The 53,851-nt window shown below is 66.0% G+C and carries 64 protein-coding genes (1 of these 64 cut by a window edge); 32 read left to right on the forward strand and 32 right to left on the reverse strand.

Features of this window, described 5'->3' with window-relative positions; genetic code table 11:
• Positions 1–566, forward strand: a 566-nt coding sequence (locus VMV28_01830) for an IS630 family transposase (protein ID HUZ79348.1), incomplete at its 5' end; no start/stop codon positions are given.
• Between the two features lie 10 nt (positions 567–576).
• Here the strand turns inward: VMV28_01830 and VMV28_01835 are convergent.
• Positions 577–1,062 carry a cupin domain-containing protein gene (locus tag VMV28_01835; GenBank protein HUZ79349.1) on the reverse strand — a complete coding sequence of 162 codons (486 nt, stop codon included), beginning with the start codon at positions 1,060–1,062 and terminating at the stop codon, positions 577–579.
• A gap of 92 nt (positions 1,063–1,154) precedes the next feature.
• Positions 1,155–1,886, reverse strand: a complete 732-nt coding sequence (locus VMV28_01840) for a DUF169 domain-containing protein (GenBank protein ID HUZ79350.1) — start codon at positions 1,884–1,886, stop codon at positions 1,155–1,157.
• A gap of 170 nt (positions 1,887–2,056) precedes the next feature.
• Between VMV28_01840 and solA the strand changes: the two genes are divergently transcribed.
• The 3 genes from solA (at position 2,057) to VMV28_01855 (ending at position 4,159) form a co-directional block, all read left to right on the forward strand.
• Entirely contained in the window at positions 2,057–3,199 is a 1,143-nt protein-coding gene (gene solA / locus VMV28_01845) for an N-methyl-L-tryptophan oxidase (protein ID HUZ79351.1), read from the forward strand.
• Positions 3,200–3,327: 128 nt separating this feature from the next.
• Positions 3,328–3,681 carry a carboxymuconolactone decarboxylase family protein gene (locus VMV28_01850; protein ID HUZ79352.1) on the forward strand — a complete coding sequence of 118 codons (354 nt, stop codon included), beginning with the start codon at positions 3,328–3,330 and terminating at the stop codon, positions 3,679–3,681.
• A 100-nt stretch (positions 3,682–3,781) separates the two neighbouring features.
• Positions 3,782–4,159 (forward strand): VOC family protein, encoded by a 378-nt coding sequence (locus VMV28_01855; protein HUZ79353.1) that lies wholly within the window; start codon positions 3,782–3,784, stop codon positions 4,157–4,159.
• A 94-nt stretch (positions 4,160–4,253) separates the two neighbouring features.
• Here the strand turns inward: VMV28_01855 and VMV28_01860 are convergent, their stop codons facing one another.
• Positions 4,254–5,483, reverse strand: a complete 1,230-nt coding sequence (locus VMV28_01860) for a U32 family peptidase (protein HUZ79354.1) — start codon at positions 5,481–5,483, stop codon at positions 4,254–4,256.
• A gap of 23 nt (positions 5,484–5,506) precedes the next feature.
• Here VMV28_01860 and VMV28_01865 point away from each other — a divergent pair, with 23 nt between their 5' ends.
• Positions 5,507–5,974 carry a chorismate mutase gene (locus VMV28_01865; GenBank protein HUZ79355.1) on the forward strand — a complete coding sequence of 156 codons (468 nt, stop codon included), beginning with the start codon at positions 5,507–5,509 and terminating at the stop codon, positions 5,972–5,974.
• Here VMV28_01865 and VMV28_01870 read toward each other — a convergent pair.
• The 4 genes from VMV28_01870 to VMV28_01885 all read right to left on the reverse strand — a co-directional run bounded on the left by VMV28_01870 (position 5,924) and on the right by VMV28_01885 (position 8,737).
• Entirely contained in the window at positions 5,924–6,490 is a 567-nt protein-coding gene (locus VMV28_01870) for a helix-turn-helix domain-containing protein (GenBank protein HUZ79356.1), read from the reverse strand. The two genes, VMV28_01865 and VMV28_01870, sit on opposite strands and share 51 nt — an antisense overlap.
• A 407-nt stretch (positions 6,491–6,897) precedes the next feature.
• Positions 6,898–7,047, reverse strand: coding sequence for a hypothetical protein (locus VMV28_01875; protein HUZ79357.1), 150 nt, complete (start codon positions 7,045–7,047; stop codon positions 6,898–6,900).
• On the reverse strand, positions 7,044–7,919 hold the full coding sequence (locus tag VMV28_01880) for a transposase (GenBank protein HUZ79358.1): 876 nt from the start codon (positions 7,917–7,919) through the stop codon (positions 7,044–7,046). Before VMV28_01880 ends, VMV28_01875 begins: the two co-directional genes overlap by 4 nt.
• A gap of 542 nt (positions 7,920–8,461) precedes the next feature.
• The gene (locus VMV28_01885; GenBank protein HUZ79359.1) at positions 8,462–8,737 is read right to left on the reverse strand and encodes a hypothetical protein; all 276 of its coding nucleotides are present in this window, start codon (positions 8,735–8,737) and stop codon (positions 8,462–8,464) included.
• 138 nt (positions 8,738–8,875) lie between these two features.
• On the opposite strand from VMV28_01885, the gene VMV28_01890 reads away from it, so the two are divergent.
• Together VMV28_01890 and VMV28_01895 are read left to right on the forward strand one after the other, a co-directional pair.
• Positions 8,876–9,655 (forward strand): GNAT family N-acetyltransferase, encoded by a 780-nt coding sequence (locus VMV28_01890; protein ID HUZ79360.1) that lies wholly within the window; start codon positions 8,876–8,878, stop codon positions 9,653–9,655.
• 50 nt (positions 9,656–9,705) lie between these two features.
• A complete protein-coding gene (locus VMV28_01895) occupies positions 9,706–11,700 on the forward strand; it encodes a GMC family oxidoreductase (protein ID HUZ79361.1) in 1,995 nt (664 codons plus the stop codon).
• An 87-nt stretch (positions 11,701–11,787) separates the two neighbouring features.
• On the opposite strand, the gene VMV28_01900 is transcribed toward VMV28_01895, so the two are convergent.
• Complete coding sequence (locus VMV28_01900; protein HUZ79362.1) at positions 11,788–12,381, reverse strand: hypothetical protein; 594 nt, start codon at positions 12,379–12,381, stop codon at positions 11,788–11,790.
• 264 nt (positions 12,382–12,645) lie between these two features.
• On the opposite strand from VMV28_01900, the gene VMV28_01905 reads away from it, so the two are divergent.
• Both VMV28_01905 and VMV28_01910 read left to right on the forward strand, forming a co-directional pair.
• Complete coding sequence (locus tag VMV28_01905; protein ID HUZ79363.1) at positions 12,646–13,731, forward strand: hypothetical protein; 1,086 nt, start codon at positions 12,646–12,648, stop codon at positions 13,729–13,731.
• A gap of 166 nt (positions 13,732–13,897) precedes the next feature.
• On the forward strand, positions 13,898–14,884 hold the full coding sequence (locus VMV28_01910; protein ID HUZ79364.1) for a zinc-dependent alcohol dehydrogenase family protein: 987 nt from the start codon (positions 13,898–13,900) through the stop codon (positions 14,882–14,884).
• Positions 14,885–14,998: 114 nt separating this feature from the next.
• Here the strand turns inward: VMV28_01910 and VMV28_01915 are convergent, their stop codons facing one another.
• From VMV28_01915 to VMV28_01930, 4 genes are all read right to left on the reverse strand, one after another.
• Positions 14,999–15,766 (reverse strand): ABC transporter permease, encoded by a 768-nt coding sequence (locus VMV28_01915; protein HUZ79365.1) that lies wholly within the window; start codon positions 15,764–15,766, stop codon positions 14,999–15,001.
• Positions 15,753–16,712: an ABC transporter ATP-binding protein gene (locus VMV28_01920; protein ID HUZ79366.1), complete on the reverse strand. Its 960-nt coding sequence runs from the start codon at positions 16,710–16,712 to the stop codon at positions 15,753–15,755. Before VMV28_01920 ends, VMV28_01915 begins: the two co-directional genes overlap by 14 nt.
• 189 nt (positions 16,713–16,901) lie before the next feature.
• A complete protein-coding gene (locus VMV28_01925; GenBank protein ID HUZ79367.1) occupies positions 16,902–17,294 on the reverse strand; it encodes a Rieske 2Fe-2S domain-containing protein in 393 nt (130 codons plus the stop codon).
• Between the two features lie 147 nt (positions 17,295–17,441).
• On the reverse strand, positions 17,442–17,999 hold the full coding sequence (locus tag VMV28_01930) for a hypothetical protein (GenBank protein HUZ79368.1): 558 nt from the start codon (positions 17,997–17,999) through the stop codon (positions 17,442–17,444).
• Positions 18,000–18,326: 327 nt separating this feature from the next.
• Between VMV28_01930 and VMV28_01935 the strand changes: the two genes are divergently transcribed.
• From VMV28_01935 to VMV28_01950, 4 genes are all read left to right on the forward strand, one after another.
• Positions 18,327–19,547, forward strand: a complete 1,221-nt coding sequence (locus VMV28_01935) for a glycosyltransferase family 4 protein (protein ID HUZ79369.1) — start codon at positions 18,327–18,329, stop codon at positions 19,545–19,547.
• Positions 19,548–20,297: a mechanosensitive ion channel domain-containing protein gene (locus tag VMV28_01940; GenBank protein ID HUZ79370.1), complete on the forward strand. Its 750-nt coding sequence runs from the start codon at positions 19,548–19,550 to the stop codon at positions 20,295–20,297. It abuts the gene before it with no gap.
• 131 nt (positions 20,298–20,428) lie between these two features.
• On the forward strand, positions 20,429–20,704 hold the full coding sequence (locus VMV28_01945) for a hypothetical protein (GenBank protein ID HUZ79371.1): 276 nt from the start codon (positions 20,429–20,431) through the stop codon (positions 20,702–20,704).
• A 95-nt stretch (positions 20,705–20,799) separates the two neighbouring features.
• Positions 20,800–21,321: a GNAT family N-acetyltransferase gene (locus VMV28_01950; GenBank protein ID HUZ79372.1), complete on the forward strand. Its 522-nt coding sequence runs from the start codon at positions 20,800–20,802 to the stop codon at positions 21,319–21,321.
• A gap of 27 nt (positions 21,322–21,348) precedes the next feature.
• Here the strand turns inward: VMV28_01950 and VMV28_01955 are convergent, their stop codons facing one another.
• Both VMV28_01955 and VMV28_01960 read right to left on the reverse strand, forming a co-directional pair.
• Positions 21,349–21,930, reverse strand: coding sequence for a pyridoxamine 5'-phosphate oxidase family protein (locus VMV28_01955; protein ID HUZ79373.1), 582 nt, complete (start codon positions 21,928–21,930; stop codon positions 21,349–21,351).
• An 88-nt stretch (positions 21,931–22,018) separates the two neighbouring features.
• Positions 22,019–22,303, reverse strand: coding sequence for an antibiotic biosynthesis monooxygenase (locus VMV28_01960; GenBank protein HUZ79374.1), 285 nt, complete (start codon positions 22,301–22,303; stop codon positions 22,019–22,021).
• Between the two features lie 112 nt (positions 22,304–22,415).
• On the opposite strand from VMV28_01960, the gene VMV28_01965 reads away from it, so the two are divergent.
• Positions 22,416–23,825: an IS701 family transposase gene (locus VMV28_01965; protein HUZ79375.1), complete on the forward strand. Its 1,410-nt coding sequence runs from the start codon at positions 22,416–22,418 to the stop codon at positions 23,823–23,825.
• Positions 23,826–24,165: 340 nt separating this feature from the next.
• Positions 24,166–24,561 (forward strand): VOC family protein, encoded by a 396-nt coding sequence (locus tag VMV28_01970; GenBank protein HUZ79376.1) that lies wholly within the window; start codon positions 24,166–24,168, stop codon positions 24,559–24,561.
• Positions 24,562–24,563: 2 nt separating this feature from the next.
• On the opposite strand, the gene VMV28_01975 is transcribed toward VMV28_01970, so the two are convergent.
• Both VMV28_01975 and VMV28_01980 read right to left on the reverse strand, forming a co-directional pair.
• Positions 24,564–25,577 carry an NAD(P)H-binding protein gene (locus tag VMV28_01975; protein HUZ79377.1) on the reverse strand — a complete coding sequence of 338 codons (1,014 nt, stop codon included), beginning with the start codon at positions 25,575–25,577 and terminating at the stop codon, positions 24,564–24,566.
• 110 nt (positions 25,578–25,687) lie between these two features.
• Positions 25,688–25,924 carry a hypothetical protein gene (locus tag VMV28_01980; GenBank protein ID HUZ79378.1) on the reverse strand — a complete coding sequence of 79 codons (237 nt, stop codon included), beginning with the start codon at positions 25,922–25,924 and terminating at the stop codon, positions 25,688–25,690.
• Between the two features lie 260 nt (positions 25,925–26,184).
• On the opposite strand from VMV28_01980, the gene VMV28_01985 reads away from it, so the two are divergent.
• From VMV28_01985 to VMV28_01995, 3 genes are read left to right on the forward strand one after another with little or no spacing between them, the layout of a single operon-like run.
• Positions 26,185–27,114, forward strand: a complete 930-nt coding sequence (locus VMV28_01985; GenBank protein ID HUZ79379.1) for an ABC transporter ATP-binding protein — start codon at positions 26,185–26,187, stop codon at positions 27,112–27,114.
• Between the two features lie 24 nt (positions 27,115–27,138).
• Positions 27,139–27,279 (forward strand): hypothetical protein, encoded by a 141-nt coding sequence (locus VMV28_01990; protein ID HUZ79380.1) that lies wholly within the window; start codon positions 27,139–27,141, stop codon positions 27,277–27,279.
• Positions 27,276–28,049, forward strand: a complete 774-nt coding sequence (locus VMV28_01995; protein ID HUZ79381.1) for an ABC transporter permease — start codon at positions 27,276–27,278, stop codon at positions 28,047–28,049. Before VMV28_01990 ends, VMV28_01995 begins: the two co-directional genes overlap by 4 nt.
• Positions 28,050–28,187: 138 nt before the next feature.
• Here VMV28_01995 and VMV28_02000 read toward each other — a convergent pair whose 3' ends face one another.
• Positions 28,188–28,640 (reverse strand): SRPBCC domain-containing protein, encoded by a 453-nt coding sequence (locus VMV28_02000; GenBank protein ID HUZ79382.1) that lies wholly within the window; start codon positions 28,638–28,640, stop codon positions 28,188–28,190.
• 628 nt (positions 28,641–29,268) lie between these two features.
• On the opposite strand from VMV28_02000, the gene ftsZ reads away from it, so the two are divergent.
• From ftsZ to purH, 3 genes are read left to right on the forward strand one after another with little or no spacing between them, the layout of a single operon-like run.
• A complete protein-coding gene (gene ftsZ / locus VMV28_02005; protein HUZ79383.1) occupies positions 29,269–30,408 on the forward strand; it encodes a cell division protein FtsZ in 1,140 nt (379 codons plus the stop codon).
• Between the two features lie 37 nt (positions 30,409–30,445).
• On the forward strand, positions 30,446–30,745 hold the full coding sequence (locus VMV28_02010; protein HUZ79384.1) for a hypothetical protein: 300 nt from the start codon (positions 30,446–30,448) through the stop codon (positions 30,743–30,745).
• 53 nt (positions 30,746–30,798) lie between these two features.
• A complete protein-coding gene (purH, locus tag VMV28_02015; GenBank protein ID HUZ79385.1) occupies positions 30,799–32,361 on the forward strand; it encodes a bifunctional phosphoribosylaminoimidazolecarboxamide formyltransferase/IMP cyclohydrolase in 1,563 nt (520 codons plus the stop codon).
• Positions 32,362–32,367: 6 nt separating this feature from the next.
• Here purH and VMV28_02020 read toward each other — a convergent pair whose 3' ends face one another.
• Positions 32,368–32,715, reverse strand: coding sequence for a thioredoxin domain-containing protein (locus VMV28_02020; GenBank protein ID HUZ79386.1), 348 nt, complete (start codon positions 32,713–32,715; stop codon positions 32,368–32,370).
• A gap of 63 nt (positions 32,716–32,778) precedes the next feature.
• On the opposite strand from VMV28_02020, the gene VMV28_02025 reads away from it, so the two are divergent.
• Positions 32,779–33,921, forward strand: coding sequence for an A/G-specific adenine glycosylase (locus VMV28_02025; GenBank protein HUZ79387.1), 1,143 nt, complete (start codon positions 32,779–32,781; stop codon positions 33,919–33,921).
• A 289-nt stretch (positions 33,922–34,210) separates the two neighbouring features.
• On the opposite strand, the gene hutH is transcribed toward VMV28_02025, so the two are convergent.
• Both hutH and sodN read right to left on the reverse strand, forming a co-directional pair.
• Complete coding sequence (gene hutH / locus VMV28_02030) at positions 34,211–35,737, reverse strand: histidine ammonia-lyase (GenBank protein ID HUZ79388.1); 1,527 nt, start codon at positions 35,735–35,737, stop codon at positions 34,211–34,213.
• Positions 35,738–35,783: 46 nt separating this feature from the next.
• Positions 35,784–36,299: a superoxide dismutase, Ni gene (gene sodN, locus VMV28_02035; GenBank protein ID HUZ79389.1), complete on the reverse strand. Its 516-nt coding sequence runs from the start codon at positions 36,297–36,299 to the stop codon at positions 35,784–35,786.
• Between the two features lie 48 nt (positions 36,300–36,347).
• Between sodN and VMV28_02040 the strand changes: the two genes are divergently transcribed.
• From VMV28_02040 to VMV28_02060, 5 genes are read left to right on the forward strand one after another with little or no spacing between them, the layout of a single operon-like run.
• Entirely contained in the window at positions 36,348–36,767 is a 420-nt protein-coding gene (locus VMV28_02040; GenBank protein ID HUZ79390.1) for a S26 family signal peptidase, read from the forward strand.
• Between the two features lie 20 nt (positions 36,768–36,787).
• Entirely contained in the window at positions 36,788–37,858 is a 1,071-nt protein-coding gene (locus VMV28_02045; GenBank protein ID HUZ79391.1) for a substrate-binding domain-containing protein, read from the forward strand.
• A 17-nt stretch (positions 37,859–37,875) separates the two neighbouring features.
• Entirely contained in the window at positions 37,876–38,733 is an 858-nt protein-coding gene (locus VMV28_02050; protein ID HUZ79392.1) for an ABC transporter permease, read from the forward strand.
• The gene (locus tag VMV28_02055) at positions 38,730–39,752 is read left to right on the forward strand and encodes an ABC transporter ATP-binding protein (protein HUZ79393.1); all 1,023 of its coding nucleotides are present in this window, start codon (positions 38,730–38,732) and stop codon (positions 39,750–39,752) included. The genes VMV28_02050 and VMV28_02055 overlap by 4 nt, the downstream gene beginning before the upstream one ends.
• Positions 39,753–39,754: 2 nt before the next feature.
• Positions 39,755–40,393, forward strand: a complete 639-nt coding sequence (locus VMV28_02060) for a TOBE domain-containing protein (protein HUZ79394.1) — start codon at positions 39,755–39,757, stop codon at positions 40,391–40,393.
• Here the strand turns inward: VMV28_02060 and radA are convergent.
• The 4 genes from radA to VMV28_02080 all read right to left on the reverse strand — a co-directional run bounded on the left by radA (position 40,368) and on the right by VMV28_02080 (position 44,427).
• Positions 40,368–41,351: a DNA repair and recombination protein RadA gene (gene radA / locus VMV28_02065; protein HUZ79395.1), complete on the reverse strand. Its 984-nt coding sequence runs from the start codon at positions 41,349–41,351 to the stop codon at positions 40,368–40,370. The two genes, VMV28_02060 and radA, sit on opposite strands and share 26 nt — an antisense overlap.
• Before the next feature lie 81 nt (positions 41,352–41,432).
• On the reverse strand, positions 41,433–42,383 hold the full coding sequence (locus VMV28_02070) for a phosphoribosylaminoimidazolesuccinocarboxamide synthase (GenBank protein HUZ79396.1): 951 nt from the start codon (positions 42,381–42,383) through the stop codon (positions 41,433–41,435).
• Positions 42,384–42,442: 59 nt separating this feature from the next.
• Complete coding sequence (locus VMV28_02075; GenBank protein ID HUZ79397.1) at positions 42,443–42,991, reverse strand: N-acetyltransferase; 549 nt, start codon at positions 42,989–42,991, stop codon at positions 42,443–42,445.
• Positions 42,988–44,427: an NADP-dependent malic enzyme gene (locus VMV28_02080; protein HUZ79398.1), complete on the reverse strand. Its 1,440-nt coding sequence runs from the start codon at positions 44,425–44,427 to the stop codon at positions 42,988–42,990. Before VMV28_02080 ends, VMV28_02075 begins: the two co-directional genes overlap by 4 nt.
• 148 nt (positions 44,428–44,575) lie before the next feature.
• Between VMV28_02080 and VMV28_02085 the strand changes: the two genes are divergently transcribed.
• From VMV28_02085 to VMV28_02095, 3 genes are all read left to right on the forward strand, one after another.
• Positions 44,576–45,661, forward strand: coding sequence for an MBL fold metallo-hydrolase (locus VMV28_02085; GenBank protein HUZ79399.1), 1,086 nt, complete (start codon positions 44,576–44,578; stop codon positions 45,659–45,661).
• A 95-nt stretch (positions 45,662–45,756) separates the two neighbouring features.
• Positions 45,757–46,734: a hypothetical protein gene (locus tag VMV28_02090; protein ID HUZ79400.1), complete on the forward strand. Its 978-nt coding sequence runs from the start codon at positions 45,757–45,759 to the stop codon at positions 46,732–46,734.
• Complete coding sequence (locus tag VMV28_02095) at positions 46,731–47,876, forward strand: hypothetical protein (GenBank protein HUZ79401.1); 1,146 nt, start codon at positions 46,731–46,733, stop codon at positions 47,874–47,876. Before VMV28_02090 ends, VMV28_02095 begins: the two co-directional genes overlap by 4 nt.
• Before the next feature lie 42 nt (positions 47,877–47,918).
• Here VMV28_02095 and VMV28_02100 read toward each other — a convergent pair whose 3' ends face one another.
• From VMV28_02100 to ndk, 4 genes are read right to left on the reverse strand one after another with little or no spacing between them, the layout of a single operon-like run.
• On the reverse strand, positions 47,919–48,716 hold the full coding sequence (locus VMV28_02100) for a class I SAM-dependent methyltransferase (GenBank protein HUZ79402.1): 798 nt from the start codon (positions 48,714–48,716) through the stop codon (positions 47,919–47,921).
• Positions 48,717–48,762: 46 nt separating this feature from the next.
• Positions 48,763–49,647 (reverse strand): type II methionyl aminopeptidase, encoded by an 885-nt coding sequence (gene map / locus VMV28_02105; protein ID HUZ79403.1) that lies wholly within the window; start codon positions 49,645–49,647, stop codon positions 48,763–48,765.
• Between the two features lie 5 nt (positions 49,648–49,652).
• The gene (locus VMV28_02110) at positions 49,653–50,216 is read right to left on the reverse strand and encodes an L-threonylcarbamoyladenylate synthase (GenBank protein HUZ79404.1); all 564 of its coding nucleotides are present in this window, start codon (positions 50,214–50,216) and stop codon (positions 49,653–49,655) included.
• Positions 50,217–50,219: 3 nt separating this feature from the next.
• On the reverse strand, positions 50,220–50,678 hold the full coding sequence (ndk, locus tag VMV28_02115; protein HUZ79405.1) for a nucleoside-diphosphate kinase: 459 nt from the start codon (positions 50,676–50,678) through the stop codon (positions 50,220–50,222).
• 82 nt (positions 50,679–50,760) lie between these two features.
• On the opposite strand from ndk, the gene VMV28_02120 reads away from it, so the two are divergent.
• Positions 50,761–51,597 carry a class I SAM-dependent methyltransferase gene (locus VMV28_02120; protein HUZ79406.1) on the forward strand — a complete coding sequence of 279 codons (837 nt, stop codon included), beginning with the start codon at positions 50,761–50,763 and terminating at the stop codon, positions 51,595–51,597.
• On the opposite strand, the gene VMV28_02125 is transcribed toward VMV28_02120, so the two are convergent.
• Both VMV28_02125 and VMV28_02130 read right to left on the reverse strand, forming a co-directional pair.
• Positions 51,564–52,088 carry a PD-(D/E)XK nuclease family protein gene (locus tag VMV28_02125; protein ID HUZ79407.1) on the reverse strand — a complete coding sequence of 175 codons (525 nt, stop codon included), beginning with the start codon at positions 52,086–52,088 and terminating at the stop codon, positions 51,564–51,566. The genes VMV28_02120 and VMV28_02125 overlap by 34 nt on opposite strands.
• Positions 52,073–52,339 carry a hypothetical protein gene (locus tag VMV28_02130; GenBank protein HUZ79408.1) on the reverse strand — a complete coding sequence of 89 codons (267 nt, stop codon included), beginning with the start codon at positions 52,337–52,339 and terminating at the stop codon, positions 52,073–52,075. Before VMV28_02130 ends, VMV28_02125 begins: the two co-directional genes overlap by 16 nt.
• A gap of 140 nt (positions 52,340–52,479) precedes the next feature.
• Between VMV28_02130 and VMV28_02135 the strand changes: the two genes are divergently transcribed.
• On the forward strand, positions 52,480–53,304 hold the full coding sequence (locus VMV28_02135) for an aspartyl protease family protein (GenBank protein HUZ79409.1): 825 nt from the start codon (positions 52,480–52,482) through the stop codon (positions 53,302–53,304).
• A 56-nt stretch (positions 53,305–53,360) separates the two neighbouring features.
• Here the strand turns inward: VMV28_02135 and VMV28_02140 are convergent, their stop codons facing one another.
• Both VMV28_02140 and VMV28_02145 read right to left on the reverse strand, forming a co-directional pair.
• A complete protein-coding gene (locus VMV28_02140) occupies positions 53,361–53,783 on the reverse strand; it encodes a 50S ribosomal protein L24e (GenBank protein HUZ79410.1) in 423 nt (140 codons plus the stop codon).
• A gap of 19 nt (positions 53,784–53,802) precedes the next feature.
• A protein-coding gene (locus tag VMV28_02145; GenBank protein HUZ79411.1) for a 30S ribosomal protein S28e crosses the window boundary here: on the reverse strand, positions 53,803–53,851 show its final stretch. The gene runs 164 nt beyond the window's last position; 49 of the gene's 213 nt are visible here — the last part of the coding sequence; the start codon falls outside the window, past its right edge; its stop codon occupies positions 53,803–53,805.

Raw genomic sequence — 53,851 nt, forward strand, 5'->3', positions numbered from 1 at the left:
TGTTCAGTGTCGATGAGAAGCCCCAGGTCCAAGCGCTGGAGCGCAAGCAAACAGTTCTACCGACGGGGCCCAAGTTCGTAGAGGGGCGCTCCCATCAGTACAAGCGGAACGGAACAATCGATCTGTTCGCCGCCCTCGAGATCCTCACGGGGGAAGTGGTAACGGAGTTCCACCACCGTCACCGGCATCAAGAGTTTCTGGCATTCCTGAGCACCCTGGACCGAAGAGCCGCCCCCGAGTTCGAGGTGCACGTAATCCTCGATAACCTCAGCGCGCACATGACCGCCGAGGTGGATCGGTGGCTGCGAGGTCACCCCCGATTCCACCTTCACTTCACGCCGACGCACTCGTCCTGGCTGAACGCTGTCGAGGGATGGTTTTCCAAGCTCACGAACAAGGGCCTGAAGCGGGGGAGCTTCCGAAGTGTTCCCGAGCTTCAGAAGGCGATCCGGGGGTACGTGGAGAGCCACAACTCGGCGTCGATCCCGTTCGTGTGGACCAAGTCCACCGATGAGATCCTACGCAAGATCTCCAAAATACGGCATCTGGCTGTTACAGCCCACTAGGAGGCCCACTTCACATGCCGGGAGGGCGCTCGATCAGGACCAGTTCGTGCTTAGCGAACAACGCACCAAGGCGAGCAGGATCGGGAACGACGCCGGGTTTGGAGAACATCCGGTCGAACTCAATGAAGAACTTCTCCTGCAGGTCCGCCGGGTGGAAGACTATGAACGCCCGCCCCTGCGAATCGCCGACATTCTTGAGACCGTGAGCCCCTCGCGACGCGACGTGGTGCACGTCGCCTGGACCCGCCCGGGCAGCCTCCTTTCCCTTGATGCCCTTGGAATAGAACTCAAACGTACCCTCCCGAATCATGATGGATTCCTGAGCGGGATGAGTGTGGAGGAACTGCGGACCGCCTCCGGGCGGGAAGATGTGCTCCATGATCGAGTACGATCCACCGGTCTCGTCGCCGGCGACTCGTACATACATGGTCACTCCCAGAACGGTCAGCGGACCGCGGCCAACGGGCGCGTGCGGGGACTTAGTACCGGTCGACACGAAACTGCGTACCCCCGGTTGGGAGTATAGACTTTCCGAAGCCCACGCGCCGGACCTCGGTCGGCCGCCCCGGCGCCGAGCCGTAGGCACCCCTAGTTCTTCGGGGCGTGGAACGATCCCGGGGCCTTCGCCTTGCGAGCAGCGTCCTCTTCGGCCACCCAACGGTTCGCCTGGACAATCCGACCGAGCTTCTCGACAAAGCCCTCGAGTTGATCGCCGCGAATGCCCACGACCATCTTGTCGAACCCGAGGTCGGTGTAGATCCGCGACCCGGTGCAGCCGAGGGAGATGGCGACCGGCGCTCCCGCGTTGAGTACCGGCATGATCGAGCACATCGGGCGACTGAGCATGGGCACCTGCTTCGCATCCGACCCCGACTCCGCCGCTTCGGCGACCAACATGGCTGCGGTGGGTGGAGCGAAGAGCAGCACACCCGTCGGAGGAAACGGAAGTGAGCCAAGGGGCCCGTAGGCAACGAAGTGAGGAGCCTCGGCGTTGTGCGGAACGCGGGCTTCCTCTCCCGGGTTCAGGTATCCTTCCTTTTGCATGGACCCGATCGTGCCCATGAGTCGGCTGCCCAGGTCTCCCTTGGGTGGTATCCCCAAGACGAACGCTCCGATCTCGCAATCCTCGTGTAGGGCTATCGGTGCCACGAACGCACGCTGGGTACCGTACGCAAAGAATGTGCAGACCGAAGGCACGCCGCCGGGGTGGATCGGCACTCCCTCCGGGGGCGCGTCCAGGTAGGAGATCTGCACTGGAGGTGTGTCCAGTTCTAGGTAGCGAGCAAGCTCATCGGCCATCGTCTGGAGTTCCTTCGTCATCGGGTGGACCATTCGCGACAGACGGTCGGGGGTCTTGAGCCTGCCCTCGCTCGCGGGCCCCGCGTGCTCGCTCGCGAATCCGGTTCTCGTCCTGAAGCCGTGCCGCTGCCTTCGAAGACCGCCTGGGCGCGGTAGGTAGGAGACATAACGGGGCATGCGTCGTCGAGCTCGTGGGGTACCGACCGAGGGAGTACGACCACATCGTGGTAGGCGCCGGAGCGCTGGGAACTTCCACGGCCTACCATCTCTCCGGCCATGCCGGACGAACGCTCGTTCTAGAGCGATTCTACGAGAATCACGCATTTGGATCGTCACACGGTAGGACCCGGATCCTCCGTACGGCCTATGCCGAAGGGACCGCCTACGTGCCGCTCGTTCTCCGAGCCCGCCGTCTCTGGATGCGTCTCGGCCGAGATACGGAGCAGGAGATCTTCCGCCCGACCGGTGTTCTCCTCGCGGCCCCTTCGAACTCGGCCGCTCTAGCGCGGGCCCGGGCTAGCGCCCGCCGCTACGGTCTTTCCAGCGAGTCGTTCGACCCGGAAGGCGCCCGGGAGCGGTTTCCGGCCTTCCAATTTGTCCGGGGGGACGCGGCGCTCTGGGATCCCGCCGGAGGAGTCCTCTTTCCCGAGCGGGCGATCCGCGCGTATCGTCGGCTCGCCCATGACCGGGGAGTCGCATTCCGGTGGAACTCCCCGGTCACCCGGTGGAGGCGGGCCTCGGGCGGGCGGATCCTCGTGAGCACCAAGACTCGGGAGTACCTCGCCCACTCCCTGGTCTTGACGGCGGGCGCTTGGCTTCCAACGTTGGTTCCCTCCCTCCACCTACCGTTAGAGGTGGAACAGCAGACCGTGTACTGGTTCCGAGCCTGGGATCAACGGGGTGCATCGTTTCGCGCCATGCCCGCGTTCGTCTGGTACAGCCCCGAGGGCGGCTACTACTACGGGACACCGAACGTGGGGGACGGAGTGAAGATCGGGGGCAACGTGGGACAGCGAGTTCGGGATCTCGATCGTCGTCCGCCTCCCTCCTTGCGGGAGCTGCGTTCGGTCCAGAGATTCCTAAGGAGTCGGCTTCCGGGTCTCGCTCCGGAACCCAGACGGGGGGCCCGTTGCCTGTATACGAACACCCCCGACAAGAACTTCATCGTGGACTTCCACCCCGGCGGCTCGAACGTCGTCATCGTGAGTGCCTGCTCCGGCCACGGGTTCAAGTTCGCGAGTGCGATGGGCGAGCTCATCGCGAACGGCGTGAGGCGGGGCTCACTTCCGCGTTTGCTCGCTCCGTTCGGGTTGCCGACCGTCCGCCGGGATTGAGAAGGCCGGCTGGGTGGACCTGAAGCGCAGATCGAAGCCCCGTCGAGTTTGGCCCCGACCGCGGGTCAACTATGCTTGACGGAGCGATTAACGCGCCGCGATGGAATCCGCCCTACGAGGTAGAGCTCATGGGGCACATGCGGGAGAAGCTGAACGAATTCCAGTCGCTGGTCGCAACGTTGCAAAAGGAGTACCCCCAGGAGATCGAGGGGTTCCTGACCTTCATGAAGAAGGCGGAAGGGGGTCCGGCGCTCCCCGCGAAGCAGAAGGAGATCATCAGCGTCGCCCTCGGCGTCGCCGCGCAATGTGAGTGGTGTATCGCCTTCCACGTCTCCGCTGCGGTCTCGCTCGGAGCGACCCGGGGGGAGCTCATGGAGGCCGGGTTCGTCGCAGTGGTCATGCATGGGGGACCTGCCCTCACGTATCTGACGCCCTTGGTCGACGCCGTCAACGAATTCGCTCCGGTACGTCCCAAGGGGTGAGGGGAAGAAAGGGTCGATCGCCTCGTCGTTTTCGGCGAGGAAAACGGAGTCCTTTTCCACGTCCCCGCCTGCTGGGCCGGATACGCGAGGACCACGAACGATGAGGATCGAGGGGATCTCTTGGGCGGGAGACAAGACACACTCCTTCGAGGGGCAGCGGCGATTCGTGGAGCAAATACTCGGTCTCTCGGTTGCCCACGAAGCCTCGGACTTTGTCGTGTTCAAGCTCCCGAACGGCGACACGTTCGAGATTTTCGGCCCTCGCGCCCCAACCCCACCGGAACAGTTCAGCCGAAACGAGATCGTAATCGGGTTTCGCGTGGACGATATCGACCAGGCGCGCGAAGAGCTCAGTTCGGCCGGTATCGAACTGCTAGGACCAATCCAGCAAGACCGCCCTGGTGGCCATGCCTGGCAACACTTCCGCGCGCCGGATGGGAAGGTCTACGAACTCTGTTACGACCCTCCACAGGGGTAGGGTCGAACATCGCTCTTCGCATTAGAGATCCGCCCCCGTTGGGGCCCACCCTCCCTCTACCGAGAGACGGGGCGGGCTTCTCACATGCGATCCGCTAGGATGGGCGGGCCGATGCTTCCGGTGCGCTAGATCCGCGGAGGTTCGCCCCACGCAGCTCGGGTAGAGGCCCGCTCTCCGGAGATCTCCCGAAGGCCGGGAGGAGTTGGACGGGAGATGGAACTTCGCTCGGTGGGTGATATTGCGAGGGAGGTCGTCCGCCGATCCGAACGACCTTCTCTGCCACCGTTGCACAGTAACCGCACTCCTCGCACGACCGCTGTTCGCACCCGGTTGCTGCGATCCGTCGGAGGAAGCCGGGGGGGAAGGCGTCGTTGTCGATGGTCACATCTTCGAACGCGGCGAACGCTTCGCGCAGTGGCTCGACTACGTCCGGAGCCACTCCGCGTTGGGAGAGTGTCGCGAGGGCCCGGGACGGTCCCTTGATCTGGACGGAGCTCAGGAGATCGAGGAGGTTCCCGTGGTACGTTCGATTGGTGTAGGCTCGAGCCGTGGTCGCGAGCCACTCGGTCGACCGATTCCGCCCGGAGATCTTGAAGCGATGGACACCGGCTTCCTCGTAGAACGCGAGATCCTCGGGGCGCACCCAGATCGAAGAGATGAGTTTCGTGGGGTCGCGGACCACCTCGAGGCCGCATTGGAGGATCGGGAACTCGAACCAGATGCGATCCTCCCCCGGCTGCGAGCACAGCGAGCTCGTGTTCAGATGGTGGGCCCGGAACGGGCACTCTCGAATGCAGGTCTGGTTCGTAAGGATCTCGATGCGGGCACCCGTCCGGGCGAGTCCGCGGATGAGGGGGAAGTTTCGATCCTCCTCCTCAAGGATTACGGTGTCCGCGCCGAGCCGTAGGAAGTACTCGGCCTGGCTCACCGACCGAATGCGGGCGAAGGAGGAGACGGAAATGGGAACCTCGGGGTGGGCGCGATGGACCGCCTCGACGAGCGCAGGGATGGCGATCACGAATCCGTCGACCCCCAAGTCGAGGAACTCGGCGACCTCCTTCAGGAAGGCATCGAGGTAGCCCGATCGGTACTCCTTCAGCCCGAGATCGTTGCTGTTCAGGGTCGCGTAGAACTCGCGCCCTCCGCGATGGATGATCTGGAGGTGGCGGCGGAACCCTTCTCGATCGACCTCGGGAAGGATGTACGGGGGGCGCCCCGCTCCCGTCAGAGAGACGGGAAAGCCGCCGAAGAACGTCCGGACGGGCAACTCCGAGACCTGTTCCGGAAGGGCGTCGTCGAAATTGGTTGCCAGTACGAGCTCCATCGGCCCTCGGAAGCCCGCCTATCATGTCAGCGTACCCCCGCACCGGTGCGGCAGAAGTGGCATCCACAGTCGCCGTTTGCTACTCTATCGTGACTCCGAACGACCGCGACCTCGATTCCTTAGATCGCATTCGTCAGCAGATCGAACGCATGGACCGTTCGATCGTCATGATGCTCGCCGCTCGTCTCGCCACCGCCCAGCGGGCACTTCGACTGCGGGCCGGACACGATCGGAGTATCACGGACCGCAAGCAGGAGCGCCGGGTCCTCGCCCGGAGCCGGATGTGGGCCCAGGATCTGGGTGTGCCGCCGGCGCTTGTCGAGGACCTGTTCCGCTCGCTCGTCGAGGAGGGAAAGGCGCGCTTCCAGTCGGCCACCGTCGTTCCGGAACCTCCTGTGGTCACGGTTCTCTTGGTCGATCCGGCGCTGGCGCCGCACGACTTAGAGAGGCCGCCGGAAGTGCAGCTCGTCGCCGTACCGGAGTCCCGCTAGCTTAGCGGTGGCCCGGCGGAGAAGCTCCAGCGTCGTGGAGCGGCTGGTCCCCAGCATGCGGGCCACGTCTCCGAGCGAACCCCGTCGTGGGTAGGCAAAGTATCCTAGGTCGTAGGCGATCCGTAGCGCGCGATCCTGCCGCAGCGTGAGGGTGGTCTTGGATCGGTACGGCCGCAACCGCACGATCGCCGGCGACGGGGCGCTTCCCCGAGGAAGGTCCCGGAGGAAGGCTTTGGTCCGCGCTCCTCGAGGGAGAACCACCCGCCACGGAGCACCCTCCTCCCGGGCCTGGAGAGGGCAGCTCACGCAGAGGCCTCCGGCCCGATACGTCGCCGTACACGCCGCCGGTGCCGGCTCGCTCACCCGTACCAGAACGCGCCTCGGTCCGAGCCGAGCGAGTGCGAGGTGCCGGAGGGGCAGCCGACGGCGGAGCGCGTGAAGGAGATGGTCCATCCGCTCCGGCTCGACGTCAATATCGAGCCAGCGAAGCAGGCGTCGTGGAGTCTGGTCGGTCAAGCGACAGGCGATCAGGTGCGACTCGGCTCCCTCTCGTCGAAGGATCTCGGAAACGGAATGGTCCGTGTGCCGTCGATCGATCCGAATTTCGAGAAGGGAACCCCCGGGGGGGTCTACGTGCGTTCGTGTCGGGCGCCGTGCGCCTCGACCTGGATGGGATTGGATGCGGGCCTCGGGCATGGTCTCGCCGTCACGCTAGGCCGCGGATACGGTATGAACGTACCGTCGAGGCCGGTCATGGGGAATCACCTCCCTTGGCGCACGGCCGAAGAGGGCTCATTGAGCTGTGATCTGGGCGCGTCTCACCCGAGCGGAACCCACGCACGGATCGATACTAAGGCAGAGGCGTACCTCCTCCCGCTCCGGGCTTGAACGGGGGCCTTCCGACTCCACAGAAGTGACCCGAGCTAGGCCTTGTCATCGTGCTCGAGCCGTTTCCCCAGGCCCAGCACACCGTCCGACGTGTAGCAGATGCGGCGATGGAATTCGATCACCGCCGTGTTGTAGGCTCGAATCCAGTACTTGGCAATTGATTCACTGACGTAGGAGCCACTCACGGGGGGCCCTCCTGCAGGGCTCTCAAGCGGTGAGGCAGCCGTCTTCGTCGGACCACCTCGCGTGTCTCGCCCAGCCGGTAGCCGATGGCCCGAGCCAGGTGGTTGAGCAGATCCTCGAACCGTAACAACTCCTCGACGACCACGAACCCCTTGGGTCCTTGACGGCCCTCGCTCGTCCAGAGTAGCTTGAGGATCACCCATTCGTTGTGGAGCAACGCCGCTACGCCCATGTGCAGGAGGCGGAGCGCGGGGCGGCGGCTACTGGTCCGCGCCAGCGCCTGACCGATCATCCGGTACGAGGTCTCAATCCCGAACCTTCGTCGGTAGATCGTATCGGTACCGGCGAGGGGAACATCGCCCAACACTGCGAAGATGAGATACTGACAGCCGTGCTTGCCCCACTTCCGACCTCGCTGGTAACGGACGACCACGTGGATCGTGAGGGGGAGCGGCGCCGCCTCCCCCTTGGGATCACGCAGAGCGTGCTCGGTGACGTAGGCCTTGTTGCCCCTCTCCCACTTCTTCCGCTGCCGGGAGCCGAGGCGCAAGGGAACGATGGCCGTGAGGCCTTTGGCCTTCAGCCAGGAGAGGACCTGAAAGGTGTAGAAGCCGCGGTCGAGCAGGACCCGACGGACCTCTCCTCCGGCCTGCTCGAAGTCGTAGAGGGCGGCCTGGACGACTCCGAGCATGCCGCCGTTGTGGTCCACGTAGCGAACGGAGGCGATGAAACGGAAGTCCGGGAGAAGCACGGAGAGGGTGGCGTAGCGATAGGCACGATGGGTTCCGCGCTCCTCCTTCGTCTTCACGTACTGGGGCCGACGGCGGTCGATGGGTCCCCCGTAGTACGGGCGATCGTGCAAGTCGATCGCCACATCGACGGGGTGGCGCGGGAGATACGGCTGGATCTGACGACGGAGGGTGAGCGTCAGGGCACGCTGGACCTTCCGCCGTTCCAGGTGCTCGAGATGATGGCGAGCGGTCCGATCCGATACGCCTCGGCGGCACTGAACTCGGGCACGGGTGACCGAGATGCCTCGGGCAGCGGCTCGGAGGAGGAGGTCGACCGTCTGGCGAAGGGAGGGGAGGGGGGAAGCTCTGGGAGAGGGAGGCCACGAGCAAGGGGAGAGCCCAGCCGAGGGCCCGCCGACGGATCCCCCGGTCGGTGAGGGCGCGCGGTCTCCTTCGGCTCCGGAGGGGCGGTGAGTATTTCTCTCGGTGGCGAGCTCCCTTCGCTGCGGTCGCAAGACCGCCGCCGCGGCGTGTTGGCCTCACACCGATTCGTCCGCGGTGTTCCTCTCATCAACGCCCGTCTCCATCGGAAAGGGATGGAGCCCGGAGCCCCCGACGAATCAGCGGATCACGTCAGTCGGCCGGTTGCCAAGTACTGGAATCTGCAGGTGGACCCATCGGAACATCAGGGAGTGGGCAGGCGCTTTGCGAACGCGCCGGGGTCTAGGGCCTGCCAGGACCGCACCGGTCCGGTCGATGATTCGGCGCGTAGCAGGATCATGGCCTGCTTCGCGCTCAGTGCTTCCTCGAGCGCGACCCGGAGCTCACCCAGATCGGCCGTGTCGTTGGCGTATACGCTCATTTCCAACTCTTTTCCGACCACCACCGAGAGCACGTAGAAGCTCGTCCCTCCCGCGATACTGATCGTTGCCGCATCACCGTCCTCGATGTCGACCGGCAAATGAATCCCCTCCGCGGGCCGCAGGACCCACCGCCCCTATCACGTTCGCGTGTAGATAGGGAATCGTTCCCGATAGGGCGGGCCTCGATCTCTCTGCGCTCTTCGGTCATTATATCGACGGACGGGCTCGACCGAACGATGATCGACCGAGGAAGTGTCCTCGCCCTCTACGACGCCGAGATGCGCCGGGACCCGATCCCCGAGCCGGGGACGCAGGTGGAACGAGTCGGCACGATCGTGCGGGTCGTGGGCACGGACAACTATGTGCTGTTCTCAGACCTTACGGAGGCCGGTGCACGCGCGGTGGTGACCTCCCAGGCCAACTTCTTCCGGGACGCGGGAGTGAAGGTGGAATGGAAGGTCTTCGGGCACGACCTGCCGAAGAACCTCACGGACATCCTCGGTGAGGAGGGGTTCGTTCCGGACGAACCGGAGACGCTCGTCGCTTTCGATCTCCGCAACGAATCGCTCGGCACCCCATCGATATCGGGCCTAGAGATACGCCAGGTCGTCGATGCGACCCAGCTACGCGATGCCCTCCGGGCGAGCGAGGCGGCCTTTGGACCGGATACTCACGGATTCCTGGACCGATACCGAGATCGTCTCACTGATCCAACGATGGCCCTGTTCGTGGCGTACGTCGACGGATCCCCGGCCGCGACGGGGCGGCTCGAAATGCCGCCCGGCAAGTCCTTCGCCGGACTTTGGGGAGGCGGCACCTCGCCCCGATTTCGTCACCGCGGGATCTACCGAAGCCTCGTCGCGGCCCGAGCGGCCCTCGCCCGGCGGCGCGCTTACTCCTTCCTCACGGTAGACGCCGGGACGATGAGTCTCCCGATCCTAGAGGGGCTTGGATTCGTTCCATTGACCACGACTCGAGGGTGGGTCCTTCGTCCGCCGCAGCCTCCTCTCCCCTGAGCGGCCGGAGAGAGTCGAAATAGCCGGTGGGCCTCGGAGTCCCAGTACGCATGGGGGCTCCGGATACTCTCCGCGCTCTGGTCGATACGTTCCTGCCGGCACGCTCCGCGGACCCACGAGGCCCTCCGTATCCCGCGGCGTCGGCGGTCGGACTGGACCAAGAGATCGCCGAGATCGTTACCGGCCTCTCCCGGGGAGAACAGAGAGATTTTGCGAGATTGCTGTCGACACTGGATTCTCCCCTTGCGAACCTGTTGCTCACGGGCCGCCCCGTGCGGCTAGCTCGCCTCGATAGCTCCGCTCGCGAACGCTACCTCCGGGGTTGGGCGACCAGTCGGCTTGCGGCGAAGCGAAAGGGATTCTATGCGATCAAGCGACTCGCCGCCGGACAGTACTATTCCGGGCCCCTCGCTGGCGGGCCCAATCCACTCTGGAGTCGGATCCACTACGACCTACCGAATGCCCCGTCCGTCCTTTCGGATCCCCTCGACGGCCTCTCACCGGTGCGCCCGGACCACGATGTCGAGTCGGAGGTCGATGTCTGCATCATCGGCAGCGGAGCCGGAGGCGGTGTGATCGCGGACCGGCTCGTTCGGGCGGGCTACACCACCGCCGTTCTCGAAGCCGGTGGCTGGTTCGCCCACCGATCGTACCCTCGTGTCGAACGGGATGCACGGAACCAGCTCTTTGCGGGCCGAGGGCTGCTCACGACTCAGAACGGTGCGATCGGCATCCTCGCGGGAGAGACCGTGGGCGGAGGGACCGCGATCAACTGGATGACGTGCCTCCCACCTCGTTCCGAAGCCCGCACGGAGTGGGCCCGAGACGGAGCGATGGAAGGAATCGACGGTCCCGATTTCGATCACCAGCTCCAGATGGTGGCCGATCGAATTCACGTGTCCACGATGGAGAGCGACGTCAACGCCAACAACGATTCCCTTCGTCGAGGGTGCGTCGCGCTGGGCCTCCGCCAGGGGACCGACTGGGACGTGATCCCGCGCAACGCCGTAGGCTGCGAATCGCGCTGTGGCTTCTGCGCCTTTGGTTGTCCGTACGCCGCCCGGCAATCCGGGCCGGTCACGTTCCTTCTGGACGCGCTCCGCGGGGGCACTCGACTGTATTCGTCCACACGGGCGGACTACGTGGAGGTGGAGCAAGGCCGAGCGACCGGGGTCCGAGCGACCTTCCGCGACGGGAAGGTCACTCGCCAAGTACACCTCCACGCCCGCGCCGTGGTCGTAGCGGCCGGAGCGCTGCAGACCCCCGCGTTGCTCCTGCGCTCGGGCATCCGCCACGCCGGCGTGGGAGCGGGGCTCCGGCTCGATCCCACCACGGCCGTGGCCGGAGAGTTCCCCACGCCGGTGCGGACCTGGGTCGGTCCTCCCCAGACGATCGGAGTCTATCGGTTCCAGACGAGCGACGTGGGCGCCCACGGACCCTGGATCGAGGTCGCGCCTGCGCATCCGGGTCTTTCGGCGATCGCCCTCCCGTGGGCGGGAGCCGAAGACTTCCGCCGCCTCATGGAGCGGAGCGAGTACGTTGCCACCCCCATCGTGCTGGTTCGCGACGTGGGCGAAGGTCGTGTCACCATCGACTCGGAAGGGCGACCCCGGTTTGACTACGTTCTCACTCGACGGGATCGACAGAACCTTGTGAGGGGCGTGGTCGAGACCGCCCGGATCCTTCGTGCCGGCGGTGCGACTCGGCTGCTCTCCCTCCAGACCCCCTATGCCGAGGTCGGCGATGGGAGCGGACCTCTCTCGGAAGGAGAGCTGGATCGTTTCATCGCTCAGGTCGAACGGGTCGGCATTCGGGACAATGCGACCGCGCTGTTCTCGGCCCACCCTATCGGAAGCGCACGCGCCGGACGCGATCCCCGCACGTCCGCCGCGAGACCATCGGGGGAGGTCCACGGTGTCGAAGGGCTCTGGATCGGCGATGGGAGCCTCCTGCCATCGGCCCCGGGAGCCAACCCGATGATGTCGATCCTTGCCGTCGCCCAGCGGACCGCCGACCAACTATTGGTTAAGCTCGGTGCGAGTTGAGCCGGTCGGCCACGATCCATGCCCCATCGAACCGGGGGCGCCGTAGGAGTTCCCCTCCGTTGGAATCACCCGGCGACCCGAGATCCTTCACTTTGGGGGAGCGGCTATCCAGCGCGCAAGTCGCGGACCTCGCGCACGCCCCGTCGCCCAGATCCAGCGATCGATGGCGAAGTATCTTCCAGCCCCTCCGATGAAGAGCACCAGATAGATCAGTAGGTAGAGCGGATGTGGGCCCACGTTGGTTCCGCCGGGCGTTTGGAACGTGCTGAAGAACTGGGTCCCCAGGAACACGATGGACGCGGCCGCGCCGACGATGCAAGCGAGCCGTGTCGTGATCCCGAGAAGGAACGCAACCGCGAGGTAGGCCGTAAGAACAGCCGTGATCCATGCAAAAACGAACCAATGAGCCGCCACAAAATCGGCCACGGCCGGACCGCCCAGGCTCGTGGGGGCAAAGGAGAGCGCGACGCTCTGGAAGGTGGGGAAAAATTGATTGGACGGGGCGAGGATGAATATCATGTTCAGGGCCCATACGAGTCCCATCCCGACTCGAAGAAGATCGATGGACACTCCCCGGCGATCGGACTGCCAGGACTCGCGCACGCGGACGAGCCACCCTTGTTCTTGGGACGCATGCGTGGCGATCGGGGGACGGCTCTTGGCCGGGTGGCTCGTCGTCACACCTCCCTGGATTGCGCTGTGAGGGAAAAGCCCTCGGGCGGCCCCTTCTCTTTGGGAGGCGTCCGACTCTCGCAGATCGATCCCAAGAGCGAAGACCCACGCTCGTGACCCGTTCGGCCGGGAGCGGCTCCCGAGTGCGTGAGCGCGCTCCCGTGGCCCGGCCCATCCGGCGCTCGGATGCGCCGGGAGGCGGCGCCGGCCGGGGTCAATTGAAATAGACCGATGCGTTATGGGAGGAACGCCCTCCTCAACCGTTCAACTTCCATGCTCGGAGCCCCCACCGCCAACTCGAACACTGTCCGCGCGTCGCTCGCGATCGAGGTGCTGCGGGTCGGGGTCGGCATCGTCTGGCTGATGAACTTCGTCTTCATTGTCGCGCCCGCGAACAATTACTTTGGCAACTTCGCAGCGATCGTCCTTTCGCTCGGTCCGACATCGATCGGCGGGTCGGGGTTGGAGCAGTTCGTCGCCGCGAACGCGGCGATCTTTGCCTGGCTGGTCGCGATCGTCACGGGGTACCTGGCGTTTGCCTTCATCTTGGGTCTGACAACGCGATGGGCCTGCATCATCGGAGGGATCTTCTCCGCCGTAATCATCGGTGCCCAGCTCGGGAGTATGTTCGCGTTCCCGGGCGGGACGGATGTGGGGGAACACCCCCTCTACCTGGTGATCTACGTAGCCCTGGTTCTCGGAGGAGCGGGCGCGGCCTACTCCTTGGACCACCGGATCGCCGAGGCCGTGGCCCGGCGCCGCGCGTACCGGGCCGCCTTGAACGAGCCGGCGCCGAGAGGGGTGTGGGCGGCCGGCTCGACTTCCCGGTTCTTCCTCACCTACTTCATTGCAGGGATTCTCATCTCCTTCGGAATGGGGATGGGGCTCATGGTAGCCATCCCAGCGAATCCCCCTCCGTCCCCCGCACCGATCCACTACTCGTACGCGAATCTCACGATCTCGATCAACGCGACCACCGGCTGGCCCCAATACACGCCGTCGAACTTCACGGTGAGCAACGGAGAGGTCATCTTCACCATCATCGACCTCGACTCTCCGATGAATTGGTCGCCATGTCCGTGCGTCGTGACCGGTACTAATGCCGGCGTCGAGATCATCAATGGGACTCCGGTCCACGTCATCCCGTCGACGAACGTCGCCCATTCGTTCAGCATCCCCAACCTGGGCCTCTCGGTGTACCTCCCGGGCCTCAGCGTCATCCGGTTCACCGTCGATCTGATCAACCCAGGATCCTTCGGATGGTTCTGCGTCGTACCTTGCGGGGCGGGGGCTAACCCGTACTCTAGCCCGCCGATGGGAGTTCCCGGCTACATGACGGGAACCATGACGATCACCTAACGTCGTTTGGTGTCGGCGGTGAGAACTTGCTCAACCCGCTCGGTCGATCCCGCCGACTCCAGGAGCGCTCCGGCTTCCCGGTTCTTGAACGTAAAGTTCTAGGCTCCCTGTTAATGCCCTAGAGTGTCATCGAGTCCCCTGTCCGTCGAGCCTAGGTACGTTGTCCGTGCGCGCAATGGTCCTCGATGCCGTCGGTTCACCTCTTCGTTTAGATGGGCGAAAGGATGAGCCCCGGCCTGGGCCCCGCCAACTTCTGATCCGGGTCCGCGCATGTGGGGTGTGCCGCACGGACCTCCACATCGTCAACGGCGAGCTCAGGCATCCCAAGCTCCCTCTCATTCCGGGACACGAGATCGTAGGAACCGTCGCCGCCATTGGAGCCGAGCCCTCGCGGTACCGTATCGGAGATCGCGTGGGCGTGCCGTGGCTCGCATGGACCTGCGACGAATGCGCCTTCTGCCGTTCCGGGCGCGAGAACCTTTGCGACCGGGCGAAGTTCACGGGCTACGACCTGGACGGAGGATACGCAGAGTTTGTTACGGCAGACGCACGCTCGGCCCTCCCCATCCCGCCCGGATTGGGGGACGTGGAGGCCGCTCCTCTCCTCTGCGCGGGTTTGATCGGGTACCGCGCCCTACGACTCGCCGGGAACGGCGAGCGTGTGGGTTTCTACGGCTTTGGGGCTTCGGCCCACATCGCGATCCAAGTGGCTCGACATCGACACCAAAAGGTGTACGCCTTCACTCGCCCCGGCGATGACCGGGGTCAGGAGTTCGCGAGAGGTCTTGGGGCGGTCTGGGCCGGGGGCTCCGATCGGCGCCCTCCCGAACCCCTCGACGCGGCGCTCATCTTCGCTCCGGTGGGTGCCCTCGTACCGGTGGCCCTCGCTGCGATCGCAAAAGGAGGCACGGTCGTATGCGCCGGAATCCACATGAGCGACATCCCCAGCTTCCCGTACGAGACCCTCTGGGGAGAGCGGGTCCTTCGATCGGTCGCCAACCTTACCCGGAAGGATGGCGAGGAGTTCTTCGCCGTCGCGGCGGAGGCCGGCGTTCGCACAGTGACCAAGGCCTACCCACTCGAATCCGCGAACGCTGCGTTGGACGATCTGAGGGAGGGCCGTCTCGAAGGTGCCGCAGTGCTCGTCCCCTGATGGGGGCATTGCGGACCCTCCAAACCGCACTTCACCGCGTTCCAGCGCCGTCGAGCGAATCGCTGCATTCCAGACGCCCGTCCGACGTTGGGTCCGGACGGGATCGGGGGCCGTTCACTCGGTCGAGACATCCGAGCGCATGTACGCCCGGACGGCGAGGAAGAGAACGGCTACCGTCTCCGCGCACAGCACCAGGACCTCGTACCCTACGGTCGTCGTGTAGGTTCCGAAGTAGCCCGCACGTACCGCATCGGCGATGTACGTGAGTGGATTGATCGCGAACAGGACCCGGATCGCGGCCGGCAACGCGGAGCTGTACGGATAGAACACGGTGCTCGCGAAGTTCACCAGGAACAGCACCAGGATCTGGATGCTGTTGTACGTGGTGTTGGACTTGATCTTCGCGGCGATGATAAGCATGAGCGAACCGAAGAAGATCGAACCCACGGCGATGACCACCAGCATAACCCCCAGGCCGAGGAGCGAGACCGGCAGCGCCCCCAGGAGGAGGTCCGCGATGCCGAGCATCACGAGCGCTCCAGCGAGCCCAAAGGCCACGGACGTGAGCATGATGCCCAGGAGGTATTGGAGACGCGTGAACGGGCCGACGAGGAGTTGGGCCAGCATGCCCCACCGGCGATCGGCCCAGAGCATGCCGCCCCCTACCGTCCCGGCCATCACGGCCTGGAACCCCATCAGTCCCGGCGTCAAGAAGGAAAGATAGCTGGACCCTCCGCTCGCCGAAGATTCGAGGGACGCGAACCCGAATCCGAAGAAGACGAGGTACATCGCGGGGAGCCCGATGAGGATCGTGAGGCTTCCCGGATCGGTGTTGACCTTGATGTTCCGGTAGATGAGGCGGGTGAGGTTAGGCGCTTCCAAGTGGTTCACCTCCGTGATTGACCGAGCGGAGGAAGACGTCCTCGAGCGTGTTCTTACGCACGCTGATCCACTCGAGTTGAACTCCCATCTTCTGGGAGAACTCGAGAATCTTGGCGAGGGAGTCCTTGGGATCGTCGGTCAGGATCACCATCGAGTCCCCTTCCGGCGTGACGCTCGTACCGGGCCCCAGCCCTTGGGTGAGCGCGGGGATGAAGCGAGCCGCACTGCCCATGTCGACGGTCAGATCGATCGTCTTCTTGCCTCCGTAGAGGCGCTTGAGGTTCTCGACCTCGTCCAGGACCAGCAGCTTTCCCTCGTCGATGACCGCGATCCGATCGCAGACGTAGTCCGCCTCTTCCAGATTGTGCGTGGTGAATACGACCGTGAGCCCGCCCTTCACTTCCTCTCGGATGGAATCGAGAAGCGTGCGGCGCATGATCACGTCCATTCCCACGGTCGGCTCGTCCAGGAATAGAATGTCCATGTCGTGGATGAACTCGCGAGCGACCTGAACCCGGCGCTTCTGACCTCCCGAGATGTCGAACGAGCGCTGACGGCGAATGTCTTCGAGGCCGAACTTCTGGATCAGCGCCTCCCGACGCCGGCGGCGCTCCTCGCGGGGGATTCCCCAGAGCACGCCGTACACGTCGAAGTTTCCTTCCACGGTCGTGAAGTCGAACGACTCGCCCTGCTGAACGACCCCGATCCGGGCCCGTATCTTCTTGCCATCCTTCGCCGGGTCCATCCCGAAGATCCGCAGCGTTCCGGAGCTCGGTCGGATCAACGTGGTCATCGCCTTGATGAGCGTCGACTTTCCAGCGCCGTTCTTTCCCAGAAGTCCGAAGACCTCCCCCTTGCGGACGGTGAAGCTGACGCCGTCGAGCGCGAAGCGCTTGCCATCGTAGGAGTGGCGCAGGTCCTCCGCCTGCACGATAGGATCGGCCATGAGCGGCGATGGCGATGGAGAGGGGCCCTTAAAGGGCACGTCACTCAAGAAACTCTCTGGGAGTGCGTGAACTCCCTAGGGACGGCTGCCGCGAGTAGGCCCGGTTGCGGGCCGGTCGCGGGCGGGCTTCGATCGTCGATGCGCCTGTCCGGCCAGATTCCGGTAGGAGGGGGTTGCGCGCGAAGATGCTCAGACGAACACGCGAACGTTGCCGTTGGCGGATTCTACCGGGAGCGGGATCAGCGGGCGGCACTCGGTTCGTGCGAATACCGGGGCCATCCTCGCCATTGCTTCCAAAAACTCCGGAGGAAGTTTGTCCATCCCGGGCATGGAGAGGATGGGCTGCCCCCGCACCTCGCCGGTCCGGGCGTCGAAGACCGCGCTGTGCTGCGGACACTTCAGCACGCCGCTCTTGAACGTGCCCAGGTCGAGCGGCGCGTTCATGTGGCCGCATCGGTTGATGAAGGCGCGTAGCTCGCCGGAATGGTTGACCACGAGCACGTCCTCGTCTCCGGCTCGTCCGTGGGCCATTTCACCGTGCTTGAGATCCTTCGCTTCGGGGAGGTCATGCCATGCTTGCATCGGGGGTTCCTTGACGCATCAGCTTCCGCGACCACTTAAGCTTTGAATAATAAAGTGTTTAGCCCGTACCGACCTGCCCGTCGGAAAGCCGAATCCGTTCACGGAAGTGGGATCGAGCCCACGTACGTGTGGTCCGGGGGCCGCGTCCTACTTTCCCCGACGGCCTCGATGGGGTCGAGAGCGGCCGGCGTTCCCCTGGCTGCGAGATCCCTTCTTCAGTAGTCCCATCCGACGGGCCAATCGGCGATGGTCGTTCGCATCGACCCACTCGACCTCCAGATACGCGAGAAGCTCTGCCTCCGTCATGCCCAGTCGCTTCCCTTCCTGGATGGTAAATGCGTACGCCTCGATCTCGGTCGGCGTGTCGACGTACTTCTTCTTCCGGTCGAACAGGGCTCGCCCGGCCCGGAACTGCTTGACGTGACAGAGCTCGTGAACGACGTCGAGGTAGAGAGTGCGTAGATCGCTGGTCCTGAGGTGATGGCTGCTGACGATGAGGTGACCGTCCACGTCGCTCGTCCCCATGTACCCGAAGGGAGGCGAGAAGAACTCGACTTTGAGGGCGCGAAGGATCTTTCCCGCGTTCTTCCCGAACAGTTCCCGGATCGGCGGTGTGTTCTCGAACCCTTGGAAGAACTGCTCGAACCGATACAGTCGAATCGGGGCGCTGCGCTGGATCCGAACCCCGCGGTACGATGCGAACACGCCTTCCTCACTCCCCGAACACGTGGACACGCAGGCCGCCGCCGAGCCTTAGCAACTTCCCCGGGCGGTCGTGCCCTTCTCGGGAAACGATTCGGGGGCCTCCTCCCGGGGGCCGGAGACCATATGCCCTGCAGGGCCTGCGAATGGGTAGCCTAGGTGACTGCCCCAATGCAGCCCCTCAACATGTGTATCAATACCCAGACACCGCTCGTGCAGTTCACCGCTGCGCAAGCCCCTCGCCCGGGGCGTCGTACGAGCGCTCCGCTGGATCTCGCGACCCTGACCGAGGGCGTAGATTATCGATACTCGCCGGGAGGCGTCACGCGTATGGTGCTCCCTCTCGTTCGGCACATGCTTCACGATCGGATCCTGGATGAGGCGCACTGGGTCGCCCTCAACCCCAACGCGCCCGCGACGGTTCGCATGTCCGGGATGACGCTTCACTCGGTAACGCTCGGTCCGAAGCGCATGGCGAGTTACGGTATGGTGAAGGAAGCGATCTGGGGAAGGGTCCACGGGATCGACGATACCGACCACCACAACGACCTATTCTGGACGGAGGCGTTCTCGGAGTATGCCTACTACAACCGCATCACGAGCGAACTCATCCGGAAACTGGACAAGAAGCACGACTTTGACGTGTTCTACATCCACGACTTCCAGCAGATCCCGATCGGCCACATGTTGACCACGCTCAAGCCGAAGATCTTCCGCTGGCACATCCCGTTCGATCGCTTGACGATCCCCCCACGCTGGCACGCCCTGCTCGCGACCTACTTGAACAGCTACGATGCCATCGTGGTCAGCTCGCCGCGGTACGCCGACTCGCTGAAGGCGTTCGGCTACACGGGTCGGATCGAGCACATCTATCCATACGTAGATCCCCAAGACTACTCGGATCCCCCCGCGTCCGATGTCGCGTCCGTCTCCGAACGGTTCGGGGTGAGGGAAGGCGACACCGTCGCCCTGGTGGTGGCGAGGATGGACCCGGTGAAGGCCCACGATCGAGCGATCGAGGCGCTCGCCGAGCTCGCCTCGAGCTTCCCTCGACTGAAGCTCGTTCTGGTTGGGAACGGGAGTTTCTCGAGTTCGCGCAGCGGGGTCGGCCTATCGAAGTCCGTTCGCTGGCGCGCCCACCTCGAAGAGATGGTGAAGCGCTCCAAGCTCGAGGGGCGGGTCGTCTTCACCGGCCACCTCTCGCAACACGACCTCGACTGTTTCTACGAGCGCTGCAGCTTCACGATCCTTCCTTCCGTGCGCGAGGGCTTCGGGCTCGTCGTCGTAGAGAGTTGGCTGCACCATCGGCCCGCCATCATCACTTCCCGTGCGGGGATCGCGGATCTCGTCCGGGAGGGGAAGAATGGGCTCCTGTTCGATCCGGATGAGCCGGGCGCCCTGGCCCGGCAGATGGGAAGATTGCTCGCCGGTCACCCCACCGAGCTCTCGAAGGCGTTGATCCGCGGGGGGTCCCTCGCAGCAGAGAAGTGCTCCGTTGAAACCGCGGTCCAGGCCGAGCGCGCCCTCTTGACCGAAGTCGTGGAGGCCTAGATGATCGATCTGTACGCCACGCTTTGGTCCTTCGCGCTCGCCGGCCTGACCCTGCTACTGACCTGGGCGTCCGCGATGCTCGCGAGCTGGCTCATCGGCCGATTCATGCAACAGAGCTCGCCTCAAGTGACGAGCGGCGCCCGTCGTCTGGGCGCGGTCATCGTGTGGCTGATCGGCTCGATCTTGGCCATCCAGGAGCTCGGCGTCAGCCCGCTCATCCTGATCGTGGTGATCGCTCTCGTGGGGATCGCCGCACTGATCGCGGTGCGGGAGCCGCTGGGGAACTATGGGGCGAAGTACTTCACGGATGTCTACACGCCGTTCAAGGTGGGGGACACGATCCGGGTGCAGGGGTACGCCGGGAAGGTCATCGCGATCAACGCGATCACGACCGTGCTCCTCACCGACAATGAGCAACTGATCTCTGTCCCGAACTCGGTGTTCATCACGGATATCGTGGTCAACACCACCCCGCAGGCCTGGAAGGAGGTCACGATCCCCATCTCGATCGGCCCGAGCGTCGATCTGCCGGCGTTCGAGAGCGAGCTCCTGAAGAACCTCTCGAAGCTGAAGCTGCGTCTCGATCGGCAGTTCCCGCCGCTGCTATCGACCAAGTCTCGCACCGCGCAATCCACCGATCTGACGTTGACGGTGATGCTGCGGCGCCCCGAGGAACGGGACGCCGTGACCGTCGAGGTCAACAAGCGCGTTGCCGAAGTGCTGCAGCACACGCGAACGAACCGCCGGTGAGCCCCGCTCGACCGTTCGGCACGCACGGGGACCTACGATCTCGGAGCCGAACGGGGTCCGCTCGGGGCGGAACTCACCCATCGGGCGACGGGCCCTTAGAGGAACTCCTCGACCCCGCGTTCGAACGGTTCGTGTGCGGCATAGCCGACGAGGGACTCCCCGGGCCCGGAGGGAACATCCTGCTCTACTCGTTCGAGCTGGTCGAGTCGCTCGCCAAATCCGGACGGATGGACCGGGCGTTGAAGCATTGGCGCACGCTGCTCGATCTCGCGGACCCCCTGCTCCTGTTCTCGGAGGAGTTCGACCCTGCCTCGAATCGACCCCTCGGTAACTATCCTCAGGCGTTCACGCACATCGGCGTCCTCCGAGCGGCATTCGCCCTCGGACTCGTCGGGTCCGACGACTAGGACCATCGGGTCACCGTCGCGTGACGGGCAGGCCGCCCCATCATCCAAGCGTGGGGTGCTTCTAAGTCGGTCCGTGGTCTCCCGAGGGTTCCGTCATGACAAGCCGTGATACGATCCGCATCCGCCGGATCCGTCCCGAGGACTGGGACGCGCTTCGCATCCTTCGACTCGCGGCGCTGGAGACCGATCCGCTCGCCTTTGGGAGCAACCTGCGCCGAGAACAGGAGTCCGACCCCCAGAAATGGAAGAATTGGGCGACCCGTGGAAGCACCGGAACCCGGGAAGCCATCTACGTCGCGGAGAACGAGCCCGGCCAGCTGGTCGGCATGATCGGCAGCTTCACCGAGGACGGGCAGCCGCACGTCTGGGGGATGTGGGTCCACCCCAAGAGCCGAGGGAAGGGGATCGGCGGCCGACTCTTGGACCAGCTCCTGGGTTGGCTCGCTTCGGCCGCCCCCGTCCGAACCGTCCTCCTCGAGGTCAACCCAAGCCAGGAGGCGGCGAGCTCTCTCTATGCGGGGCGAGGGTTTGTGCGGACGGGGCGAACACGGCCTCTCGGGCACAGCCCTCCCGCGATCGTTGAGGAGATGGACCGGAAACCGACCGTTGCCGGATAATCCCGAGAACCGTGGCGGGCCCTGGGATTACGGGGGAGAGCCGGCCGCTAGGCTCTGCTTCTGGCGCGCACGATGGGTCGCCAATCCGTCGATACTGGTCTCGTTCTTCTCGGTCCGATACTCTTCGAGTCCTTCGGCCCCTTTCACGGCGGCCCATTTCGTGAGCATCGTGCGGTGAGCCTTGAACTCCATGAGCGGAACGGCGTACCCGCAGGAGGTCTGGACCCGTTCCACCCGGACCGTCACGATCTGGCGAGCGCCTTCCAGGTCCGGGAAGAGCGGCCGCAGCTCCTTCCACCGCGGCGATCCCGGGAGGTGCACCGACCCCTGACCATAGATCCGAAGGACGTTCGGCGGCCCTTCGAAGGCGCAGAGCATGATCGTGATGCGGCCGTTCTCGAGGATGTGGGCGCTCGTCTCGTTCCCGCTCCCCGTGAGGTCGAGGTACCCGAGCTCCTGAGACGAGAGGACCTTCAGGGTCTCGAGCCCCTTGGGAGAGACGTTGATGTGGGTGCTGGGACTCAGCGGCGCCGTCGCGACGAAGAAGACGTGCTGGCGGCCCAGGAACGATTGAAGCTCGGAGGGAAGTTGCGAGTGCACTTCTCCCATCGCGGATGGGCCACCCTCTCGGGACACAAACCAGTTGCGTTTCGCGGGAGTCCCCCGTGGCAATCTTTCGATCGACGCGATTCGGAACTCACCCAATGAGTTTCGTGTAGGTCGACTCGAACGGTTCGTCGACCAATCTCTCGACCCGCTCGAGGAACTCTCGCGTGTGGGGGAGCGTGCGATGGAGCACGTGTGCGCTCTCCTCGACCCAGAGCGAGGTGATGACGAATAGCCGGGGATCGTGTACCGCACGAAACGCCTGCACGCTCAGACACTGCGCCTCGCCGCGGACCGGATCGAGGATGCCGAGGACCGCATCGAGGAGGGGCGTCTCGTTCCCGGCTCGAGCATGAAATCGGGTGGAGACCTGCACTACTTTGGTGGAATCCCACCGGGAGTAACACCCACCTGTCCGGAACTCTCGGTCGGGGCTTGTTTCCGCTGGACATCGGGTCTTAAGGCCGGCCTCCGATCGTCCGGGCGGCATGGGCATCGCTCGCCCGCCGCTGAAGAAGAGCCCCAGTCTCTCCCGATTGCAAGCCCACATCCAGCAGATTGGCATCGGAGGCCCGTTCCGAGATACGCCTCGCGAACGGCACCGACGAGCGCTCGCCCTCCAGTACACGCTCGGTCTGCTGCTCCCCGGGGAGCGCAAGAGCATGCAGCCGACCGTCGACCGAGTTCCGGAAGCCCAATACGAGGCGATCCAGAACTTCATCACCGACTCCCCCTGGGATTGGCACGAGACCCAAGACCGCCTCCTCGAGAAGATGACACGAGAGCTGGGCTCCCCGAAGGGCATCCTGATCGTCGATGACGTTCCGCTGGTGAAGAAAGGAGCGAAGAGTCCGGGAGTGTCCCGCCAGTATTGTGGTGTGACGGGTGGGGTGGACAATTGCCAGGCGTTGGTGGACACGTTCTATCTGGCGCCCAGTGAGGGAAGGAATCGGGAGGCGGTAGGGTTCTGCTTCGCCTTGGACCTCTACCTCCCCAAGGCTTGGGCGGAGCACCCGGAGCGCTGTCGGGAGGCCGGGATCCCGACCCCCGTGGCCTTCCGAGAGAAGTGGCGAATCGGCCTCGAGCAAATCGACCGGGCTCGACGGCATGCGCTCCCCCATCGCGCGGTGCTCTCCGATTGTGGCTACGGGGACACGCAGGAGTTTCGGGCGGAGTTACGTCGGCGTGACGAACCGTATGTGATGGAAGTCACGGCGAGCGAAGTTCGCGCGGTCCCCGTCTCGACACCGATCCTGGCTCCCGGGGAGCGACCTCCCGGCGAAACCGGAGGCCGACGGACCACCAAGGCCCATCTCCTTCCGGGGACGGCCACGGCCAGTCCTCAGTCGCTGGCCGAGGGAGTGACGGACTGGGTGACGATTCGATGGGGCGAGGGAACGAAGGGACCGCTGGAGGGGCGGTTCGCTCGACGGAAGGTACGAATCTGTCGGGGCGCGTTTCCGACGGAGGAGGTGGGATGGCTGTTGATGGAGGATCACCCAGAGGGCCTGCGGGCCTGGGTCTGCTGGGGCCTCGAGAAGGCCGACGTGAAGGAATTGGCCGCGATCGCGCACGGTCGGTGGGGCATCGAGCGGTTCCACGAGGAAGCGAAGATGGAACTGGGTCTCGATCACTTCGAGGGGAGACGGTGGCGCGGGCTGAACCATCACCTGACGTTGATGCTGATCACCCACACGTTTCTGGTGCGCGAACAGCTTCGCGCCCAGCCGGAGAGAGTGGAAGGGTCGGAGGAGTTGCCGACCCTCGCGGAGATGCGTCGGCGGGTGGTCTTCGAGGTGGCGTGGGCGCTGGTGTCGCGAGCGGTGTTGTCGAGACGAAAGGCAGAGCGAGTTCGATGGGGGTTGGCGATCGCGCACTACTGGGCCGGAGCGGGATAGCGAGTGGCGCGACCCGAAAGGGTCGGGCATTGAGGCACTGCGTGGGGCGACCCACGCTCGGTCCCGGCACTAACGGCCGGTCCTCTCAGTGATGATGCCCGAAGGACGATTCCACCGTGAATTTGGAAGAAGGAGAAAGTGGAGGATCCCGCCACAGTACTACCGACCACATTCAATTCGCCAAAGTAGTGCCTGGTACTCATCCATAAGGGACCCTCCCGCCACGCATCTTCCCTCCGGCGGATATACTCCCTGCTGGGGCCTGGTCCGAAGCATACCCCCGTTAGGGAAACCTCCGGACTCCGCCACTTTTATCTCGGCGATCGGCTCGAGTGGCTGGATGGTTCGGATCAAGGTCGAATTCGTCTACAGCGGATTGCGCACCCGCAACCTTGCCCGATCGCTCCGATTCTACCAGAAGCTTGGCTTCCGGGTCTACCGACGCGGGCAGATGGGACACGGAGGCCGATGGATCCACCTCTCGTTCCCGGGCGCGGCTCAGCGACTGGAACTCAATTTCTACCCGCGAACGAACCGGTTCTTCGAGCCCATCCGCAAGGGCACCGAGTTCGATCACCTCGGCTTCCGCGTGTCCGACGTAGAGGCCTGGGAAAAGGAGCTACGCCGACGAAAGCTCCCGATCGTGGCTCGGATCCGGGAGAAACACGAAAACCTCGTGTACACTCGGGACCCGGACGGCAACTGGATCGAGTTCTTCGGTCCGGTCCCGGACTAGCTTCAGCGTCCGGAACGGGTACGTGCCGGCGGGAACGATACCAACCGATCGCCGCCGCCAGGGAGCCGGGCCAAGTGCTGTCGGATCGAGAGCGGGCGAAGTGGCCGACCCGCGAGCGCGAGGTCGAGCGCCTCATCGAACGAATGCAACCTCACGTCGACATGTTTGCGGATCTCGTTCTCCCGGCACGTCACCTCGGTGCTCATGCCATCGACCAGGAGTCGGGCCATCGGTGCGGGAACGGTCGTGATGAACCCGACCCAATGGGACGAGAGCCGGGGAGTAAGGAGCGGCGTAGAGATGATCCAGGATGGCGCTCCGAGCCGGTCTCCGATGCGATGGAGCATCTCGTAGTACGGCAGGACATCTGGCCCCCCCGCGTCGAACCCGCGCCCCGAGGTCTGTGGTTCGAACAGGCAACCGACGAGATATTCGACCAGATCGTCCAGCGCGATCGGCTGGCACCGGGTCCGTATCCATTGAGGACAGATCATCGCAGGGAGTCGCTCGACGAGCTGCACCATCATCTCGAACGATGCACCCCCGGCACCGAGAATGATCGCCGCCCGCAAGGTCGTTAGGGAGGGCGAGCCGCTCGCGAGGATCTCCTCCACCTCTTGCCGACTCTCGAGATGCGGCGAGGACTCGATCGATCCTCGTCCTAGTCCACCGACATAGATGATCCGCTCCACGCCGGCACGAGTGGCGGCGCGGACGGTGTTGCGGGCGATCTGCCGATCGAGGTGTGCGAAGTCCACCGATCGGTTGCGACTCGCCATCGAGTGGACGAGATAGTACACGGTCCCGACGCCTTCGAATGCGCCGGTCAATTCGGAGGGATCCAGCAGATCCCCGGTTACGCGTACGAGCCCCGGGGGCGAGGGCCGAGGCGTGCCGTGCGGGCGGACGAGCGCTCGCACGGGATGGCCCCGTTTGAGCAGAACCTCTGTGACCCGGCGTCCCACGAAGCCGGTCGCGCCCAACACGAGGATGGGGTTCGCTCGGGGTTCGGGCACGACCGGACCATTCCCTCGAAGGAGATGGCCTGTCGGGAGCGGGAACGCAGGACGGTTCGAGCGCGCCTGGTCGGCCGAACGCACGGTGAGAACGGGTTGCGAGCGCGACTCTACAGCTTCTTCAGTGCGTCCGAGACGTCGTCGACGAGCGAGTGGATGTCCCTCTTGAGACGGTCGAGGGCTCTCCTCGTGGTACCGGACGGGTCTTTCGCCAGGGCATCGGCGTGCGCGGCTACCTGTTTAGAGAGCTTCGCAGTAGCCTCGGCGAGATCCTTCACCGCCCTCTTGGTCTCTCGGAGGACCTCGTCGACGGGGTCCGAGGAGTTTGATTTCGAACTCCCGGGCATCGACGCGCTCGTGATGTATCCGCAGGAAGGGCAGACGTTCGTTCCTTCGGGAATCTTGGCTCCGCAGTGAGCGCAGTACATAGGATGCTCCAGAAGGTGGTACTGCGTCGCCCCTACTTACGGACAGCGCGAGTCCCGCGAAGCGAGACGCCCCGAGGCGGTACTGGAACGGTGGCCGAGACTTCCAACCTCGAAGACACCGCGACAGCGTTCGAGCCGGTTCTACGGTGCGTGGAGGCTTTCCGTGCTCCGGCCTCGAAATGGTCAAGTTGAGCGCTGGATTCGCCGCAGCCTACCGAGCGACCATGCCTTCCGATCAGATTGCCTTGGAGGCCTTCGATCTTGGATACGCGTACGCTCCGGGGCGGTTCGCCATCCGACATCTCAACATCGACTTGCACCGGGGAGAGGTCTTGGGGCTGCTCGGTCGCAATGGCGCGGGCAAGACCACCACCGTCCGGCTCCTCACGACGCTACTGCCCCCGACCGAAGGAACCGCCGTCGTTCTAGGTCAGGATGTTCGGTACGGTGGGCGAGCCCTCCGCTCACGTCTCGGGGTCGTGCTCCAGGCTGAGTCGCTCGACTTCGTAACGGTCGAACGGAATCTCACGCTCTACGCGTTTCTCTGGGGCGTACCTCGGGAGGTGGCGAAGAGCCGGGCCGAGGAAATGATCGAGCTCTTCGAGCTCGGAGAGGCTCGGCGTCGCAAACCGTGGGCCCTCTCGGGCGGAGAGCGTCGCCGCTTCCAGGTGGCGCGAGAGCTCATGCACGACATGGAGATCCTGTTCCTGGACGAACCGACCGTCGGCTTGGACGCGATCGCACGGCGCCGGATCCTGCGCTACCTGAAGGAGCGGGCCCGGCACGGTCTATCGATCGTGTTCACGACGCACATCCTCCACGAAGCCGACATGCTGTGCGACCGGATCGCGGTGTTCCACCTCGGTCAGCTCCTCGCCCTGGACACTGCCGAGGAGCTCAAGCGCAAGCACGCCGGAGCGCGAGAAGTATCGGTCACGTTCACTGCCCCGCCCGCGCCCGAAGTGCGCACGGAGCTCGCGCGCGAGCTCGAAGCCCGTGGTGCCGTTCTTCTGGAACGGGTAGAGGACCTTACCGCCCCCGAGACGAAGGTCGCGTTCTTGGCACCGCATGCCGAAGAGATGCTGCCATGGCTCAGCCACTGGGCCTAGTCCCACTCACTCGAGCTCGAGCGGATGTCCGTGGAGGAGGCGACGCTCGAGGCCGCCTTCCTAGGGATGATCGGAGACCTCGACGAGCGGACAACGGACGACGCGAAGGACCGCGACCGATCCTCTGGCGCGCTCCCCCCGGGGCGCATTGGGGGACTCACGTGAAACTTCCGCCGGTACTCCGGTTGGTGGTTCGGAACTTTGCGTCGAACCTGGACCCGCTGACCATCATCATTCGCTTCGGCCAACCGGTCATCACGATCGTCGTCCTCGGCACGATGTTCAGTTCGATCATTTCCACCAACGTGACCGGCGGGGGATCATACACGGCGTTCCTGGTCCCCGGGATGATCGCCTTCCAGATGATCACCGGAGGGGTGGTCTCGGGGAACCTGTTCTGGCTCGACCGCCGGTGGGCGATGGTGGAGCAGATCTTCTTGGGGCCCTTCCGTCGCTCCGAGTACCTCGGCGGGCTCGTGCTCACCACGCTCCTCTTCGCGCTCGTGGGAGTCGGCATCATGATGCTGGTCGGGCTTCCGTTCATCGGCATCCCATCGCTCTCCCCGCTGGGCGTAGCCACGGTCCTCCTCACCGTCGCTCTCGGGAGCATCTTCTTCGCGGGGCTCCTGATCGCGCTCGGGACCCGACTGCGCTCGGCGAACGCCTACTTCACCATCCAGTCGTTCCTCCAGCTGTTCGTCATCTTCCTCTCCACCGTCTATTATCCCATCACCTCGAACACCCCGAAGGCCCTCGCGGTGGTCTTCTACGCCAACCCGCTCACCTACGCCGCGAACACGATCCGAGACGCGTTCGGCGGCACGCTCGGAGTGACCGACCTCGAGTCGCTCGGGGTCCTCGGCGCACTGGCCATCGTCGCGTTCGGGGCCGCCATCTGGGGGTTCCGGACCATGGACCTCGGGCCGATCCAATAAGGGCTCGGCGGTCACTTCCGCCGGAAACGGTCCGGCAGGTTCTCGGAGATGTTCAGTTGCCACCGAAGATCTACCATACACTCGCCCACGATTCGCCGGGCTCTAACTCCGGGTCCCGACCGAGCCCAGGCCGGGCTTCTACCAGTCGTACTGCGATCGCAGGTCCTGACCGTGATCCAGGACGGACTTGAGGTTCATCAGGAAGTACATCCATCCTTGGATCGACCCGCCGTAGAGGTCGACCCATCGCTCCTGTTTCGGAAAGCCCGAGTGCGTGAGCTTCACCACGGTTCCGGCGTTCTTGGGCTCAATCTCCAGCTTCAGCCTGGTCACTAGCATATCCTCCTGCCCGGGCCACTGCCAGGTCAGGGTGATCTGTTTCTCGGGGACGAACTCGAGCACTTTGCCTGTGTGGGTCGGGCCGCTATCCCAGGTGAACGAGTAGCGGCCGCCTCGGCGGAGGGATAGGGTTGCGCCGTCCAGCAACCAGCGCTTGAGAAGCTCGGGATCGGAGATCGCCTTGAAGGCGCTCTTGGGGGAGACTCGAGTGAAGATCTGCAGTTGAATCGTTCGCATCTTGGTGAGCGCCATCACAATCGGGAACTTTCCCGGGTGCTAAACGGCCTAGCATGGTCCAGGAACTCCTCGTTGCCCCGCGTCCATGGGTCGATCCAAACGCCGGGTTACACCCTCGGATCATCGGTTTCCTCCGTCCTGCCTCTTGAACCATGGTCGCTTTCCGGATGGTCATACTACCCTCCGCGATCCTTGCGACGGCGGCTCGAGGGTCCTTTGGTCGTTCCCTCGGTTGTAGGATTATCTATGATCCACCATTGTCGCCTCCCTCCCACCTGGGGCCGGCCGTGAATACGATACACGCCCGACCGTCACTCCTCACCCGGCGTTTGGATCGCCGCCGTCCAAAGCTTTCAGTCGAGATAGCTATTGGTGGTGCGCCGGGATGATCGAGGGGACGCGCGAACCAGGAAACGGACCTTCAGTTCGCGCGAGTCATGAAATCTCGGCGGCGGGTCCGACCGAACACTGGTGCCTCACGCGCCGGTTGCCGTGTTGATCTCCTCGCCGCGCGAGTCACTCCTCCTCGTGAAGTCACGACAATGTTACAGTTCCGTTTGAAACAAATGTTTAAGTATCGAGGTGCAAAGTCCTCCTCAGAGCGTATGACGCTCGTCTGACAAACGGTAACGAGGAACCAACGATGAAGTCCATTATTCAGGAAGCGATCGCGAAGCACCAGGAGAACCAGACCCTGGTGGACGACCGACCCAAGCCCGCGAACCCATCGTACGTGAGCGTCGACGATGCGGAGCTCGCGAAGCTCGCGGACACGCTGCGGGTCAACATCCGCATCGTGGGATGCGGCGGCGGCGGGTCCAACACCATCAACCGTTGCACCGAGGAGGGGATTCAGGGCGCCGAGATGTGCGCCATCAATACGGATGCGAAACACCTGTTGACCATCCACTCCCCGCGCAAGATCCTCATCGGCCGCCGGGCCACGAAGGGCCTCGGCGCCGGCGCTCGCCCCGAGATCGGGGAGGAAGCGGCCCGGGAGAACGAGGAGGAGATTCGCCAGTTCCTGCAGGGAGCTCACATCGTCTTCATCACCGCCGGCATGGGCGGTGGTACCGGGACGGGATCCGCGCACCTCGTCGCGCGCCTCGCCAAGGAAGCCGGCGCCCTGACGATGGGTGTGGTCACGCTTCCGTTCCCCGGTGAAGGGACCGCGCGCATGGAGCAGGCCCGCGATGGGCTCGAGCGCCTGCGCCGCGTGTGCGACACCACGATCGTCATCCAGAACGAGAAGCTGCTCGAACTGGTTCCCCGGATGCCGCTCGACGCGGCCTTCAAGCTCGCGGACGCCGTGCTGATGACCGGGATCAAGGGAATCGCCGAGATCGTCACCCGCCCCGGCCTCGTCAACCTCGACTACGCCGACATCCTGACCGTCATGAAGGACGGTGGGGTCGCCCTCATCGGGCTCGGCGAGAGCGAGAGCGCGACCGACCGGGTCACCGAAGCGGTGACGGAGGCACTCACCTCTCCACTGCTCGGCAACGTCGATCTCAAGGACGCCACGGGGGCCCTCGTCCGCGTGATCGGCGGACCCACCATGACCGTCTCCGAGGCCGAGAAGGCCGCGGCACTGGTCGGCGGCAAGATCTCCAAGCGCGCCCGGATCATCTGGGGCTGCACGGTCGAGAACTCTCCCGAGATGGAGAACACCATCAAGGTGCTCCTGATCATCACGGGCGTACGCGCGGCGAGCCTCCTCGGCCAGAAGGGCGGAGGCTATGCCAGCGGACAATCCGAGGAAGTCATCGACCTCGTCCGGTAAGGCGAACCCGTCACGCCCCCGCTACCTCGGTATCGAGGTGGCGGGGACGTCCAATCTCCGGAGCTCGCCGCCTTGGTGGCAGTCGCTCCTCTCGAGCTTCCAGCCCCCGAGCCCCGCTCCCCCTCCGTTCCGCGTCATCCGCTTCGATCGGGACCGCGCCATCGTCGAGGTCGGTCATCGCACCGTACCATCCGCGCGGGTGGCGTGGAACGCGACCGTGTCTGGACCCGATGGTCGAAGGTACTCCGTTCGCACCGTGCGGAGCTGGGGAACGCTCGTCGGTGCGAAGGCCTGGCTGCGGGGGAACGCCCGCCAGCCTCCGCGAACGGTACGCTGACCGCGCCCGCGAAAGTTATCTCCCATCCCCCCTCGCGATGCAGGGTAAGGCTGGTGGCGCCGGAATCCAATCGACAGGTGCGGATCACGCGGGCGTTGCTATCGGTCGACGATAAGGCCGGCCTGGTCGACTTCGCGCGAGCCCTTTCTCTCCATCAAATCGAGCTGTGGGCAACGGGAGGCACCCAGCGCTCGATCTCGTCGGCCGGGATCCCGGTCCGTGCGGCGGAGGAGCTCACGGGCATCGGCTCCTGGTTCGGCGGGCGCGTTAAGACGCTCCATCCCGCCATTCTCGGTGGGGTGCTCGCTCCCCGGACCGAGGAGGGGGCCCGGGAGCTGGCCGATCGCAACCTCCTCCCCTTCGATCTCGTGGTCGTGAACTTCTACCCGTTCGAGCGCCACCTTACCGAGCATCCGGACGCGAAGGATCGCGAGGAGTTCGTGGATATCGGCGGCGTCACGCTCGCTCGAGCCGCCGCCAAGAACCATCAGGACGTGGCGATCGTGGTCGATCCCGCCGACTATCCGGGGATCACTTCCGAACTGGGAACGCGCTCCGGGGCCCTTTCGGACGCGACCCGGCTCCGTCTCGCGTTGAAGGCGTTCGAGCGAACGGCCGCCTACGACGCGGCGATCGCCCGTGGGCTCGGGCCCGCTACCGATCGCTCCTCGGACCCCTTCCCGGCGGAGGTCACCTTCCGTCGCGAACCGCTCAAGCTTCGGTACGGCGAGAACCCGCACCAGCGCGCGTCCGTGTACTCCGCCGTGGGCTTCGGACTCCCGTCCACACCGTTCGCACTAGTGAAAGGGGACTCCCTCTCCTTCACGAACCTTCTGGACCTCGACACCGCGCTCGCCACGGTCGCCGAGTTCCCCGGCCCCAGCGCCGCCGTCGTCAAGCATGCCACCCCGTGCGGGGTCGCTTCGGGAGCCACGGTGAAGGAGGCCCTCGAACGGGCCGTGGCAAGCGACCCGGTCGCCCGATACGGCTGTGCTATCGCCATCAACCGGCCGTTCGGAGCCGGCGATGCGGACGCGCTCGCGGGGATCTTTGTGGATCTTCTCTCCGCTCCATCATTCGATGAAGCGAGCCGAGAGCGCCTCGCCCTTCGACCCAAGATCAAGCTCGTACGGATCGAGCCGCCCTCGCCTCAAGCGGAGCGCTGGGAGGCTCATAGTGGGCTCGGCCGCCTTTTGCTCCAAGAGGTCGATCGGCGTGAGCTCGTTCCACCGGACCTTCGCCTCGTGACCGGCACCGCCGTGACCCCGGAGGAGCTCTGCTCCCTCGATTTTGCCTGGCGGGTCGTCCGGCATGCGAAATCCAACGCGATCGTCCTCGCCCACGGGTCCCGGACCGTGGGAATCGGTTCCGGCCAGCCGACCCGAGCCCGTTCGGTCGAGCTTGCGTGCGCGGTGGCCGGTCCTCGGGCCAAGGGCGCGATCCTCGCTTCGGATGCCTTCTTCCCGTTCGCCGACGGCGTCGAGATCGCCGGCAAGGCCGGCGTCCGCGCGATCATCCAGCCCGGAGGTAGCCTGCGCGACCCGGAAGTGATCGCGATGGCCGACAAGTTCGGGATGTCGATGTACTTCACCGGGTGGCGGGTCTTCCGCCACTAGCGCGCCCTACGCGAATTCGAAGTGCTTCTTCAGGATCGTCCGGAACTCGCCGGGTTCGACGGGTCCGATCTCCCGTCCCTTCTCCTTCCCTTGGTTGAGGAAGAGGTAGGCCGGGATCGAGTGGATCCCGTAGGACTGGGTCACCGCGCTCGACTCGTCCACAATCACCTTCGCGAACTTGACCCGACCGACCCAGTGCTCGCTCAGCTCTCGCATGAGCGGTTCGGTGGCGCGGCAGGGAGCGCACCAATCCGCGTAGAAATCGACGACGACCGGGAGATCCGAGCGGATCACCTCTTGGTCGAAGTTCTCATCGTTGACGATGACGACGGTTCCAGGCACCAGCTTCGGCACGCTGATGCTTCGAACTCCGGGCGGGCTTTAAGCCTGTTCTTCGTGCGGCGAGCCGGGGATCCTGTGAGCGGACGCCGCCGAGCTGCGAAGGCGCCCGATGCGACCACCGCCCGGGCCCTGCTCGCCTGGTTCCGAAGCACCCGCCGCGAACTTCCCTGGAGACGCCGTCGGGACCCGTACCGCGTCTGGGTGGCCGAGGTCCTGCTCCAGCAGACCCGGGTCGACCAGGCGGTTCCCTATTTCGAACGGTTCGTGGCTCGGTTCCCGACCGTTCGCTCGCTCGCCCGGGCGCGCGAAGCGCAGATCCTCAAAGTCTGGGAAGGGGCCGGCTACTATGCTCGGGCCCGCAACCTCGGAGCGGCCGCGCGCGACCTCGTCCGTCGACACCACGGAAGGTTGCCCCGGACCGTTCCCGAGCTCGAAGAGCTTCCCGGGGTCGGACCCTACATCGCCCGGGCCGTGGCCAGCCTCGCATTCGGCGCGCCGACCATCGCTCTGGAGGCGAACGGGAGGCGCGTCGCGGCCCGATGGTGGGTGGAGAGGGGAGACGTGCGGACCACGGCCGTCGCACGCGTGCTCGAGCACCGCCTCACGGAGCTTCTTCCCGAGGACTCTCCGGGCGAGTTCAATGAAGCTCTGATGGAGCTCGGAGAGACCGTCTGCCTCCCAATCTCACCGCAATGCGAGCGATGCCCCGTTTCGATGACCTGTCGGGCCTATGCGATGCTCGAAGCTCCGGGATCCATTCCGGTCCGGTCCCCTCGACGGCGGAAACCGCATTTGCGGGCCTCCGTCCTCGTCGTCCAGGCCGCCGACAGGTTCCTCATCCAGCGGAGGGGACCCGGTGGCCTGCTCGCGGGCCTCTACGAGTTCCCGGGAGGGAAGATCGAACGGGGAGAGTCCCCCGAAGCGGCGGCACGACGGGAGCTCGAGGAGGAGACGGGGCTTCGAGTGCCCGGTCGTATCGAGCCGATCGGGATCGTCCACCACAGTTACAGCCACTTCAGCGTCGATCTGCACGTCTACCGCGCCCGTCTACCTCGAATCCGCCGAGTGAGGGCCGATCACGATCGCCGGTGGGCTTCCCGAGCCCAGATCCAGCGACTCCCATTACCGAAGGCCACCGAGAAGATCCTGCACCTTCTTCGCAGAACCGGCGACGAGAGAGTGCGGAGACGATCGATGCCTCCGAACGCGCGAATTTGAACGCCTCGGGGTGCGCATTTCGCCCCGGGCTATATTGTCCGGCTCTTCGATTCCGGAACCAGATTCGCCCACGCGCTTAGGTGTGATTTTCCCTCCGGAAGAGGTCGAATTTCACCATCCAGCCCTCCTGGAAACTATATAGCTGGTTGAGCGGTTATGTACAATGGCCTCGGGCATCGGCGAACCGGCCCCCTGGTGGCACCGTCCAACAGGCCAGGGGGATGGGGCGCCGGTGCCTTCCCCGTTCCAACGAACACTTCGAGGGCGCACTCGCACGAGAAGGGGGTCCCTAGAACGGGACTTCGGCGCGGACACGTTGGGCGAACGAGCCATCGGCGATCCCCTGGGCGACCCGCTCGATGTCGGCGGCAGGACTTCGATCCTGAGACCAGGGCGCGACCTTCTCCCGGAGCACCCGCAGGGCCGCTTCGCTCCCCCGGCCTCCCGAGAGCGGGCGGCGGAGCTCGAGCGCTTGACCGGCAACGATCCACTCGATCCCGACCACACGTTGGGTGTTGGAAAGGATCCGGCGCAGTTTGGCACCGGCCCAGGGACCCATGCTGACGAAATCCTCCTGATCGGCCGAGGTGGAGATGCTGGTCGCGCTGGCCGGATCGACGAGGGTGGCGTTCTCGTTCACGAGCGCGGCCGCGAGGTACTGGGGGATCATCAGCCCGGAGGTCATTCCCGGCTCCGGGGCCAAGAAAGCCGGCAATCCCCGGTTCAGAGCGGGATGCAGTATGCGGGCGGTTCGACGCTCACTGAACGCGGCGATGTACTGGACGGGCAAGGCGAGCGTATCGAGCGCCAGCGCGAGCGGCTGGCCGTGGAAGTTCCCTCCGCTGATGAACTCGTCCCCCTCGAAGATGAGGGGGTTGTCGGTCACCGCGTTCAGCTCGCCGCGGGCGATCCCTTCCGCGAACTCGATCGCCAGCTCCACCGCGGCGAAGACCTGCGGGATGCAGCGCAGCGTGTAGGGATCCTGACCCTGCCAGGTGGCACGTGGGAGGGCAAGCTTGCTGTAGGCGAGCAGCGCGCGCATCGCGGTGGCCGCCCGCCGTTGGGCCGGGAGGTTCCGCGCCTCCCCCAATCGATCGTCCAACGACTCTGGGTTGCCCTCGAGGGCATCGAACGAGAGGGCCGCTGCGACCTTGGCCGCGTCGTATAACTCGCGCACGTCCGTGACCGCAAGTGCCAGGTAAGAGCCCATCAACGCGGTTCCGTTGATGAGGCCGACCCCCTCTTTCTCCACGAAAGATAGCGGTGCGATACCCTCGGTCTGGAGCACGGTCGGGGCGGCCACCCGACTGCCGGCTCGGTCGATGAACTCGCCTTCGCCCATCATCGCGAGACCGAGATGGGCGAGCGGTGCGAGATCGCCGGAGGCCCCGACCGATCCCTGCTCGGGTATGTACGGCACTAGGCCACGGTTCAGGAGCTCGACGAGGAGGTCGACGAGCTCGCCGCGGACGCCCGAGTGACCTCGCACGAGGGAGTTGAGTCGCAGGAGGATCAATCCTCGGACGATGTCCCGTGGCAAGGCGGGTCCCGCGCCACTCGCATGGCTCCGGATGAGGGAGGTTTGGAGCTCCCGGGCCCGGGCCGGAGGGACGGCGTGGTTCGACATCGCGCCGAAGCCCGTGGTCACCCCGTAGACGGGACGACCGGCGGCGACGGCCCGTTCGACGACCCGGCGGCTCTGGGCCACCGCCTGCCGGGCCTCCGGGGTCAGGGAGACCGCGCACCCGCCCCGGACGACCGCGAGGAACTGTTCGAGGGTGAGGGAGCGACCGTCTAGGGGCAGAGTCTCGGTCATCGGGTGCCGGCGATCGGACTCGTCCGGCGCTATTGAACGATGCGCCCTAGGGAGGCACCGGAACCACGAGCTCGCCGCCCGGCTTCTGGAGCGAAGGCTGGCGCTTGGAGGTCGCTCCCTTCGTCTTCCAGAAAATCTCCGCGAACTCCTGGACCTGCTTCAGCAGCTCCTGGGCGTCCGCGATGTTCGTTCCCTGGCGGGCTTTGGAGGCCTGCTTCAGGATCTTCCAGGTGAGGTCGTGGATCGCCGGGTGCTGCTTCGCGTGATCGGCGGTGAAGTAGTCGCCCCAGATGACCCGGATCTCCTGCTTCAGCCGTTCGGCGTGCTGCTCCTTGACGAGCTGGCAGCGCCCGAGCTTCGCAACGTAGGCGTCGACCTCCTCCGGCTTGCTCGTGGGGGTCGGCCGCGGGAGCTCGGCGATGAGCTGGTCCATGCGGATGATCGTCAAAGCCGCGATCTGGGCCTCGTGCGGGTCATAAATACCGCACGGAATGTCGCAATGGGCGTATACGGGTGCGGGGTCTCGGACAGTGTCTCGGACCGCGTCAATCCACGCACGGATTCTCGAGGGAGCGGACATGGCTCGATATACCGCCCGCGGAGGATAAGGTTGCCGGAACCGGTGCGCTCCGCGTTCGCTCGATTCCACCGGTGGTGGCGGAGCCGGCGCGTGGTGGTGCGAGATCGATCGATGGAGCCAACGCTACGGCCCGGAGATCGCCTGTACGTGGATCCGGCACCCGCCCGTGCGGGTCGACTCCTCCGCGGGGACGTGGTCGTGCTGCGCGACCCCGCTCGTTCGGTCGAGCGCTTGGTCAAGCGCATCACCGGGCTCCCCGGGGATGCGCGACCGCCGAACGAATCCCCGATCCCTCCCGCGCACCTCTACGTCGTGGGCGACGCGGGCGAAGGGAGCCGCGATAGCTCGGAGTTCGGATCGGTCGCCATGAGCGAGGTCGAAGGGGTAGTCTGGTTCCGCTACGCTCCCCCCGAGCGGCGCGGGCCGCTCGGCGACCCAACGCTTAAGTGATGTTGGCATTTCCAACATCGATGCGTCCGGTCGCGCGAAATCTCGCGGTTGTGGGGATGGCCGTCATCGCGATCGGGGCGGGGTTCGTCGGAGGATGGTACGCCCATCCCTCGGGATCGACCTCCGCCGGAGGTACCACCTCCACGCTCGCCGTCCTTGCCGCGGGAACGCTGGGAACGAACCTGCCCTCGTTCGCCTCGAGCTTCGCGAACGAGACCCCCGGAGTGCAGGCTCCGCTCTCGGCGCAGCTCTACGAGGGGAGTCTCGCCGCCGCGACGACCCTGACCGTGCTGGGGCAGCCGTACGATGCGTTCGTCTCGGCGGACTATCGGATCATCCCCCAGCACGTCGAACCGACCGCGGCGAGCTGGGAGGTCGTCTTCGCGGCCGACCCCCTGGTGCTCGCCTACGATCCGAGCGTCCCGGGCCTATCGAGCATCACCACCTCCAACTGGGCGAGCGACATCGTCCAGCCTGGGATCACGCTCGGAACTCCGAACGCGAGCGCGGACCCTCTCGGGTACAACGCGATCTTCACCATCGAGCTCCAGGATTCGCTCGACGGCGCGCGAGGGGCGTTCTACTCCCACTTCTACACGGGAAGCATCGGCGGCTTTGCGGGCCCGGTGACCACGGTGACGAAGATCGTCCCTGAGACGCAGGCGGCCGCCGTCCTCTCCACCGGTACGGTGGACACCTACCTCATCTATCGCTCCTACGCGATCGCGAATCACCTCGCCTACGTCGAACTGTCGCCCCACGTGAATCTCGCTGCGTACGACCCGGCGTCCGTCGCCAACGATACCGCGGCATCGACCACGATCGTCTCGGGAACCTCGACCCGGGTCGTCTCGGGCGCACCCGTGCTCTTCGCCGCCACGGTGCCGAACACGGCCCCGAACGTCCCCCTCGGCATCGCATTCATCGCCTACCTACTGTCGAACCAGACGTCGGCGGCCTGGACCGCCGACGGCTACTCCGTGATCGCGCCGGCATGGACCGACCATCCGAGCGCGATCCCCGCGGCACTCGCCGGCTTCGCACCGGATTCCTTGCCGGTGGTGCCGGCCTACCTCGCCGAGCTCTACTAGCGACCCAGATTCATCCCATGACGAATGACACGGTAGGGGATCGGGGCGCTCCGGCGCGACGCGCGTTGGGCGCCGTCCTGGCCGCGTCCCTGATCGGCCTGTTCATCCTTCCGATCATCGCGCTGTTCCTTTACGCAGGCTACGGCAACATCGCTAGTGCCGCCGGGAGCGTGGAGTTCCGGACGGCCTTGTACTTCACGCTGCTCGCCTCTGGGATCGCGGTGTGCTTCGGGATCCTCCTTGGAGTGCCCCTCGGATACATCCTCGCACGCTACCGCTTTCCCGGCCGATCCATCGTCGAGTCGATCGTGCTGGTTCCCGTGATGATCCCCCATCTCATCGTCGGAATCGCGCTGCTCGTCCTCTTCGCGCCGACCAACCCGTTCGGGGCCTGGGTCGCTGGGCTCGGGATCCCGATCTTCGATGCGATCTGGGGCGTCGTGCTGGTGATGGTCTACGTCGGGGCCTCGTACGTGGTGCTCACGAGCGAGCTCGCCTTCCGCTCGGTCGATGGAGAGGCGATCGAGGCCGCGCGATCGCTCGGGGCGTCGCCGACCGAGGCGTTCGCGACCGTAACGCTGCCCCAGGCGTTCCGCGGCATCGTGACGGGAAGCCTCCTGATGTGGGCCCGCGGGGTCAGCGAGATTGGTGGGTTCCTCATCCTCGCCTACGCGATCTATCCGAGCTTCCCGTATGGGGGCCCCGTGACGAACACGGCCTCCGTCTACATCTACAACCTGTATTCCACGACCGGCGTGCAGGCCGCCGCCGGCGCGTCCGCGCTCCTCGTGCTGGTCGCCCTCGCGGTCTTCGTGGTCGTTCGCCTCTTCGACCGCACGGGCATGGCCTGGACGAAGGTCGGCTGGTTCGCATGACCGACATCCGGCTCTCGGAGGTCGTGGTCGACCGGGATCGCTTCCGCGTCGGCCCGATCGACCTCGAGATCCGCTCCGGCTCCGCGACCGTCCTGCTCGGCCCGTCCGGAGCGGGCAAGACCAGCCTGTTGCGAGGGATCGCCGGATTCCTGCCGCTCCGGCAGGGAGCTGTGCGTGTGGACGGGGTCGCCGTCGAGCGATCGCCTCCGGAGCGCCGGGGATTCGGGTTCGTCCCTCCGGGCCTCGGGCTCTTCCCCCACCGGCGGGTGCGGCAGAACGTGAGCTATCCCCTCGACCTGCGGGGGACGCCGGACGCGCGTGCGCGGGTCCAGAGGTGGATCGATCACTTCGAGCTCTCGGAACTCGCCGAGCGATATCCCGCTCAGTTGAGCTCGGGCCAGCGCCAGCGCGTGGCGATGGCCCGGGCGCTCGCCGGGGAACCGCGCGCGCTCCTCTGGGACGAGCCGCTCGCGGCCCTCGATGTGGAGAGTCGCGACGTCCTGCTCCGGCTCCTGCGCGAGCTCATCGAGTCCGAGGGAATCCCGCTGCTGCTCGTCACGCATGACCCGGCGACCGCGTTCGCGCTCGCTTCGAACGTCGTCGTGCTGGAAGAGGGACGGGTCCGTTTCCAGGGAGCGGTGACCGCGCTTCCGCACGCACCGCTCAATCGGTTCATGGCACGGTTCCTGGGCTTCGAGAACCTCTTTTCGCGGGAGGAACTCCTTGCCGCGGGCGATGGCCCCCTTCCTCGGGCGTTGCTCGGGGACGCCGGCCCGAGTGGGATCGTCGTCCCCGACGATGCCCTGAGCTGGACCGCGGCCTCCTCCGACAGCGATCTCGCCCGCATCACCTCGGTGCGATGGGCCCCGCGGGGCTGGGTCCTGACGCTCCGACAGGGCGCGTTGGCGTTCTACGTGCACTCGCCCTCCGACTCCCTCCGCCTGCGCGTCGGCGACACCGTCCGGCTCGACCTCGATCGAACCCGGCTCCGGCCGCTCACCGCGGAGGGGGCGTCGTAGCGATGATGGAGCGTTGGCTGGCTCCGATGGACGTCCGCTTGCTCGCGCAACTGTCGACCACTCCCAACGTGGTCCGCGCCTCCCGCTCGCTCGGGATCCCCCGAGATCGAGCGGTCTATCGGCTCGCCCGGCTGCGTCGCCTCTATGGAGGCCCCGTCGTGCGCGCGCGCCGCGGGGGTTCGACACCAGGAGAGACCCGGCTCACGGCGCTCGGACGACGACTGCTGCGCGACGCGAGCGACGCGCGGCCCGATTCCCGTATCAACCGGTTCTCCGGGATCTACCGCGGAGGTCGATCTCCGAAGGTCGATCTCGGCCATGGACGGCAGCTCGAGGTTTCCTTCCGAGGGCGCGAAGGAGCGCCCGTGGAGGTCGTTGTGGACCCGGGCTCGATCGTCGTCGCTCTTCGCCCGGTCGAATTGAGCGCTCGCAATGCCCTCCCCGTCACGGTCCAATCCACGAAGTCGCACGGCGCCCAGAACGCGGAGCTCCGAGCCCTCTGGAGAGGGCTCGTCGTGCGGGTAGGGATCACGCCGGGTTCGATCCGCCGGCTCGCGCTGGACCGCGGCGCACGGGTGTACCTCTACGTGAAGGCCGTGTCCGTTCGCCGCGTCGCTACTCGCGGATCCCCTCGCTCGTGAGCGAGTAGACCGCCTCCCCCTCGGGGAGGTTCGGCGAGTCGATGAGGCGCGCGATGCGCTTCGGGGGCTTGGATTTGCGCAGGTAGAGCCGGTAGGTGGAGGCGTGCGCCACGATGTTCCCTCCGATCGGGCGGGTCGGGTCGCCGAAGAGGATGTCGGGGCGCGCCATGACCTGGTTCGTGACCACGACCGCGGCGTTGTACGTGTCGGCGAAGCGCAGGAGCTCATGGAGGTGCTTGTTCAGGAGCTGCTGCCGGGGGGCGAGCTCGCCCCGTCCGGCGTACTCGGACCGGAAGTGCGCGGTGAGGGAGTCGACCACGAGGAGCCGGACCGGCCTCTGCCGTGCGAGCTCCTGGGCTTTCTGGACGAGGAGCATCTGGTGGCTCGAGTTGAACGCCCGGGCGACGTGAATCTTGGTGAGCGCCTCCTGCGGGTCGAGGCCGACGGCCTTCGACATGTCGATGATCCGCTCGGGACGGAACGTGCTCTCGGTGTCGATGTAGACCGTCTCGCCGAGTAGCCCTCCCTGGGCGACGGGTAGTTGGACGTCCACGGCGATCTGGTGGGCTATCTGGGTCTTCCCAGTGCCGAACTCGCCCGCGAACTCCGTGATCGCCTGGGTCTCGACGCCGCCGCCCAGGAGTTCGTCCAGCGCCTTCGCGTTGAGCGTGATCCGCCCCAGTTTCTTGCGTCGCTCGAGGACTTGGGTCCCGAGCTCAAACCCGCCGACGTCGGCCTTCCGGCGCGCCTCGCCGATGATCTTCTGGGCGATGGTCAGTCCGATGTCCGCGGCTTCCGCGATGTCCCCGGGGGAGGCGACCGCCAGCTCCATGAGGTCGGTGTAGCCGGCCTCTCGGAGCTTGTCGGCCGTCGTTGTGCCGACGCCGGGGAGGTCCTCGAGCGCGATCTCGGTCTTCTCGGGAACGGCCGGCTCCGCCGGTGGGGCTGCACGAGCGATCGGTTTCGGCGACACACTCTGATGAGTTGCGCCGGGGGAGATAAGCGTGGGGGAGAGGTCGCGAAACGGCGGAATCTGCCGTCAGGCGGAGGGGGTGAACGGCTGGCCGGTCAGTCGCTGGTACACGGTGGTGTACAGGCGACTGACCTCATCGACCAGGAGCGGAGGCAGCGGCGGGATCTCCGGCTCGGGTCCCCCGGCCTGTCGAGCGGCCATTAGGCGATCGTAGTATCCCGTCGAGCGGTAGTGTTGGCGAACGAACTCCTTGGAGAAATCGACCTGCCGGCCCCGCTCGAACGCGTCTCGGTCCCAGAATCGGTCCTCGTCCGCGGTCCCGAAGGTGTCGACGACCATCAACGCTCCATCCGCGTCGACCCCGAACTCCTTCTTTCCATCGACGTGCAACAGGCCGCGCGGGGCGATCTCCCGCTGCATCGCGCCGTCGATCTTCAGGATCGTCTCCTTCAGTTCGTCCATCTGCCGCCGGTCGAGCGCCGAGAGCTCGAGGGCCTCCTCGATCGTCAAGAGACGATCGATCGGCTCAAGCTTGGTCGTCACCTCGAAGTGGGGCTCGGGGAGCGGGTCGGCGAACTGCAGGTGCTTGCCCGCGGGGAATCCGAGTTCCTCGGGCCTGACCTTGCCGGAGCGCACCCGGTCCCACATCGACCCGGCGATGTAGTACCGTACGATCAGCTCGAGCGGGATGAGGTAGTTCTTCGGGTGCGGTCCGAGCGACCTCGGTTGCGGAACGACCTGGACGCGCTTGACACGCATCGAGGTCGGGCCCGAGAGGCGCAGGAAGTGGTTGGGAATCTTGTGCGTTCGGCAGCTCTCGAACCAGAACGCGGCCGTCCGGTTCAGCGTCTCTCCCTTGTGGGGGATCTCGCTCGGGATGTGCTTGTCGAAGACGGAGATGTCGTTGGTGAAGCGGAACTCGAGCTCGGTGGGGGAGACGGAGTAGACCTCCTTGACCTTGCCTCGACGCAAGTACTGGGGCTCGCCCGACCTCGACGGCGGCGGGCTCTTGGACATACCGCAGCGAGGAGGGTTCCGTTCTTTAAGCTGACCGACCGGGGCGCGTTCGATCGGGCTCACATCATGCGGCCGTGCAGGGTGGTGATCGGGCGGAACCCCTGCTTCGTGTAGAAACGGATCGCGATCTCGTTCTGGACGGGGAACTCCGCCGTGAGCACCCCGGCCCCTTTGGCCTTCAGCGCCGCCGAGAGCTCTTGGAGAAGGTATTCTCCCACCCCCCGGCGTCGGTAGAGCGGGAGGAGGTAGATGTCGAGGATGACGCCCTCCTTCTCCGGGGAGTAGAAAGGCCGATCCCGGACCCGGGCGCGAACGACCCCGACGACCTTGTCCTTGTCCGTTCCGACTCCTTCGGCGGCGAGAACGAGCGCTTCCGGGTCGGAGATGTCGCGCTTCAGGATCTCGATGGCCCGCTCCTCCGCGTCCGGACGCACCTTGAGCAACGGGTCGAACTCCTCGTTCAACCGCTTGAGCCGGAGGATGAGAGGGACGAGCTGCGCGATATCGCTCGCGCGCGCGGGCCGCAAGTGGATCGGAACGCTGGGTCCGGTCGTGGTCGCGTTCGGGTTCGGTCGCTCGGCTTCAGTTTTCCCCTTGGGCGTCGTCATCGTTTCTTTCTCCGTGGGCTCTTTTCATCGGGCATCGGCAGCGTGACCCCCGAGCGCGCCAGTTCGCGGGCGAGTTTTGGGGGGCGCCGCATGATTTCCTGGGCGATCCGGTAGAACTCCGCGCGCGTGCGGGGACGCCCGGCGATCCCGAGACGCACCGCCTCCTCCGCAACCGCGGCGGCCACGTGCGGAGAGAACTCCGTCTCCTCCATCGTGGGAAGGATGTGATCGACCGTGAGGCCCGCATCGTTGGCGTGGCGGGCGAGCTCCTTGGCCGCAGCGAGGACCACCTGGTCGGGAATCGAACGGGCTCGGGCGTCCAGGATGCCTCGGAACACCGCCGGGAAGATGAGCGAATTGTTGACCTGGTTGGGAAAATCGCTGCGGCCCGTAGCGACCACCGCGGCGCCGGCGGCCTTCGCGATGTCCGGCCAGATCTCCGGGTCGGGGTTCGCGAGCGCGAAGACGATCGGCCCGGAGGCCATCGCGCGGATGTGCTCGGGCTTGACAGTGTCCGGAGTGGGCGTCGAGGCCGCGAGCAGCGCATCGGCCCCCTCCACCGCCTCGACGAGGCCGCCTCGACGGTCACCTCCATCGGTTTGCAGGGCGAGCCGGTACTTCCACCGGTTACGGACCATGAGCTCGTCCACGTCCCGACGCTCGGCGTCGAGGATTCCTTTGTGGTCGACCAGCGTCAGACGGTGCGGATCGTGGCCGAAGGCGAGGAGGAGTCGCGCGGTGGCGATGTTCGCCGCGCCGGCCCCGAGGAGCACGGTGCGCATCGAGCGGACGTTGCGGCCGGTCAGCTCGATGGCGTTCAGGAACCCGGCGATCGTGGCCGCGGCCGTTCCTAACTGGTCGTCGTGCCACACGGGGATGGGGAGGCGCTTCTGCAACTCCTCCAGGATGCGGAAGCATTTCGGGGACGCGATGTCCTCCAGATTGATGCCGCCGAACGCCGGTGCGATGCGCTCGACCGTCTCGATGAACGCGGCGTCCGACTCGACGAAGATGGGCAGCGGGATCGCATCGACCCCGCCGAGATACTTGAACAGAAGGGCCTTGCCCTCCATGACCGGAAGGGCGGCGCGCGGACCGATGTCCCCGAGGCCGAGCACGCGGCTCCCGTCCGTCACGATCGCAATGGTGTTCCCGCGGCCCGTCAGGTCGAAGGAGCGGTCCGGATCTGCGGCGATCGCACGGGAGACCGCGGCAATCCCCGGGGTGTACCATAGGGAGAAGTCCGCGAGGGAGCGCACCGGGACGCGCGGGACCGTCTCGATCTTCCCGTGATAGTACTCCGCGAGGCGCAGCGCGCGCGCTCCGAGCGCGTCGGTCCGCTCCGTCGCCGTGCGCTCGATGGCTTCCTCCGAAGCCCGCTTGCGGCTCTTGCGGCCCGTCCCGGGATCAGACGGTGGCATCGCGGCCTGCACCATCGGTCGGGCGCGACCTAGTGGGCTCGTATTAACCCTTTGGATAGACGAAGCGTGGCTTCGGCAATTGACGTATGACCGGGGCTCCCACCGATGGCAGTGAAGCCGGGCCACCGAACAGGTCTTGAGCCGCCTCGCCGTTCGATTCCGTGTGCCCTCTTCCCCCAACCCGCTCCCACATCCGTTCTTCCGGCCCGCGCGGGAAGGTGCGGTTCCCCTCATCGGACCGAAGGAGCTGAGCGATCTGCTCGAAGGGCCCGAGCCTCCCTTGATGCTCGATGTCCGTTCCGATGCCGAGCGTCGGTGGGTCCACCTACCGGACGATCGCCACGTTCCGATCCATCTGCTCCCGAGAGAGGCCACGGCGTTACCCCACGACCGGCCGATCGTGACCTACGACCATTTCGGCCCCGACGCTCGTCGGGCGGCTGAACTTCTTCGATCGAGGGGCTTCGATTCCGCTGCGGCGCTCGAGGGCGGGATCGACGAGTACGCACGCATCGTCGATCCATCGCTCCCCCGGTACCGGGAAGGTGAAGGCGAGCGCGGACTCCTCCTCCAACAGCTACCCCGCCCCGACACCGGGTGCCTCGCGTACTTCCTAGGAGATCCGGTCGCTCGCGAGGCGGTCCTCATCGATCCGGGGGTCGACACGGATCCGTACCTCGAAGCGCTGCGCGGTGGAGCCTGGCACCTCGCCGCGATCGTCGAGACCCACACGCACGCCGATCACCTCGCCGGTCACTCGTCCCTGCATCTCGCGACCGATGCGCCGATCTACGTCAGCCGCCGCTCTCCCGCCCAGTACCCGCACCGCACCCTTTCGGAAGGGGAGGCGATCGACTTCGGTTCGGAGGAGCTCCGGATCCTCGAGACCCCGGGTCACACGCTCGATCATCTCACGCTGAGGGTCCGGGATTCGGCATTCGTGGGCGATACCCTCCTCATCGGCACCTGCGGCCGCACGGACCTAGGCGACGGTTCGCCGGAGATGCTCTGGGACAGCCTCACCGGCAAGCTGATGCGCCTCCCGGACGAAGTCGAGGTGTACCCGGCCCATTTTGGGCCTTGCCACTCGCTCCCCGCGCGTTACGTCTCCACGATCGGGTTCGAGCGCGCGACCAACGAGGCGCTAAACCAGCCCTCGCGGGAGGCGTTCGTTCGGTACATGACCGAAGGATGGCCCCCGAAACCGACCGACTTCGAACAGATCGTTCGTGCGAACCTCGAGGGTTGATCTCGAGGTTGCCTCGCGCGCAACCGCGTTTCCTCGCTCGCATCGCGGCGTTTGCGCGACACTCTTAAGGATGGAACCCGGGTCCATCGTCTCCCATGACCGTTCGGACCGCGCTCTCGGGACCGTTCCCGAGGTCGGAAGCGCTCGTCGCGGCGACGCGGGACCTCGATCGGGGTCGTACGACCCTCGAGGCGGTCGAGGCGCTCTACACCCGCACCGAGAACGAGGTGCTCGCCCTCGAGCATCGGCTCGGAGTCGACGCGCCCACGGCGGGGTACTTGCGCTGGCAGGACATCTATCGCCCGATCTCCGAGTCGTGGTCGGGGTTCTCGGTGGGCCCGGTTACCCGGATGTTCGAAACGAACACGTTCTTTCGCCAGCCGATCCTCCTCGGGCCGCCGGAGCGCGTGCCCGGCGCCATCGCCGCACGGATCCCCCTTCCATTGCGCATGGCGGAGAAGTCCCGGGCGAAGATCGTCCTCCCGGGCCCGTACACCTTGGCGCAGGCGGTGGACAATCGCTCGGGGGATACCACCGAGGGACTGATCCATCGGCTCGGACGCCTCCTCGGCGACGAGCTGCACGAGTTGCACGGCCGCGGGTACTCGATCTTCCAGTTCCAGGAGCCATCCCTCGTCGTGGACCCTCCGACCGGTCCTCGGGCAGAAGCGGTGCTCGCCGCGTACCGGGCGATCGAGGCGCGCTCGAGCGGCTCGACCACGATCGTTTGGACGTACTTCGGGGACGCCGCCCCCGAGCACGCCCTCCTCGACCGGTTGCCCGTATCGGTGATCGGCGTAGATCTTGCGGAGACCGAGTACGAACGCCTTCGCCCGTGGACCGCCTCCAAGGGACTCGGCCTCGGCGTGATCGATCCCCGCACCACGCTGCCCGAGGACCCCGCGGAGGTCGCCGAGATCGTCCACGACCTCGCCGCCCGCCTCCAGCCCCCCGACCTCTGGCTCGGTCCCGGCGGACCGCTCGATCTGCTGCCGGCCGAGGCGGCCGTTCGCAAGCTCCAGCTATTGCCCACGGCTCGGCAAGAGATCGCCGCCCGAGGGGGCGCTCGATGACCTCCCATCCGTTGTTCCCGTCGCAGGAGATCGGGAGCCTGATGAAGCCCTTCTGGCAGTTGCAGGGCGCCCGGGGCGGACCGCTTGACGAGCGCGCGCGGAAGGAGTTCCAGGCGTGGGACGAACGGATCCACTTCACCCGGGGCGCCGAGACCATCGCGAGCGCCCTCCTGAGCGGTTCGCCCGGGAGCGTGACGCCCGAACAGGTCCGGGACCTCGGCGCGCTCTTCGGCCTGCGCTACTTCGAGAGCGCCGGGCTCGATCGGGTCTACGACGCCGAGGCCCGCCGTATCGAGATGTACGAGTACCCCATCCGCCAGATGCGCGGCTTCCAGTTCTTCGGCCACGTGCGCTCCTTCGACAACAAGTACTACCTCAAGGCCGCGAACACCGGCGAGATCCGACTCGAGCGGCCGTACCATACCGAGGAGTTCGAGTTCGTCCGGGCCCATGCGCGGGCGGAACCCAAGATCCCCATCACGGGCCCGTACACCCTCGCGGACTGGTCGTTCAACGAACACTTCCTCGCGCGCCAGAAGGGCTGGAAGGGGCGGGCGAGCCGGCGGGCCGCACAACGCGAGTTCGTGGTGGAGCTCGCCCGCAAAGCGATCCGCCCGACCCTGGCCGCGCTGATCGATTCGGGTTGCCGCGTCATCCAGATCGACGAGCCCGCTGCCGGGACGCACCCCGACGAGGGAGATCTCGTGGCGGAGGGGTTCAACGCCGCGACCGAAGGTCTGGACGCGGAGTTCTCCATGCACATTTGTTTCTCCGATTACCGCAACCTCTTCCCCGCCCTCCTCGAGGCGAAGCGCTGCCGTCAGTGGGCCTGGGAGTTCGCCAACCGCGACCGGGACGGACGCGACGGCTACGAGGTCCTCAACGTGCTGCGGGAGTACGGTGACACCCGGGACGTGGGCCTGGGGGTCCTCGACGTGCATCGCGATGAGATGGAGACCCCGGAGAAGGTCGCGGAGCGGATCGGGCGTGCCGCCAAGATCCTCGGCGATCCGAAACGGATCTGGGTGAACCCGGATTGCGGCCTGCGGACCCGAAGCCTCGACGTCGCCTACGCCAAGCTCGAGGCCATGCACCGCGGAGCGGAGCTCGCGCGCGCGGAACTCTCCAACCCACGAACCTGACCGATGATTCCACCGGTCGCCGATGCTCGAGGGACTTCCCCCTTAGGACCTCTGGCTCCTCGAACGGCTTCGGTTCCGTACCCGCGGGGAGGATGGTTTCGACGGCTCGGCCGGTCGAACCCCGACGAACAGTCCTCGGTCATGGCCGGTGCCGAGCCCCGTGCGGAAGTGGCGGGCCCGCAGCCCCGCACGGCGCATGCGTTCCAAGGTGTCGGGAACGGTGAACAGCCCCATGACGTGCGAATCCCGCAGGTATCGAACCGGTCCTCCCGGCGTCGCGATAAGGAAGTGAAACTCGATGATCGACTCGTTTCCGCGCCGTTCGCCGACGCTCATGCGGGCGAGGCGCAGCTCCGGTGTGTTGTGGGTGATCAGGTGGGAGTGGCCCACCCGGTACTCTTCCGGCGCGAGCCACGGCTCGATGATCACGACCCCGCCGGGCCGCAAGTGGCGGGCAAAGTTCCGCAACGTTGCTTCGAGCGCGGGAAGCGTACGTACGTATCCGATCGCGCTGAACAAGCACGTGATCACATCGAATTCCTTGGCGAGATCGAAGGACTCCATTCGACCCCGCGTGAAGGGAACTCGGGGGAGACGTCGTCGAGCGAGCCGAATCATCGAGGCGCTCGCGTCGATCCCTTGACCGTCGTACCATCGCTGGAAGTACTGGAGGTGACCCCCCGTGCCGCACGCTACGTCGAGCAGCGTTCGGGCACGCGGAGGACCGAACCGTCGGACGATGGCGCGGACCCGGCGCGCCTCGCTCCCGTAGCGAGCTTCCGAGTATATCCGATCGTAGTAGCTCGCGAGCTCGTCGTACATTCGGGTCGACTTCGTCATGACCGGCGGATCGTGTTCCAGCGACCGGGGCTCGAGGGCGCGCTCCTCACTCTCTGAGCTCCGTGAGGACCTCGGCCGAGGTCGGGCCCACCAGCACGGTATGCTCCGCCTGGGAGACCCAGCCGCCCCCACTCTCGACGAACACCGGATACGTCTGGAGGAACCGACGACCTTGGGCGAGGGCGGTGCGCTGCGCCGCATCGGTGACCCAGCGCGCCGTGAACGGGAGCGTTCGGAACCGCTGAAAGAGGGCCGAGAGCTCCGGGTCGCCCGCTCCGGGATCCCGTCGGAAGCGCACGATGTGACCGAACGAGCCGTTCTCGATCGATCCGGCTCCGTTCGTGGCGAACGGCTCGATCGCCACGATCTCCCCCTCCTCGAGCGTCTCACCGGTCGCTCCGCTCACGTTGGGGATCGATTTGCCCGCGTGGAGGAGATATCGCTGGATCGTGTGCCCCGTGAGGTTGGAGACCGGCTTGAACCCCCGCGCGTGGATCGCCGACTCGATCGCACGGCTGATCTCGTCGATCGCGACCCCGGCTCGGACCTGGGCGATCCCGGCGCGCACGGCGTCCTGGGTCGCGCGAACGAGGTTCTCGTACTGATGGGTCCCGCCGACCTCGACGGTCTCCGCCGTGTCCGAGATGGCGCCGTCGAGGTGGGCCCCGACGTCCACCTTCACCAGGTCCCCGGCCTCGAAGGCGAGGTCGTCGTTCGGGCTCGGAGTGTAGTGCGCGGCCTCGAAGTTGCGAGACAGATTCGCGGGGAACGCCGGGAGGGCACCGTCCCCGCGGATCGACGCCTCGATCACCTCGGCGACCTCGCGGCGTGAGCGGCCGGGCCGCAAGGCGCGTACCCCAACGGCGCGGGCACGTGCCGAGATGCGGCCGGCCTCCCGCCACCGATCGACGTCTTCGGGATAGCGGGCCATCCGGCTCACTTCCGTTCGCGGATCGCTGGAACTCCCCGGGTCAGATCGACCAGCGTCGAGGGGGCCCCGGAGGGAGCGGGATCGGAAGGAAGGTACATCGCCACCTCATCGCCAAAGATGCGACGAGCCTCGCTCGCGGTCCGTGCCGGGCGCTCCCCGTGGCGGTTCGCGGACGTCGCCGTGATCGGTCCGGCGTGCTCGGCGAGCGATCGGGCGAGCGGATGGTCCGGGATCCGGATTCCCATCGAGGCTCCCCCGGCGATCGCCGGCGCGAACTCCCGCCGCGCGCGCGCGGAGGGCGGGGCGAGGATGGTGTACGGCCCGGGAAGGTGGGTGCGCACGAACGACCGACCTTCTTCCGAGAGCTCGGAGTACGGCTCGAGCTCCTCGAAGGAGGAGAACGCGACCGAGATCGGCTGACCGGTGGCGCGGCCCTTCGCGCGCACGAGCGACTCGACCGCTGCGAGATTGGTCGCCGGCACCGCGAGGCCGTAGAGGGTGTCGGTCGGGTAGCCGACGATGCCGCCGGCTCGAAGAGCCCGCACGGCCCGTGGGATCGGATCGGTCATCGCCTACTGGTACTCCACGCCGACGCGCTCGTAGCTGAGATAGTCTCTCTCCGTGAAGTACAACGCGAGCTCCCGCGCAGCCGACTCCGGAGAATCGGAGGCATGGATCAAGTTCGACGTCATGGCCAGAGCGAGGTCGCCCCGCACCGTTCCCGGGGCCGCGGTTTGAGGGTTGGTGGCGCCGATGAGCAGGCGGACGGCCCCGATCGCCGAGCGGCCTTCGACCGCCATCGCGAAGACCGGCGCCGAGGTGATGTGGGCCACGAGGCCCGGGAAGAACGGCTTGCCCTTGTGCTCGGCGTAGTGGCGGTCGGCGAGCTCGGGAGTCACTCGCACGAGGCGCGCGGCGATCAACTTTAGTCCCTTGCGTTCGAGCCGACCGACGATCTCCCCCACCAGTCCCCGGCGCACCCCATCGGGCTTCACGAGAACGAGCGTGCGCTCGATCGAACCTTCTGCCATCGAGCCGGCGAGCCCGGCACCCATGAAAAGGTTGCCGCGGACGACGCCGTTATTGCGCGGCATGCTCCCGGTGCGGGCCGGCATGGTGGACGGCAGGATCCCCGATCGACGCACCCACCGCGCGGTCCGCGGCTTCGATCGTTCCGCACCCACGTACGAGCGAGGGCGTCCGGACTATCCTGCCGAGGTGATCGAACTCCTCGCCCGCGTCCTCCACCTTGGGCCGGGACAGACGATCGTCGAGCTCGGGAGCGGGACCGGGAAGTTCACTCGCGCCTTGCGGCCCCTCCGGGCCGCGCTCGTCCCGGTGGAACCTACGCGCGGAATGCGGGAGGAGTTCGCCCGCCGTATCCCGGACCTGCCCGTGTTGGACGGCACCGCCGAGGCAATCCCGGTCCCGGACGGCTTCGCCGACGCGGTCCTCGTCGCCCAGGCGTTCCACTGGTTCCGGGCCCGCGTCGCACTCCGCGAGATCGCGCGGGTTCTGCGGCCCGGAGGCGGCCTCGGTCTGGTCTGGAACATGCGCGATGAGCGCGTGCCGTGGATGCGGGAGTTCACGCAGATCCTAGAAGATTACAACTGGGGCGTTCCCCGCACCCGACAACGGCGCTGGCGTCCGGCCTTCGAGCGGGGTGGGATCCCGTTCGGACCGTTGCACCATCGGACCTTCCACCATATTCAATGGGTCCACATCCCCGGGGTCGTCGCGCGTGCCCTCTCCGTGAGCATGATCGCGGTCCAGCCGGTCGCCGAGCAACGCAAGGTCGCCCGCCGCATCCGCGAACTCCTCGCTTCCGATCCCATGACCCGAGGCCGGCGGCTGATCGACATCCCGTACCGTACCGAGGTGTACTGGTGCCACCGCACCGAAGCCCGTCCCCGGAGTCACGCGGCGCGCACGTCGCACCCGTACCGGTAACGGCACCCGGCACAACGGCGGGGCGATGGGCGCGCTCGACCGTCGTACGGGAGCGCGACCTCGCGTCGCAGCGCGAGGAGCCGCTGCCGTTGGTCCTCTCCCCAATCGATCCGGAACTCTCCTCCGTCGGAGTATCGGAGCACCCCGTACGGCACGGGCACGTCGGTCGTCTCCTCGACCAGGAGGCAGTACGCCCAGACCTGGACGACGTGAGAGAGCGGCGGACCGTTCGGCGGGCTTGTGCGGCTCTTGATCTCGATCGGTACGATCCGACCGTCCCGGGTCCGGCGCAAGGAATCCGGACGCCCGACGAGGCGGTAGCGATGCGAGATCAACGGGGCGTTCCTTCGCCGTCCGTCATCCACCGCGATCAACTCCCCGTGGACCCGATCCCGGGCGCGTCGATGGAGCGAACGGACGCTGGCTACGAGCGCCGTCACCCCGACCACGGCGAGCCCGAGAAGGAGGGTGATCGTCAGCGAAGCGACCATGCCCAAATCCCCACGATCACGAGAAGGAGGAGACCGAGGCCCGCGAGGGCGAGGTAGGTTCCCGCGTGCGAGTCCCGTGTCTCCTCGGAGCGAAGTTCGCGCACGTGGTAGCGTCGGCCGGCCTCCGCCCGATGGCTTGCGCTTCGGGGGATCTCGCCCGGTGGAGGGTGCTCCCGGTACCAGTACGCTCTCGGGCAGTAGGTGTACTCCGCCAGATCGCTCGCGGAGGCCCACGGGATCTCGGGATCCACGAGGCGAACGGTCCGGCGCGGGACTTACCTCTTCTGCTCCACGGGAACGCGCCTGCGCGCGCGAGCATCGCTGAAGGCGGCGTTCCCAGGTCGATTTCATATCGACCGGTTGAGCTCGGGGGCCAGACTCCGGGAGATCGATGGAGGAGATCGTGCGCTTCGAGCGAGTGGCCGGGCACCTCGCCGCAGTGCCCGTTCAGCTGGGCCCGTCGATCGAGACGCGATTCGTCCTCGATACCGGGATCGGCCTCAACCTCATCTCGAGCGCGCTCGCGACTCGCATCGGGGCACGTCGGACCGGTGCGATCCATACGGGCCAGCGGATGTCCGGGCAGGCGGTCTCCGTTCCGCTCGTCACGATCCCCCGACTTTCGATGGGCCCCCACCACCGGGACCATGTCCCGGCAGGGATCCTCGACCTCGCGGGGTTATCCGCGCAGTTCGGGGTGGATGGGTTTCTCTCCTTGCAGTTCTTCGAGAGCACCGCCTTCACGATCGGCGGGCCGGGCCGAACCATCTATCTTCCTCAGCGAACACCGGCCGGCCCGGGAACCGCCGCCTCCTTCGAAGTCCCGATCCGGATCGACCGCGACGGCCCCTCGGTCAGCGCGTTCACGGACCTGCGGTTGCCGAACGGTCGCCGCGCGAGCGTGGAGATCGATAGTGGATCGGACTCCCTCATCCTGAACGCGAGGTTCCTCGCGGACCTCGGCCTACGCGCCGATGCGGAAGGCGTGCGGACGGTGCAAGGAACGGACGAGACGGGCTATGCGTATACCCGACGCTTCGCTCGGATCCCCGATCCCGTAAGCCTCTGGGATGCGCCGAGCATCTCGCAACGCGACCTCGACGTGATGTTCCAGGAGATCATGTACGATGGTCTCCTCGGTGACGCCTTCCTGAGACGGTACGATGTTACCTACGACGTTCCTCGCTCCCGGGTGACCTTCGCCGAAGCCCCGTGAGCGGGGTTGGACCTTCGTCCGATCGATTGCGCACCTAGATTCGCAGAGCCGGTCGTCTACGGCGAGGCGGAATCCGCATCCGCGGCTTCGGCCTTCGGTCGCCGTCGTGTCTTCGGCTTCGTCTCGGGGGCCGGGGTCGCCGGTGCAGGGGTCTCGGGCGCAGCGGGTTCGGGCGCGGGCTCCGCAAGCTCCGGGGCCGGTGCCCCGGGTGCCGGCGCTGTCGGCTCGGGCTTCTGGGCAGCCTTGGCCGCCGCCGCCCGGTTCTGCGCGGCCCGGCCTCCCGTCTGTTCGGTCGCCTTCTTCTGAGCGTGGGCGCGGGTCCACTTGCGGCGGTGGCCGACCCGGCCGAGATGGAGCTGCTGCTTACGGCAGGAACCGGAGCAGAAGTTGTAGACGGTGCCGTCCCGCTTGACGAACATCATGCCCGTGCCGGGCTCGATCTCGTCCGCGCAAAACGAACACTGGCGCTTGACGACCATCGGATCCCCTCCAGTTTCCTTAGCGGATCGAGAGCTTTCGCGCTTCGCGCGCGGTCTCCCGCAGCAAC

The organism is Thermoplasmata archaeon (assembly GCA_035532555.1).
Lineage (GTDB): Archaea > Thermoplasmatota > Thermoplasmata > Lutacidiplasmatales > UBA184 > Lutacidiplasma.

What these genes read in the sequence shown, in the direction of transcription:
- VMV28_01850 (HUZ79352.1), top strand. Translation starts at nt 3,328, where the DNA reads ATGGGGCACATGCGGGAGAAGCTGAACGAATTCCAGTCGCTGGTCGCA.
- VMV28_01925 (HUZ79367.1), bottom strand. Translation starts at nt 17,294, where the DNA reads ATGCAAGCATGGCATGACCTCCCCGAAGCGAAGGATCTCAAGCACGGT.
- VMV28_01970 (HUZ79376.1), top strand. Translation starts at nt 24,166, where the DNA reads ATGGTTCGGATCAAGGTCGAATTCGTCTACAGCGGATTGCGCACCCGC.
- VMV28_01840 (HUZ79350.1), bottom strand. Translation starts at nt 1,886, where the DNA reads ATGACGAAGGAACTCCAGACGATGGCCGATGAGCTTGCTCGCTACCTA.
- VMV28_02000 (HUZ79382.1), bottom strand. Translation starts at nt 28,640, where the DNA reads ATGGCGCTCACCAAGATGCGAACGATTCAACTGCAGATCTTCACTCGA.
- VMV28_01920 (HUZ79366.1), bottom strand. Translation starts at nt 16,712, where the DNA reads ATGGCCGATCCTATCGTGCAGGCGGAGGACCTGCGCCACTCCTACGAT.
- VMV28_01905 (HUZ79363.1), top strand. Translation starts at nt 12,646, where the DNA reads ATGCTCGGAGCCCCCACCGCCAACTCGAACACTGTCCGCGCGTCGCTC.
- ftsZ (HUZ79383.1), top strand. Translation starts at nt 29,269, where the DNA reads ATGAAGTCCATTATTCAGGAAGCGATCGCGAAGCACCAGGAGAACCAG.
- VMV28_01890 (HUZ79360.1), top strand. Translation starts at nt 8,876, where the DNA reads ATGATCGACCGAGGAAGTGTCCTCGCCCTCTACGACGCCGAGATGCGC.
- VMV28_02120 (HUZ79406.1), top strand. Translation starts at nt 50,761, where the DNA reads ATGGTGGACGGCAGGATCCCCGATCGACGCACCCACCGCGCGGTCCGC.
- VMV28_02140 (HUZ79410.1), bottom strand. Translation starts at nt 53,783, where the DNA reads ATGGTCGTCAAGCGCCAGTGTTCGTTTTGCGCGGACGAGATCGAGCCC.
- VMV28_01990 (HUZ79380.1), top strand. Translation starts at nt 27,139, where the DNA reads ATGTCCGTGGAGGAGGCGACGCTCGAGGCCGCCTTCCTAGGGATGATC.
- VMV28_01865 (HUZ79355.1), top strand. Translation starts at nt 5,507, where the DNA reads ATGTCAGCGTACCCCCGCACCGGTGCGGCAGAAGTGGCATCCACAGTC.
- VMV28_02095 (HUZ79401.1), top strand. Translation starts at nt 46,731, where the DNA reads ATGACCTCCCATCCGTTGTTCCCGTCGCAGGAGATCGGGAGCCTGATG.
- VMV28_02050 (HUZ79392.1), top strand. Translation starts at nt 37,876, where the DNA reads ATGACGAATGACACGGTAGGGGATCGGGGCGCTCCGGCGCGACGCGCG.
- VMV28_02070 (HUZ79396.1), bottom strand. Translation starts at nt 42,383, where the DNA reads ATGTCCAAGAGCCCGCCGCCGTCGAGGTCGGGCGAGCCCCAGTACTTG.
- VMV28_01935 (HUZ79369.1), top strand. Translation starts at nt 18,327, where the DNA reads ATGGTGCTCCCTCTCGTTCGGCACATGCTTCACGATCGGATCCTGGAT.
- VMV28_02125 (HUZ79407.1), bottom strand. Translation starts at nt 52,088, where the DNA reads ATGGTCGCTTCGCTGACGATCACCCTCCTTCTCGGGCTCGCCGTGGTC.
- VMV28_02055 (HUZ79393.1), top strand. Translation starts at nt 38,730, where the DNA reads ATGACCGACATCCGGCTCTCGGAGGTCGTGGTCGACCGGGATCGCTTC.
- VMV28_01965 (HUZ79375.1), top strand. Translation starts at nt 22,416, where the DNA reads ATGGGCATCGCTCGCCCGCCGCTGAAGAAGAGCCCCAGTCTCTCCCGA.
- VMV28_01860 (HUZ79354.1), bottom strand. Translation starts at nt 5,483, where the DNA reads ATGGAGCTCGTACTGGCAACCAATTTCGACGACGCCCTTCCGGAACAG.
- VMV28_02075 (HUZ79397.1), bottom strand. Translation starts at nt 42,991, where the DNA reads ATGACGACGCCCAAGGGGAAAACTGAAGCCGAGCGACCGAACCCGAAC.
- VMV28_02045 (HUZ79391.1), top strand. Translation starts at nt 36,788, where the DNA reads ATGCGTCCGGTCGCGCGAAATCTCGCGGTTGTGGGGATGGCCGTCATC.
- VMV28_01855 (HUZ79353.1), top strand. Translation starts at nt 3,782, where the DNA reads ATGAGGATCGAGGGGATCTCTTGGGCGGGAGACAAGACACACTCCTTC.
- VMV28_02080 (HUZ79398.1), bottom strand. Translation starts at nt 44,427, where the DNA reads ATGGTGCAGGCCGCGATGCCACCGTCTGATCCCGGGACGGGCCGCAAG.
- VMV28_02135 (HUZ79409.1), top strand. Translation starts at nt 52,480, where the DNA reads ATGGAGGAGATCGTGCGCTTCGAGCGAGTGGCCGGGCACCTCGCCGCA.
- VMV28_02090 (HUZ79400.1), top strand. Translation starts at nt 45,757, where the DNA reads ATGACCGTTCGGACCGCGCTCTCGGGACCGTTCCCGAGGTCGGAAGCG.
- VMV28_01950 (HUZ79372.1), top strand. Translation starts at nt 20,800, where the DNA reads ATGACAAGCCGTGATACGATCCGCATCCGCCGGATCCGTCCCGAGGAC.
- VMV28_02100 (HUZ79402.1), bottom strand. Translation starts at nt 48,716, where the DNA reads ATGACGAAGTCGACCCGAATGTACGACGAGCTCGCGAGCTACTACGAT.
- VMV28_01980 (HUZ79378.1), bottom strand. Translation starts at nt 25,924, where the DNA reads ATGCCCGGGAGTTCGAAATCAAACTCCTCGGACCCCGTCGACGAGGTC.
- VMV28_01985 (HUZ79379.1), top strand. Translation starts at nt 26,185, where the DNA reads ATGGTCAAGTTGAGCGCTGGATTCGCCGCAGCCTACCGAGCGACCATG.
- VMV28_01955 (HUZ79373.1), bottom strand. Translation starts at nt 21,930, where the DNA reads ATGGGAGAAGTGCACTCGCAACTTCCCTCCGAGCTTCAATCGTTCCTG.
- VMV28_01895 (HUZ79361.1), top strand. Translation starts at nt 9,706, where the DNA reads ATGGGGGCTCCGGATACTCTCCGCGCTCTGGTCGATACGTTCCTGCCG.
- VMV28_02110 (HUZ79404.1), bottom strand. Translation starts at nt 50,216, where the DNA reads ATGACCGATCCGATCCCACGGGCCGTGCGGGCTCTTCGAGCCGGCGGC.
- VMV28_02060 (HUZ79394.1), top strand. Translation starts at nt 39,755, where the DNA reads ATGATGGAGCGTTGGCTGGCTCCGATGGACGTCCGCTTGCTCGCGCAA.
- map (HUZ79403.1), bottom strand. Translation starts at nt 49,647, where the DNA reads ATGGCCCGCTATCCCGAAGACGTCGATCGGTGGCGGGAGGCCGGCCGC.
- hutH (HUZ79388.1), bottom strand. Translation starts at nt 35,737, where the DNA reads ATGACCGAGACTCTGCCCCTAGACGGTCGCTCCCTCACCCTCGAACAG.
- VMV28_01940 (HUZ79370.1), top strand. Translation starts at nt 19,548, where the DNA reads ATGATCGATCTGTACGCCACGCTTTGGTCCTTCGCGCTCGCCGGCCTG.
- ndk (HUZ79405.1), bottom strand. Translation starts at nt 50,678, where the DNA reads ATGGCAGAAGGTTCGATCGAGCGCACGCTCGTTCTCGTGAAGCCCGAT.